At 38.4% G+C, this 52442-nt stretch carries 47 protein-coding genes and 1 pseudogene; 32 read left to right on the top strand and 16 right to left on the bottom strand.

The annotated features are described in order from the left end of the window. Window positions 1-116 precede the first annotated feature (116 nt). The 3 genes from VB713_RS23020 to VB713_RS23010 all read left to right on the top strand — a co-directional run bounded on the left by VB713_RS23020 (window position 117) and on the right by VB713_RS23010 (window position 4706). On the top strand, window positions 117-2351 hold the full coding sequence (locus VB713_RS23020; RefSeq protein WP_323313832.1) for an ATP-binding protein: 2235 nt from the start codon (window positions 117-119) through the stop codon (window positions 2349-2351). Between the two features lie 397 nt (window positions 2352-2748). Beyond that, a complete protein-coding gene (locus VB713_RS23015; RefSeq protein ID WP_323313831.1) occupies window positions 2749-3432 on the top strand; it encodes a hypothetical protein in 684 nt (227 codons plus the stop codon). 32 nt (window positions 3433-3464) lie between these two features. Continuing rightward, window positions 3465-4706, top strand: a complete 1242-nt coding sequence (locus tag VB713_RS23010; protein WP_323313830.1) for a cytochrome P450 — start codon at window positions 3465-3467, stop codon at window positions 4704-4706. A gap of 165 nt (window positions 4707-4871) precedes the next feature. Here VB713_RS23010 and aroB read toward each other — a convergent pair whose 3' ends face one another. After that, window positions 4872-5969 carry a 3-dehydroquinate synthase gene (gene aroB / locus VB713_RS23005; RefSeq protein WP_323313829.1) on the bottom strand — a complete coding sequence of 366 codons (1098 nt, stop codon included), beginning with the start codon at window positions 5967-5969 and terminating at the stop codon, window positions 4872-4874. A 146-nt stretch (window positions 5970-6115) separates the two neighbouring features. On the opposite strand from aroB, the gene petL reads away from it, so the two are divergent. Then, entirely contained in the window at window positions 6116-6208 is a 93-nt protein-coding gene (gene petL, locus VB713_RS23000) for a cytochrome b6-f complex subunit PetL (protein ID WP_013193238.1), read from the top strand. A 58-nt stretch (window positions 6209-6266) separates the two neighbouring features. On the opposite strand, the gene bioB is transcribed toward petL, so the two are convergent. After that, window positions 6267-7271 (bottom strand): biotin synthase BioB, encoded by a 1005-nt coding sequence (bioB, locus tag VB713_RS22995; protein ID WP_323313828.1) that lies wholly within the window; start codon window positions 7269-7271, stop codon window positions 6267-6269. 147 nt (window positions 7272-7418) lie between these two features. On the opposite strand from bioB, the gene VB713_RS22990 reads away from it, so the two are divergent. Together VB713_RS22990 and VB713_RS22985 are read left to right on the top strand one after the other, a co-directional pair. Next, window positions 7419-7985 (top strand): GNAT family N-acetyltransferase, encoded by a 567-nt coding sequence (locus VB713_RS22990; RefSeq protein WP_323313827.1) that lies wholly within the window; start codon window positions 7419-7421, stop codon window positions 7983-7985. Between the two features lie 104 nt (window positions 7986-8089). Continuing rightward, the gene (locus VB713_RS22985; protein WP_323313826.1) at window positions 8090-9541 is read left to right on the top strand and encodes a protein adenylyltransferase SelO; all 1452 of its coding nucleotides are present in this window, start codon (window positions 8090-8092) and stop codon (window positions 9539-9541) included. Window positions 9542-9600: 59 nt separating this feature from the next. On the opposite strand, the gene VB713_RS22980 is transcribed toward VB713_RS22985, so the two are convergent. Further along, window positions 9601-10593 (bottom strand): diguanylate cyclase domain-containing protein, encoded by a 993-nt coding sequence (locus tag VB713_RS22980; protein WP_323313825.1) that lies wholly within the window; start codon window positions 10591-10593, stop codon window positions 9601-9603. Window positions 10594-10869: 276 nt separating this feature from the next. Between VB713_RS22980 and VB713_RS28325 the strand changes: the two are divergent. After that, a pseudogene (locus tag VB713_RS28325) lies at window positions 10870-10962 on the top strand (hypothetical protein); the annotation flags it as partial. A 290-nt stretch (window positions 10963-11252) separates the two neighbouring features. Here VB713_RS28325 and VB713_RS22975 read toward each other — a convergent pair. From VB713_RS22975 to VB713_RS22960, 4 genes are all read right to left on the bottom strand, one after another. After that, the gene (locus tag VB713_RS22975; protein WP_323313824.1) at window positions 11253-12266 is read right to left on the bottom strand and encodes a PleD family two-component system response regulator; all 1014 of its coding nucleotides are present in this window, start codon (window positions 12264-12266) and stop codon (window positions 11253-11255) included. A 9-nt stretch (window positions 12267-12275) separates the two neighbouring features. Then, window positions 12276-15281 carry a response regulator gene (locus VB713_RS22970; RefSeq protein ID WP_323313823.1) on the bottom strand — a complete coding sequence of 1002 codons (3006 nt, stop codon included), beginning with the start codon at window positions 15279-15281 and terminating at the stop codon, window positions 12276-12278. 89 nt (window positions 15282-15370) lie between these two features. Then, window positions 15371-16417 (bottom strand): glycerate kinase, encoded by a 1047-nt coding sequence (locus tag VB713_RS22965; RefSeq protein WP_323313822.1) that lies wholly within the window; start codon window positions 16415-16417, stop codon window positions 15371-15373. A 22-nt stretch (window positions 16418-16439) separates the two neighbouring features. Beyond that, window positions 16440-16772, bottom strand: a complete 333-nt coding sequence (locus tag VB713_RS22960; protein WP_323313821.1) for a DUF565 domain-containing protein — start codon at window positions 16770-16772, stop codon at window positions 16440-16442. 257 nt (window positions 16773-17029) lie between these two features. Here VB713_RS22960 and VB713_RS22955 point away from each other — a divergent pair, with 257 nt between their 5' ends. Both VB713_RS22955 and VB713_RS22950 read left to right on the top strand, forming a co-directional pair. After that, the gene (locus tag VB713_RS22955; protein ID WP_323313820.1) at window positions 17030-17656 is read left to right on the top strand and encodes a hypothetical protein; all 627 of its coding nucleotides are present in this window, start codon (window positions 17030-17032) and stop codon (window positions 17654-17656) included. 278 nt (window positions 17657-17934) lie between these two features. Continuing rightward, on the top strand, window positions 17935-19752 hold the full coding sequence (locus tag VB713_RS22950; RefSeq protein WP_323313819.1) for a glycosyltransferase family 39 protein: 1818 nt from the start codon (window positions 17935-17937) through the stop codon (window positions 19750-19752). A gap of 79 nt (window positions 19753-19831) precedes the next feature. On the opposite strand, the gene VB713_RS22945 is transcribed toward VB713_RS22950, so the two are convergent. After that, complete coding sequence (locus VB713_RS22945; RefSeq protein WP_323313834.1) at window positions 19832-23194, bottom strand: ATP-binding protein; 3363 nt, start codon at window positions 23192-23194, stop codon at window positions 19832-19834. Window positions 23195-23847: 653 nt separating this feature from the next. Here VB713_RS22945 and VB713_RS22940 point away from each other — a divergent pair. From VB713_RS22940 to VB713_RS22910, 7 genes are all read left to right on the top strand, one after another. After that, complete coding sequence (locus VB713_RS22940) at window positions 23848-24432, top strand: KaiA family protein (protein WP_323313818.1); 585 nt, start codon at window positions 23848-23850, stop codon at window positions 24430-24432. 84 nt (window positions 24433-24516) lie between these two features. Next, entirely contained in the window at window positions 24517-24831 is a 315-nt protein-coding gene (gene kaiB / locus VB713_RS22935; protein ID WP_323313817.1) for a circadian clock protein KaiB, read from the top strand. A 70-nt stretch (window positions 24832-24901) separates the two neighbouring features. Continuing rightward, complete coding sequence (gene kaiC, locus VB713_RS22930; RefSeq protein WP_323313816.1) at window positions 24902-26446, top strand: circadian clock protein KaiC; 1545 nt, start codon at window positions 24902-24904, stop codon at window positions 26444-26446. A gap of 120 nt (window positions 26447-26566) precedes the next feature. Further along, the gene (locus VB713_RS22925; RefSeq protein ID WP_323313815.1) at window positions 26567-28471 is read left to right on the top strand and encodes a TolC family protein; all 1905 of its coding nucleotides are present in this window, start codon (window positions 26567-26569) and stop codon (window positions 28469-28471) included. 267 nt (window positions 28472-28738) lie between these two features. Then, window positions 28739-29116 carry a hypothetical protein gene (locus VB713_RS22920; RefSeq protein ID WP_323313814.1) on the top strand — a complete coding sequence of 126 codons (378 nt, stop codon included), beginning with the start codon at window positions 28739-28741 and terminating at the stop codon, window positions 29114-29116. 61 nt (window positions 29117-29177) lie between these two features. Continuing rightward, window positions 29178-29678 carry a hypothetical protein gene (locus VB713_RS22915; protein ID WP_323313813.1) on the top strand — a complete coding sequence of 167 codons (501 nt, stop codon included), beginning with the start codon at window positions 29178-29180 and terminating at the stop codon, window positions 29676-29678. 93 nt (window positions 29679-29771) lie between these two features. Beyond that, window positions 29772-30551 carry a photosystem II S4 domain protein gene (locus VB713_RS22910; RefSeq protein ID WP_323313812.1) on the top strand — a complete coding sequence of 260 codons (780 nt, stop codon included), beginning with the start codon at window positions 29772-29774 and terminating at the stop codon, window positions 30549-30551. 117 nt (window positions 30552-30668) lie between these two features. Here VB713_RS22910 and VB713_RS22905 read toward each other — a convergent pair whose 3' ends face one another. Then, a complete protein-coding gene (locus VB713_RS22905; protein WP_323313811.1) occupies window positions 30669-31451 on the bottom strand; it encodes an SDR family oxidoreductase in 783 nt (260 codons plus the stop codon). Window positions 31452-31602: 151 nt separating this feature from the next. Here VB713_RS22905 and VB713_RS22900 point away from each other — a divergent pair, with 151 nt between their 5' ends. The 3 genes from VB713_RS22900 to VB713_RS22890 all read left to right on the top strand — a co-directional run bounded on the left by VB713_RS22900 (window position 31603) and on the right by VB713_RS22890 (window position 34622). After that, window positions 31603-32865 carry a hypothetical protein gene (locus VB713_RS22900; RefSeq protein WP_323313810.1) on the top strand — a complete coding sequence of 421 codons (1263 nt, stop codon included), beginning with the start codon at window positions 31603-31605 and terminating at the stop codon, window positions 32863-32865. Between the two features lie 152 nt (window positions 32866-33017). Further along, window positions 33018-33686 carry an ATP-dependent Zn protease gene (locus VB713_RS22895; protein WP_323313809.1) on the top strand — a complete coding sequence of 223 codons (669 nt, stop codon included), beginning with the start codon at window positions 33018-33020 and terminating at the stop codon, window positions 33684-33686. Between the two features lie 39 nt (window positions 33687-33725). Continuing rightward, on the top strand, window positions 33726-34622 hold the full coding sequence (locus VB713_RS22890; RefSeq protein ID WP_323313808.1) for a pentapeptide repeat-containing protein: 897 nt from the start codon (window positions 33726-33728) through the stop codon (window positions 34620-34622). A 99-nt stretch (window positions 34623-34721) separates the two neighbouring features. Here the strand turns inward: VB713_RS22890 and VB713_RS22885 are convergent, their stop codons facing one another. From VB713_RS22885 to VB713_RS22875, 3 genes are read right to left on the bottom strand one after another with little or no spacing between them, the layout of a single operon-like run. Continuing rightward, the gene (locus VB713_RS22885) at window positions 34722-34928 is read right to left on the bottom strand and encodes a hypothetical protein (RefSeq protein ID WP_323313807.1); all 207 of its coding nucleotides are present in this window, start codon (window positions 34926-34928) and stop codon (window positions 34722-34724) included. A gap of 7 nt (window positions 34929-34935) precedes the next feature. Beyond that, window positions 34936-35163, bottom strand: a complete 228-nt coding sequence (locus VB713_RS22880; protein WP_323313806.1) for a type II toxin-antitoxin system HicB family antitoxin — start codon at window positions 35161-35163, stop codon at window positions 34936-34938. Between the two features lie 57 nt (window positions 35164-35220). Then, a complete protein-coding gene (locus tag VB713_RS22875) occupies window positions 35221-35385 on the bottom strand; it encodes a type II toxin-antitoxin system HicA family toxin (protein ID WP_323313805.1) in 165 nt (54 codons plus the stop codon). 187 nt (window positions 35386-35572) lie between these two features. Here VB713_RS22875 and alaS point away from each other — a divergent pair, with 187 nt between their 5' ends. The 4 genes from alaS to VB713_RS22855 all read left to right on the top strand — a co-directional run bounded on the left by alaS (window position 35573) and on the right by VB713_RS22855 (window position 40571). Continuing rightward, window positions 35573-38215, top strand: a complete 2643-nt coding sequence (alaS, locus tag VB713_RS22870; RefSeq protein WP_323313804.1) for an alanine--tRNA ligase — start codon at window positions 35573-35575, stop codon at window positions 38213-38215. 98 nt (window positions 38216-38313) lie between these two features. Beyond that, a complete protein-coding gene (locus VB713_RS22865; RefSeq protein WP_323313803.1) occupies window positions 38314-39426 on the top strand; it encodes a hypothetical protein in 1113 nt (370 codons plus the stop codon). Between the two features lie 4 nt (window positions 39427-39430). After that, a complete protein-coding gene (locus VB713_RS22860; protein ID WP_323313802.1) occupies window positions 39431-39814 on the top strand; it encodes a hypothetical protein in 384 nt (127 codons plus the stop codon). Further along, window positions 39807-40571 carry a hypothetical protein gene (locus VB713_RS22855; RefSeq protein WP_323313801.1) on the top strand — a complete coding sequence of 255 codons (765 nt, stop codon included), beginning with the start codon at window positions 39807-39809 and terminating at the stop codon, window positions 40569-40571. Before VB713_RS22860 ends, VB713_RS22855 begins: the two co-directional genes overlap by 8 nt. 31 nt (window positions 40572-40602) lie before the next feature. On the opposite strand, the gene VB713_RS22850 is transcribed toward VB713_RS22855, so the two are convergent. Beyond that, window positions 40603-40800, bottom strand: a complete 198-nt coding sequence (locus tag VB713_RS22850) for a DUF2281 domain-containing protein (RefSeq protein ID WP_323313800.1) — start codon at window positions 40798-40800, stop codon at window positions 40603-40605. Between the two features lie 185 nt (window positions 40801-40985). Between VB713_RS22850 and VB713_RS22845 the strand changes: the two genes are divergently transcribed. The 7 genes from VB713_RS22845 (at window position 40986) to VB713_RS22815 (ending at window position 46417) form a co-directional block, all read left to right on the top strand. Continuing rightward, complete coding sequence (locus VB713_RS22845; protein ID WP_323313799.1) at window positions 40986-41570, top strand: Uma2 family endonuclease; 585 nt, start codon at window positions 40986-40988, stop codon at window positions 41568-41570. Window positions 41571-41654: 84 nt separating this feature from the next. Further along, window positions 41655-41915, top strand: a complete 261-nt coding sequence (locus tag VB713_RS22840; protein WP_323313798.1) for a hypothetical protein — start codon at window positions 41655-41657, stop codon at window positions 41913-41915. A 100-nt stretch (window positions 41916-42015) separates the two neighbouring features. Beyond that, entirely contained in the window at window positions 42016-42393 is a 378-nt protein-coding gene (locus VB713_RS22835; RefSeq protein ID WP_416242475.1) for a VanZ family protein, read from the top strand. After that, window positions 42390-43046 (top strand): class I SAM-dependent methyltransferase, encoded by a 657-nt coding sequence (locus tag VB713_RS22830; protein ID WP_323313796.1) that lies wholly within the window; start codon window positions 42390-42392, stop codon window positions 43044-43046. The genes VB713_RS22835 and VB713_RS22830 overlap by 4 nt, the downstream gene beginning before the upstream one ends. A gap of 272 nt (window positions 43047-43318) precedes the next feature. Further along, window positions 43319-44608: a glucose-1-phosphate adenylyltransferase gene (locus VB713_RS22825; protein ID WP_323313795.1), complete on the top strand. Its 1290-nt coding sequence runs from the start codon at window positions 43319-43321 to the stop codon at window positions 44606-44608. 111 nt (window positions 44609-44719) lie between these two features. Next, complete coding sequence (locus VB713_RS22820) at window positions 44720-45265, top strand: AAA family ATPase (protein WP_323313833.1); 546 nt, start codon at window positions 44720-44722, stop codon at window positions 45263-45265. A gap of 162 nt (window positions 45266-45427) precedes the next feature. Continuing rightward, complete coding sequence (locus VB713_RS22815) at window positions 45428-46417, top strand: J domain-containing protein (RefSeq protein ID WP_323313794.1); 990 nt, start codon at window positions 45428-45430, stop codon at window positions 46415-46417. Between the two features lie 139 nt (window positions 46418-46556). Here VB713_RS22815 and VB713_RS22810 read toward each other — a convergent pair whose 3' ends face one another. From VB713_RS22810 to VB713_RS22800, 3 genes are all read right to left on the bottom strand, one after another. Further along, a complete protein-coding gene (locus VB713_RS22810) occupies window positions 46557-47246 on the bottom strand; it encodes a PEP-CTERM sorting domain-containing protein (RefSeq protein ID WP_323313793.1) in 690 nt (229 codons plus the stop codon). Window positions 47247-48000: 754 nt separating this feature from the next. Beyond that, window positions 48001-48537, bottom strand: coding sequence for a peroxiredoxin family protein (locus VB713_RS22805; RefSeq protein ID WP_323313792.1), 537 nt, complete (start codon window positions 48535-48537; stop codon window positions 48001-48003). Between the two features lie 86 nt (window positions 48538-48623). Beyond that, window positions 48624-49235 carry a peroxiredoxin gene (locus VB713_RS22800; RefSeq protein WP_323313791.1) on the bottom strand — a complete coding sequence of 204 codons (612 nt, stop codon included), beginning with the start codon at window positions 49233-49235 and terminating at the stop codon, window positions 48624-48626. Between the two features lie 139 nt (window positions 49236-49374). Here VB713_RS22800 and VB713_RS22795 point away from each other — a divergent pair, with 139 nt between their 5' ends. Together VB713_RS22795 and VB713_RS22790 are read left to right on the top strand one after the other, a co-directional pair. Continuing rightward, window positions 49375-51438: an amylo-alpha-1,6-glucosidase gene (locus VB713_RS22795; RefSeq protein ID WP_323313790.1), complete on the top strand. Its 2064-nt coding sequence runs from the start codon at window positions 49375-49377 to the stop codon at window positions 51436-51438. A gap of 477 nt (window positions 51439-51915) precedes the next feature. Then, entirely contained in the window at window positions 51916-52356 is a 441-nt protein-coding gene (locus VB713_RS22790; RefSeq protein WP_323313789.1) for a cobalamin biosynthesis protein, read from the top strand. Window positions 52357-52442 lie beyond the last annotated feature (86 nt).

Raw genomic sequence — 52442 nt, 5'->3', positions numbered from 1 at the left:
TTCAGGCTCTATCCCTTATGAAACAAGCTGTTTAACCACCTTGTCACCCGTTAAGGAGAAATATGGGAAGACTAAGCTTGTTGGCTGCTGTACTCCGTATAAAAGATTTCTGTAGTATGATAAAACGTTTTCAATTTACAAATCATGTCAATATTTCATTACGTTTCCTATTAATTGTTCCTTTTCTCATTCAAATTTCGGTGACTGTGGGTTTGGTTGGGTATCTCTCCTACCAAAATGGGCAGAAAACAGTCAATGAGTTAGTAGCTCAAATTATGGACAAAACCAGTAGCGTAGTCAATCAACATTTGAATAGCTACTTGGCAGTTCCCAATCAACTAAATCAGATGAATGCTGATGCTGTTGAAACAGGAATGTTGAATTTACAAAACCTGGAAGTTGGAGGACGATATCTCTGGAAACAGATGCAGCTTTATCAAAATTTGGGCTATAACGGCTATCTTTTAACTACAGGTCAAGGGGCTGGTGCTGGGAACTATGCCGATAAAAAACTGAAGACATTAGAAATATTTCCGAAGGCTGTTAAGGGAGTATCTAAAATTTATTCCTATGCTACGGACAATCAAGGTAATAAAACTACACTACTCAATACTTATAATTATAACGGCTTAGAACAACCTTGGTATATAGAGACTGTCAAAGCTGGTAAACCGATTTGGAGTGGTGTCCATCCTTGGACTGGTGCTTTTAATTCTGGTTCTATTGCTGCATCGGCAAATTATCCTATCTATGACAAAAACGGTAAATTATTTGCTGTCTTTGGGGTTGATTTGCTGCTTTCTAATATCAGTAATTTTCTAGAAAAGATTCACGTCAGTAACAATGGCGTTATTTTTATAATTGAGCGTAATGGACTATTAATTGCCGATTCTAGTTATACAAAGCCTTACAAAATCGTCAATGATCAAACTAAACGAATCACTGCAACTGACAGTTCTAGCCCTCTAATTCGAGCAACTGCACAGTATTTACAGCAAAAGCCGGGTAATTTGCAGCTGATTCAAGACCCACAACAGTTGAGATTTAATTTTCAGGGTAATCACCAATTTGTCCAAATTACTCCTTGGCGCGACCAGTTGGGTTTGGACTGGCTGGTTGTCTTGGCTGTTCCTGAGTCGGATTTCATGGCGGAAATTCAGGACAACACACGTAACACAATCTTTTTGTGTCTGGCGACTTTGGTAGTGGCATCTCTTCTTGGTATTTATACATCTCGTTGGATTATTAAACCCATTTTAGATTTGAGTCAAGCAAGTCGGGTAATTGCTGATGGCGATTTTAACAAATCGGTAGAGCTAAAAGGTATTAATGAATTAGAGATACTTGGCCAGTCTTTTAACCATATGGCTAGACAACTGCAAGAATCTTTTACAGCTTTAGAAACTGCTAACCAAAATTTAGAACAGTCTAATACTGAACTAGAAAAACGGGTAGAGGCACGAACGCTGGAACTGCAAGCAACAATTCAAGAATTACACCACACTCAAACTCAGATGGTGCAGAGTGAAAAAATGTCTGCCCTAGGTCAAATGGTGGCGGGTATAGCTCATGAAATCAATAATCCTGTCAATTTCATTCATGGCAATCTCACCCATATTGAACAGTACACTCAGGATTTGTTGTCTTTAGCACAAATGTATCAAGATTATTTACCTGAAACACCTGTAGAAATTATAGAGAAACTAAATGAAATTGATTTTGAATTTTTGGAAGATGACTTAGCCAAAGTACTCAAGTCAATGGAAATGGGAACGACGCGGATTCAGGAAATTGTGTTGTCATTACGAAATTTTTCGCGTTTAGATGAGGCAGAGGTGAAAGAGGTTGATATTCATGAAGGTATTGATAGTACGCTGGTGATTTTAAATAATCGCCTCAAAGCCAAGCCTGATCGTAAGGGTATTGAGGTGATCAAAGAGTATGGAAAGTTGCCTTTGATTGATTGCTACGCAGGTCAACTCAATCAAGTGTTTATGAATATACTGAACAATGCCATTGATGCTCTAGAAGAAAGGGATAAAATGCGATCGCTAGATGAAATTAACACTCAGCCTAGCAAAATCAAGATTTCTACAGTATATCAAGATGGCTGGATTAGTATTCACATCACAGATAATGGACCCGGTATCAGAGCAGAAGATAGTTCCAATGTCTTTAATCCATTTTTCACTACCAAGCCTGTAGGTAAGGGAACTGGCTTAGGTTTATCCATTAGCTATCAAATTATTACCCAAAAACACTGCGGCAAGTTTTATTTTCACTCAACCTCTGGAGAAGGAACGGAGTTTGTGATTCAGTTACCTATAGGTAGTTTTCAGGGTGCTGAATAAATAAGTTGGTCAAATAAGAGGATCAGGTGCAGGGGTTTTCCCTCTACCTCTTCGGTCAATTTTATATGAACAGAAGATGAATTATTTTTTGGTTCATTCACCAGTAATTATGTAATATTACTTAAATAGTTTGATGGTATTTTCTCTTTAAATGAGCATTTTTTATGTAAAAATACTTAATTGTTTTCATAATTACAGTTGATTAGTTAGGAATTTTTCTTGATTATCAATAAATTTACTACTAGCTCTTAATTTTTAATGACTCACTTAGGTGAAGGTCAATAACTTGATATTTAGAATATACAAGTATTTTTACGCTTTTCTATTCAATATAAATAAAGTTCTATTGAACATAGGCTATGTTAAAAAATGTTCTTTTGTAATAACGAGCTTAAAGATGCTACTGCAAGATATCAGAACCCAACCGAATCAAGTTCAGAATCGTGATTATGTGCAGGAAATCAATGATTATGTGGAACATTTATACGGAGACATTCCCATTTCTCCTTGCCCGTTTACAAAGAAAGAAATAGAAGAATTAGATAGTCACAATGAACTACTTGTCTACTTGCCTGCCAAGATGTCAATGAAGCAACTTTGCCAACAATTTGGGATCAAAGCAAATGTAGACTTCGAGCATGAAACCATGATCAAAAACACAATGGTTTCTGAAGATCAGTGGTTTATTACATCTGCATCAAAAACTCCAGAACTTATGTACAAAACTGGAGTAGCTGCAAAACGGATGTATGAAGATGAAGGTTTGCATGGAATGGACTTCAGGCGTTATCTAGCCTTTGCTGCTACTTTTAAGTATAAGTTTGGCGTATTACCAGACCAAACATATTGGACATTTCTCTTATCGGGAAGTTATGACCGGAGTGGAATATCTATTGTAGGATTCGATTCCCGAAATGTTTTAAATCATCATGGTTGGATGAAGAATTTCAAAGCCAAATTTTTAGGTTCAAGATATATAGTCATTGCTCCGAGAGTAGAGATTGTACCTGAAACCGTAGACCTAACAAGAGCTTATCGAGAAAAAAGAGGTACTGCGGGTAAAGAAGCAGATATGGAATAGAGTCAATTCACTGTAGGAGTAGTTTGTAATCAATGTTGACTGAAATTTTGCAACAAGGGGAAAAGTATGACTTACTTAACCCCTTATTTTTTGCCAATCCTGATGCAACTTTGCATCAAATGCGGACTGAAGATCCGATTTATTGGCATTCTCAATTGGAGTCATGGATTCTTACTCGTTACGTTGATATTTACAATGTCATCCGTGATCAAAGATTTTCTGTAGACAGAGGTGGCAAGATTGGCAAAAGCAAGTCTTTAGTAGTGAAGACAAAGCTAGACTTTTGTAATCAATACTTTACTCAATGGATGGTATTTTCTGATCCTCCTAGACATACACGACTCCGTAATTTAGTGGGTAAGGCATTCACTCCACAGCTAATAGAAAGCTTACATCCTTTGATTCAAAACTTTGCTGATGAATTAATAGATGCTATTCAAGATAGTGGCAAAATGGAAGTAATTCATGATTTTGCTGTTCCTTTACCAGCCCTTGTCACGGCAAAATTATTGGGTGTACCACTAGAGGATATCCCACTGCTTAAACGCTGGAGTAGCAATATGTTTATGCTATTTGGGGCTGGTTGGGCTAGTGAGGAAGTGGTAGAAACTACTTATCAAAGTTTAGTTGATAGTATTAAATATTTTGATGATTTGATTGCAAAGTACCGTCAATCTCCTAGCGATAATTTAATTAATCAGTTAATAGCTGCTGAAGATCACGGTAGTGTACTAAGTGATGAAGAACTGACAGCAACCTGCATTACTTTTATGGCAGGTGCATATGAAACTACAACTTATTTGATTAGTAATGGATTGTTGGCGTTGCTACAAAATCCTGAACAGCTACAAATGTTACAAGAGAATCCTCAGTTGATTGATTCGACAGTGGAAGAAATCTTGCGATATTGCGGGCCAGCGTTTAGTGTAGTTCGTAGAGCTATCGCAGATATTGAGATAAATGGTAAGTTAATTACTAATGGGGAGAAAATATATTGCGTTTTACACGCTGCTAATCATGATCCCGCTAAGTTCCCTAATCCAGATAAATTTGAAATAACTCGCAAGGAAAATCGTCATCTTGGCTTAGGACAAGGTATTCATGTTTGTCTAGGTGCGGCTTTGACACGTCTGGAAACAAAAATTGCTATCAACACTATTCTCCAACGCTTGCAAAATATCCGCCTGGATACTGAACAGTTGACTTGGATACCAAATTTGGCAATGCGGGGTTTGGAAGGATTACCTATTGTCTTTTCTCATACTAGAGAATAGGTAAAAAGCTCTGTGTGGGTGTAATAGTAGAGGCAGAGCCTCTGTGATAGCATTCCCAGTCGGAGACTGGGAACGAGATCAACTCCTGAACTCCTGAACTCCTGAACTCCTGAACTCCTGACTCCTGAACTCCTGACTCCTGACTTCTGACTCCTTCTGTATCTTCTAACCTGCCATTTCCTTTAACACTTGCCTAATAATATCCGCTGGTACTTCATCAGTCACTTTCACTGCACCAATTTGAGTTGGTAACACAAACCGCACTTTACCTGATTTGACTTTTTTATCTAATTGCAAAGCATCAATAATGGCTTCAATATCCAAACCTGCTGGTAATTGTGTCGGTAAACCTGCTTTTTTAATTAAAGCGTTTTGACGTTCTGTGTCTGATTTTTGCCAAAGTGCCAATTTTACAGCAATTTCTCCTGCTGCCACCATGCCTATTCCAACGGCTTCCCCATGTTTAAGTAAACGATACTCTGTCAAGCTTTCTACTGCATGACCGATAGTGTGACCATAGTTAAGAATGGCGCGAAGTCCAGATTCTTTTTCATCTTTGCTAACAACATCTGCTTTCGCTTGACAAGAATGGGTTAATATGTAATTTATCAGGTCGGATTTTACATAGCGGAGTTGGTCAAGGTGTTTACTCGCTTCCAATTGGGTAAACAGTTCAGCGTCCCAAATTACGCCATACTTGATCACTTCCGCCATTCCCGCTCTAAATTCTCGCGCTGGTAAGGTTTTTAATACTTCTGGATCAATTAAGACTAGGCGTGGTTGATGGAATGCGCCAATTAAGTTTTTGCCGTGGGGATGATTTACCCCGGTTTTACCACCAATAGCTGAATCTACCATTGCTAAGAGACTGGTAGGGACTTGAATAACGTTAATCCCCCGTAACCATGTAGCGGCTGCAAACCCGGTCATATCACCCACTACACCTCCCCCCAAGGCGACCATTGTTGAGGAACGTTCTAGACGGTTTTCGAGGGCGATATCATAGATTTTTTGGATGGAGTTAAGGGTTTTGTAGCGTTCACCTGGTGGGAGGTTGTAGCTGACGACTTCAAAGCCGGCATTTTGCAAGGATGCGATCGCTCTTTCGCCATAATGTTTAAATATCATCGGGTTAGAAACTAGCAAAACTTTCTTGCCTAGCTGCAAACTCGCCATCTGTTCACCCAGTTTATCTAAACTCCCAGGTGCGATCGATATATCGTAAGACTTTTCCGGTAGATTTACGCTAATTGCAGAACTCATTCTCTAACCCTATTGAAGCACTCTTCCGCGTATTTTATCGCAATATGGGAACTGGGGACTGGGAAAGAATTCTTGAGAATTACGAATTACGAATTAATAATGATTCAATAGAAAGTAAGTAACTAACCTAATGTGGAGAAACTCAAATGGCTGTAGTTGAATATATTGTATTTTTAGGCGTGTTCATGGGTATAGCTGTCGGTTTACTGTTTGGTCTGCGTTCTGCCAAGATCATTTAAGCCGAAAATCCCGTAGGGGCAGGATTTTCCTGCCCTTTTGGTTGGTTTCCCTATATTGTTATTTCATCATCACAGCAGCAGGTGTTTTTTCCTGTTTTTGGAATGGTGGACGCATTTCTAAACCCAGTAAATTCAGCATTTCCCGGTCTGCATCATAATCTGGACAGGGAGTTGTCACCGTTAGCATTTTGTTATCATCGCTGGAAAAGATGGAATTAGCACCAGCCATAAAGCATAAAGCTTGTTCAACTTGGGAGAGTTTTGATCTACCTGCACTTAAACGCACATCAGAAGTGGGCATGACAATTCTCGCGGTAGCAATCATCCGTACCACTTCCCAAATTGGTACTTCCGGTTGATTTGCCAAAGGTGTACCGGGAACCTGTGAGAGAATATTAATAGGTACAGATTCTGGATGTGGTTGTAAATTAGATAGCGTGTATAACATTCCTACCCGATCTTCCACACTTTCACCCAAGCCGAGAATACCACCAGAGCAGACAGTCACATTAGTTTGGCGGACATTTTCAATTGTATGCAAGCGATCGCTATAAGTCCGACTAGTAATCACCGCACTATAATATTCTTCAGAAGTATCCAAATTATGGTTATAAGCATACAATCCCGCATCTTCTAACCGCTTGGCCTGATTCTCTGTCAACATTCCTAAAGTGCAGCACACCTCCAAACCCATAGCCGTGACATCCTGCACCATATCCAGAACATCATCAAATTGAGAATTATCCCGCACCTCTCGCCAAGCAGCACCCATACAAACGCGACTCACACCGCTTTCTTTAGCCTTTTTAGCAATATTAATCACCGTTTCTTTTTCTAACAACGCTTCCGGCTTCACCTCTGTTTTATAGCGAGAAGATTGGGCGCAGTAACTACAATCTTCTGGACAACCACCTGTTTTAATAGAGATAAGCTTACAAACTTGTATTTGTTTTGGGTCATGAAATTGGCGATGTACACTAGCAGCTTGATAAATAAGCTCTAGAAATGGTGTATTATATATTGCCAAAATCTCCGCTTGCTGCCAATCGTAGCGTATTCCCACCTTCACTATCCTTTTATAGATTAGATTTATCAACAACTGTATTTGTGATTATTAACATAACATTACAGTCAAGTACAGCCAGCACACAATAAATTTACAACTTCTTCAGCATATTTTAAAATATACAGATTTACTGATTTATAGTATATGAATTTAGAACCGCCATTAATTACAAGCGATCGTCTATTATTACAAATAGCAATTCCAGAAGATATTCCCCAAATTCTTAAATACTTCACTGCAAACAAAGCTTATCTTACACCATTTTCACCTACTTGGATTAATGGTTTTTTCACAGGAGAATATTGGCAAGATCAGATAGAACAATATCATCGAGAATTCATTAATGACTACTCCTTAAAATTATTTATTTATCCCCAAATCCAACCAAAGGAAATTATTGGACTTGTCAATTTCAGCAGTTTTGTACGCGGAGCAGCTAGTTTTTGTAATGTTGGATATAATCTAGCAGAAAATGCACAAGATAAAGGTTACATGACAGAAGCTCTAAAATCCGCGACTGAATATGTATTTCAAGAGTTAAATTTTCACCGCATCATGGCTAATTATATGCCACACAATCGCCGCAGCGGTAACGTACTAAAAAAACTTGGTTTTGTCATAGAAGGATATGCTAGAGACTATTTATTGATTAATGGTAAATGGGAAGATCATATTCTCACTAGCTTGATTAATCAAAACTGGAAATCATAGCCAGGAAGTCAAAAGGCAGAATGCAGAAATAATTAATTACGAATTACGAATTATTTCAGATGTAATATTAAAATAAGATCAATTTAAATTTACTCTTACTCATAATGACACCGGCTGAAACTCCAAATCACACAAATTCCATTAATCCTTTTCTCACCCTTAACTACGAAAGCGCCTTAGAATCCCTAGGTGATGACTACTTTGACGAAGTTGCAGCAGCAGAATTTCCCCAACATATCCTGCGTTGGCGCAATAATGCACTACTACCCCGTTTAGGAATTGATCCCCAAGCAGTCACAGACGAAAACTTTATTAGCGCTTTTGGCAAATTTGAAGGGCGTAAACCCTTATTAGCTCTGCGTTATCACGGTTATCAATTTGGTGAATATAACTCACGCTTGGGTGACGGTAGAGGCTTTCTTTATGGACAAATACGCGGCACTGATGGCGAATTATACGACTTTGGCACAAAAGGCTCTGGGACAACACCCTACTCTCGTGGTGGTGACGGAATGCTCACCCTCAAAGGTGGAGTCAGGGAAGTTTTAGCAGCAGAATTGCTACAACGCTTGGGTGTGAGAACCTCACGCTGTCTGAGTATGATTGAAACAGGTTTAGGTCTTTGGCGTGGAGATGAACCTTCCCCCACTCGCTCATCAGTAATGATCCGGATGAGTAAATCTCATATCCGATTTGGAACTTTTGAACGATTACACTATTTAAAGCGTCCTGACTTAACTAAAAAGCTATTAGATCATGTAATAGAAACTTATTACCAACATCTAAATGCTGAAAATGATAAATATGCCCTATTTTATCATGAACTAGTGCAGCGAGTAGCAGAACTAGTAGCACAGTGGATGGCTGCTGGCTTTTGTCATGGAGTTTTGAATACCGACAATATGTCGATTACAGGAGAAAGTTTTGACTATGGGCCTTATGCCTTTATTCCTACTTATGATCTCCACTTTACCGCTGCATATTTCGATTATTATAGACGCTATTGTTACGGACAGCAACCTAGTATTTGTCACTTGAATTTAGAAATGCTGCAAGAACCTTTAAAAGCAGTAATTGATATGGGTGACTTGCAAAGTAGTTTAGCTAACTTTGCCGAATATTATCAGGCAGAATATCGAACTGTAATGTTGAAAAAATTGGGTTTTGAAAATTGTACATTTGCCCAAGCTGATCAACTCTTAGAATTAACAATTACCTTTTTGCAAGAAAGTCAAATTAGTTATCATCAGTTTTTCTCAGATATGGCTTTTACTTTTTCGAGCAAATGGCGAGATGAACCTGCATTCGTGATGAACACTTCAGAAATTGTCCCTGTGTTAGGAGCATCCTCAATTTTTGATAATTGGTGCATACTTTATCATCAAATTCTCAATCAATTTGATCCCTATCAAATGGAAACTATTGCCAAAACTCTAGCTAAATATAATCCACCATCCACCTTGCTAAGACCTGTAATTGAATCAATTTGGGAACCAATTGTACAAGAAGATAATTGGCAACCTTTTTATGATTTAATTGAGCAATTTCAAGTGTAAAATTAGTTATTAGTCCATATTTAAAATTGCCTGGAGACTAGAAATAATTTCTGTCTCCATCATATTATTTTTCGAGCTACAATCAGGTTTCTACCATGAATTTTAGCTTCAGCAAGTGCTTTGTCAACCATTTCAATTAATGTATTTGGAAGTATCTTTGTCTGAGGAAATATAGTTGCTAATCCTATACTCAATGTAATAAAATTATCAACTTTAGATTCAGAATGAGGAATTTTGAGATTATACACTTCCTTGCGGATTAGCTCTGCTAAATAAACAGCACCTTCAAATTCTGTATTTGGAAGAATTATGGCAAACTTTTCTTCTTGATAACGAGCTAATAAATCAGTTGAACGCTTAACCGATAATTTAATTGTTTTAGCTATTTGTTGTAAACAACTATCTCCTGATAAATAACCATAAGTGTCATTATAGCTTTTGAAACAGTCTACATCACATAATAGTAGAGACAAGGATAAATTTTCACGAGAAAGTCGTTGCCATTCAAGATTAAAATATTCATCAAATTTTCTCCGATTAGCAATTCCTGTTAATTCATCTACTAGAGTTGTTACTTGGATAGTTTGTTTAGCTTTTTGAGATTCCCAAATTTCTTGCCATAATCCTTGATTTTGGTTCATTATTCCCTCATGCTGTTGCCAAAATAATGATTTATTTTTTCTGGGTGCTAAAACTTCTGATTCTTGAAAATTTTTTTCTGTGTAATCCACTCGTCCAATATTAAATGACATGATTTTTGCTAGAGTTTGTTCTGGAGTACTAATAAATAGTATGGGAATATTGGCAGTTTCTATCTGAGTTTTTAATTGCTGATAAACTTCATATCCATTGATTTCAGGTATATTTATATCAAGTAAAATCAAGTCAGGAAGTTCTTGTTTAGCAACTTCTATGGACGTTGTACCACTTACAGTCTTTTTGACTGTTATTCCTTGCGATTGTAAAATTTTAGATAAAGAGCATTGATTATTTGGATCATTATCAATAATCAAAATAGATTTATAACTCTGACAAGATTGATGAAAAAACATAGATATACCTACTTTTATCAAGGAGAAGTAAAGCAAACAATTTTCTCTACATGAAATTTGTCAACACTCTCATTTTTATGCAGGTATGCTCACTCGCACAGGTAGGATACAGCCGATAATCACGGCAGAAATGTTGCACCATTTAAGTGCAAAAAATCCTTCTGTTTGAGTAGTATTACCCACACTGAATTGCTGACAACGATAGATATGCCCTGTTTAAAAAATTAGTCAAAAGAGTCAAAGAATTAATAGCGGAGTAGAAAGTCATCTGGCTTTTATCATCCAGCCCTGAATACTGATAATATGTCACTCACGGATAAGAATTGTGACTATAATCAGAAAAACCCCTATATCTTCATCTCTGCTTAATAAGCTTTACACGTCTATATACTCTATCTAGTATAGACTCTATTTTTACAATCAGCAACCTAGTACTTATACTAAAAACGGGTTAAAAGTGTCATTCTGAACGAAGTGTTCGCGTAGCGTGCCGTAGGCTCTAGAATCTCCGAGATACTTCGCTGCACTACGTTACGCTCAGTATGACATAAGTCCAAATTTCACCCGTTTGCAGTATAATCAATTTACATCAGATATCATAATCGGATAATTAGCAATTACCAGCCCCAACAGATATGATCAGTATAAAAAACATGATCTTACTCGATACTTTTAGCTATAATTCTGTTTCTTCCCTGTGCTTTTGCAGTGTAAAGTGCTTTATCAACAATCTCTATTAAAGTATTTGGTATAGTTTCTATTTTAGGAAAAATAGTGGTAACTCCAATACTTACAGTCACAAACTTATCAACTCTAGATTGAGTGTGGGGAATCTTGAGATTATATACTTCTTGTCGGATTTCTTCAGCTACATATACAGCCCCTTGAGAATCTGTATTAGGAAGAATTACTGCAAATTCTTCTCCCCCATAACGAGCTACTAAATCAGTCGGACGCTTCACCGTTAATTTCAGTGTTTTAGCTATTGTTTGCAAACAATAATCTCCTGTTAAATGACCATAAGTATCGTTATAATTTTTGAAAAAATCTACATCACATAATAATAAAGATAGAGGCAAATTTTCACGAGCAAGTCGTTGCCATTCTAGATTTAAATATTCATCGAATTTTCTCCGGTTGGCTACTCCTGTTAATCCATCTAAAAGAGCAAAAACTTGTAGCTGCTGATTTGCCACAAGTAAAGCTTCTTCGACTCGTTGACGTTCCTTGATTTCTATCTGTAACTGTTGATTTTTTTCAAAAAGTTGCTGATGCTGTTGGTAAATAATTAGTTGACTTTTAACCCGTGCTAAAACTTCTAACTCTTGAAAAGGTTTTGTAATGTAGTCTACTCCACCAATTTCAAAAGCCATAATTTTATCTATAGTTTGATCTAATGCGCTAATAAAAATTATGGGAATATTTGCAGTTTCTGTTTGGGCTTTTAATTGCCGGCAAACTTCATAACCATTAATATCAGGCATATTGATATCTAGTAAAATCAAATCGGGAGGTTCTAGTTTTGCAGCTTGAATTGCAACTTTACCACTAACTGTTTTTTTTACTTTAAATCCTTTTGATTCTAACATTTTAGATAACAAGCGGAGATTGTCTGGGTTATCATCAACAATTAGAATTAGACTACAATCGTTATGGTATCTAGTTAAATGCATTATTATATTTTACTCATGAGAAGTAAGATTAATAATCGTTTCGATGTGGAAATTATCAACCAAATTTTTCAATATATCAGCTATTTGTTGATACTTAGTAGGAATTTGTTTAAATAACGTATAGAGTTGAGTTTCGTCAATAATCAAGGCTGCTGCATGAACTTGTGAAATCCAAGTATGAGGCATAAATTGTAAATCTGATGCGTTCAATAGTTTAAATTTCTGATCATCTATATGTGGTTTTATTGGATGAGTACTATCTGCATAAAGATAGCGTAAATTTAAATATTGTGCCATTTTTTCAAAAAGAATATTTTCTTCAAAAGGTTTAGCAACAATATCATCACAACCTACTTGTAAAATAGCTTTTTTATCTTCTTCAAACGCGCTAGCAGTCAGAGCAATAATCATCAATTTTTTACCCTGAGTCATGGATCGAATTTTCTTAGTTGCTTCATATCCATTCATCACAGGCATTTGAATATCCATCCAAATAAGATCGGGTTCCCATTCTTTGTAAATTTCAATTGCTTCTAAGCCATTTTCTACTGCACGGACATCAAACCCAACATATTTGAGTAGTTTGACAATTAGCTGTCGATTTTCTAGAATATCCTCAACAATTAAGATTTTATATTGAGGCTGTCCAGGTTCTAGAGCAATTACTCGCTTGATATTTTGGATGGGAGTAACAACATCAATGTTATCAGTTAGACTAAGTTGGACACGACAAGTAAAAGTTGCACCTTGTCCGAAAATACTATCAACTTTCACATCACCTTTCATAAGTCTGGCAAATTGACGACTAATTGCTAGACCCAATCCAGTACCCTGCATAAACTGTCTTCCACCTTTAGCTTGTAAAAAAGCTTCAAAAATTAATTCCTGGTCTTCAACAGCAATACCTGTGCCTGTATCTTCAACTTTAAATTCAACAGTTACTTTCCCTGTTTCTACTGCTAAAGATACAGAATCTTGAGGATAGGATACCTTGATGGCGACATGACCAAAAATGGTAAATTTGATAGCATTACCTATGAGATTAATTAGTATTTGTCTGAGCTTACCTTCATCACCAAACACATATTGACTCACTTCTGGACTAAATTCAGTAATTAAATTCAATCCTTTATCAGCAGATTTGAGGGTAAACATTTCTTGAATAGAGTAAATTAGACGATGTAAGTCAAAGTAGCTTTCGTTAAGGGTAAGTTGACCAGCTTCAATTTTAGACATTTCCAAAACATCATTAATTAAAGCTAGTAAATGTTCACCACTCCGACTAATAATGTCTAAATTTTCTTGGTCTTCTTCAGATAATGAACTATTGCGGGTTAATATTTGAGTAAAACCCAAGATAGCATTGAGAGGAGTTCGTAATTCATGACTCATCTTGGCTAAGAATTGACTTTTAGCGCGGTTGGCAATTTCTGCTTGTTCAGCAGCTTGTTGTAATGCTAATTGGGAAAACTCTAGTGCGACAAGCATGAGACTATTTCTCATTTCTTGTGCTACTTCAATTTCAAATGCTTGCCAAGGTAGTGATTTGTCTTTAACTGTCTGTTTCCATAATTCAAAGGATTTGCGTGGTGTGAGGCACTGTTTATCTTCTGAGTTAACAGATACGGCTTTGTGCGGATTACCTGCCCAATTCACAGTTTGGACTTGCTCTGTTCTGAACCAAATCATGTGATAAGACCTGTGATGGATAACTATTGAGATTGCTAAAATACCACTAGCTATATCTTTAAAATTAGTAGCTTTTAGATATAGTTGCGAGAGAGAATCTGTGTAAAAAATCTCTTGTTGATTTTTTTGATTTAGTATCCATTCTACTAGCTCTTGAGTATCTTCTACGGAGGGAGTATTACCGATTAAGATTAATTGTCCTTGCAATAAGACAGCAGCACCAGTAGCTCTAAGTAAATTTAATAAACTTGATTCATTGCGTTTGAAAACATTGCCAATGTAATCTAATTCATTGGTTAAGTTATGGTTTAGTTGTTCCTGAATTAATTTGACTTGTTGACGGTAGAAATTGAATGAACGGTCTTGTTGATTAATTAATTCAATAGAGGCAAAGTGTCCAATAAATTCACAAGTTTTGCGAACTTCATAATCTATATATTTGGGAGAATAATGGTGACAAGAAATCAAACCCCAAAGTTTGTTTTCGTTAATTATAGAAATAGACATAGAAGCAGTGACACCCATGTTTTGCAAGTACTCAATGTGCAGCGGTGATATGCTTCTTAATATGGTTCTACTTAAGTCGAGGGGTGTATCTGTGAGGGGATTATTTATGGGAATAATTTTGACAGGTTGATATTTAGTATCTGGGATAACTCTCAGTAAATTTTCATAGTAAAGTTTTCTAGCTTGAGTAGGGATATCAGAGGCTGGATAATGTAGCCCTAAGTAACTTTCTAGATGAATTTGCTTATCTTCAGCAATAACGACACCACTATAATCTGGTTCAAATTTGTAAACCATCACTCGATCAAACTGGGTTATATTTCTAATTTCTTGGGCGATAGTTTGCGATAGTTGAGGTAAATTTTGTGTATTTCTGATGTTAGATACTGCTCTTTCTAGCAGATTAATATATACAAGTGAATGTGCAATTGATTGAGTGGGATGAGATTCCAGTTCTAGAATTATAAAATTATCAGAGCAGCGATGAATAATTCCTAAAAAAACAGGGTAGATTGCTTGAGTAGGTGATTGAATTTCTAATAAATGAATAGATAAATAGTTTTCATCAGTTAAGAATTTATTCATTAACTGGAATTGTTCTTCAGATAATAAATAGCTTAAATTTTGACCAAGTAAAGATTCTGGGGGAATACCGAAAAATTGAGTTGTGTTTTCACTAGCTTGTACAATTTTCAGATTAGGTATTTGCAATGTAAGTAAAACACCATGTGGCTGAATATGTCCTGAGATATGAATTGGTTCTTGATCACAATTGGTAATGTCAAAATTTGATTGGGTATGAATATTTGAAACTTCCATGTATTTATTATTATTTATTATTTAGTTTTGAGGTTTACAATTCTACCATTAAATAAAAATGGCATTCCATAAAATAGAGGATTTTAAAATTAAATATGAGTCTTATATATTGCTTCAATTGAGTGGTTAGGAGAAATTTCAATAACTAAATCAACGAAATGAGATTTAAGCAATGGTTTGATGAATAATTCTGGGTGCAATGAGAGCCAAAAATAATTAACAAATTCTTCTATTTGTGAATTATTCATCCCGGATTTACCAGCGGCAATCATTTGTTTTTCTGCTTGCTGACGCCACCCTAAAGAAAGGCGGTAATCGTTGGTATATAGGACTATTAAATTATCTAAATGTTGCCAAAGTGGGAGATAATTTTTGAGTTGATGATTCATTTCACGAGCAAAAGCCCGGTCATCATCTGTAATAATGGGCGGTGGTGCGTTGGTAAAAGCTTCCTCTTTAATTGGTTGTACACCTACGAACCAACCTTCAAATAAGACAATATCCACATCGGTGACAATTTCTGGGGTGGTGCGATCGCCTGCACCAGAGTAAGCTGATTTATCAAAACGGGGAACGCTCACAGGATTCTTGCCTTGACGAACCTGATCGAGTAAACTTAAACCTAAGTCGATATCGTGGGTTCCTGGTGGACCACGCCAAATCAGACGGGGGTACTCCTGCGTTAAAGCCAGGCGATCGCTATAAGTTTTGTACAAGTCATCCAAAGATAAGCTCAAAGTACGATATCCCAACTGCTGGAGAATCAAGCTGAGAATCTGCGACATTGTGGTTTTACCAGTTCCTTGTCCACCTAAAATCCCCTGAATGAAAGGTCTACCCAACTCTTGACGACTTGATGCTATTTTGATCCCCAACGGTAGCCACAAATCCCACAATACCTGTAACATTTGCTGCGGCGGAATTTGTAGGTTATTTTGGCAAAATTGCCGAAAAGAAGGTAACACTAGTGATAGTAGGTGCGATCGCTCTTGAATGACTTGAGATACATTGGCCGGAGTGATATCAAAAACCTTTGCCCTCTCAGTATCCGCCAGTGCCGCCCTTTGTGCTAAAACTTGCCAAGATGCATTTGTAGCACCTGGGATCAAAATTTCATTCAGCCACTTACTGACCATAACTAGCACCCGCTCTAAAAAATCAAGAACCTAGCTTAAAGGCTTCCACAAATAGACTATAGATGAAACCAACTTTAAGAAAGTTAAGTGCTTCTACCCAGAGCGCCTGTCTAGCCAAAAAGCTGCGACTGTAAAATATTCTACTAGTAACCTCCGTTAATAGGACTAAAACAGCAGCTATCACCATGTCCAATACACCTCTTTGTCCAGTGGTAGTAGACACTGCCGATCCCAAAAAGAAACCAAATAAAAAATTAATTACCAGAAGCGATAGTCGCCGCCAAGGATTAACAAACCATTGCCCCAAGAGCCTAGCAATAGTATCTAACAGGTTGTTAAGACGAGTATTTTGCATTGATGGGACTGTGGGAAAAAATCAAAAAATGTTTAAATATTCCCATACTGAAGGTATAAATTCCAGATTAGGTTTAATCAAACTGATTTAATAGCATTATAAATCAATACAGTTACATTCAGAAAAGTTATCTATTCAAGCAAGTAGAAAAAATAGGCGATTCTGAACTACATTCACTTAAACCCAAAGGATGGAACTCTCAACTGAGAATTGACAAGGATTAAGCCTAAAAAATATTATCTCTGAAAAGTATCATTATGAAAACTTCCATATATCGTAACTTTACTGTTATATCTTTAGCATTTGGGCTACTAGGAATCCTAGCTGGATGCTTGGGAATGAGTGTATCCTTTGAGCCTACTAACCCAAACCTATCCCCAGAAGAAACATCTACATTACAGCAAACAATACCCGCACCTCTAGGTTCCGAAAAAGTTATATCTGCTGGTGCAAACAATATTACAACTACTCCCAACCAGCAATCAGAAAAACCCAGTGTAGAAAATTCACCTGATGTATCGGCCTATCAGATAAGCTCTGCTAATAAAAGCAAAGTCTTAGGCAGTTTGCGAATGAGTAATCAAACAAATCAACCTGTACGTCTAGCTCTATTAGCACACAAGTCAACAAACAAACAATCTTCCAACAACAAAACTAAATATAATGTTCCCGCTCATTGGGATTTTGCTCCCCAAGAAGGTAGTCAAAAAGGTTTAATTTTATCCCTACCAGAGGGTAATTTAAAACTAGAAACAGGAGATATTTTAGTAGCTTTTGCCCAAGATGGTTCCCGAAGCTATTGGGGTCCTTATGTTGTTGGCGAAACTCCCTCACCACAATGGAATTCCCAAACTAAAGAATGGCAATTGGAACTAACTCCATAATGGGGAATCAATGAGCAACAAAAATGTACAAGTTGCAAAAATAGCTTAATAATAGATTAAACCTAATATGGGTAGACCACAAAATTTTCAATTTGAGGGGTCTTAAATCCGTTTATTTATGCGCCAGTCGGACAAAATTCATTCTGAATTCTGACTCCTGACTCCTGAATTCTGTTCGATAAAATGCCACTCTAGAGAACAAAATTGAACTTAAGAACGACTTTTGAATTATTGTGGATGAGAAAGACGCGACTCACCGTGTCTATAAGTATGGATTTATGAGGCTAAAATTGAGCGTTACCAGCCCTATTGAGCAATGGTTTAAAAAGATAGAAAAGCGTCCAGCCCTTGCTGTGACTATTTCAATTGTGTGGTTGCTGTTGATTAACTGGATAGCTTTTGGTTGGAATTTAGGCAATATTGGCTTGATTGATGAAACTGAGCCGCTTTTTGCGGAAGCTTCCCGACAAATGCTAGTTACAGGTGATTGGATTACCCCATTTTTTAATGGTGAAACTCGTTTTGACAAACCGGCGTTAATTTATTGGTGTCAAGCGATCGCATATTCTATCATGGGGGTGAATGAATGGGCAGCCCGTATCCCTTCTGCACTGGCAGCAACGGCTGTAACGGCTTTGGCATTTTACGTTGTCCAGTGGTATTTTGCTAAAAAAGATCAATTAGAGCAAGTTGCCAATCCTACTCGTCGTTATTTAACAGCCGCTGTTGCATCGGCTTTAATGGCATTTAATCCCGAAATGATTGTTTGGGCTAGAGTCGGTGTTTCTGATATGTTACTCACCGGTTGCATAGCCTCAGCTTTGTTATGTTTCTTTCTGGGATATGCTCAAAATTCTTTACCCTCTCGCTTCCCCAATAAATGGTATTTGGCTTGTTATGTGCTGATTGCTGGGGCAATTTTGACTAAAGGGCCAGTCGGAATTGTTTTACCAGGACTAATCATGATTGCCTTTGCCCTATATTTGGGTAAATTTTGGGAACTCTGGCGAGAAATGCGGCCGATTTTGGGCATAGGCATAGTCTTCGCTTTATCTGCTCCCTGGTATGTCTTCGTGACTTGGCGCAATGGCTGGAATTTTATTAATGCCTTTTTTGTTTATCACAACATAGATCGGTTTACAGAGGTTGTGAATGGTCACTCAGCCCCTTGGTATTTTTACTTTTTAGTGGTGTTGTTGGGCTTTGCACCATACTCAGTTTTTCTACCTGCATCCATAGCTAGGTTAAAATTTTTGCAGAGAAGGCACTGGCTAGATCAAGAACGTTCTCAACAATTGGGTTTATTTGCTGGTTTCTGGTTTCTGGGTGTCTTTGGTTTTTTCACCATTGCTGTCACTAAACTCCCCAGCTATCTATTACCTCTAATGCCGGCAGCATCTATTTTAGTAGCATTGTTTTGGAGTGACCTTTTCCCAAATCCCCAAATTCCCAAACCTCTAAAATCTTTCAATATTAGTAGTTGGGTAAATGTGGCCTTTTTATCGACATTATCAATAGGACTATTTAACCTACTCCAATTAGTAGGTACTGATCCGGCTGCACCAGATTTATACCAAAAGATTGAAAATCTGGGGTTAACAAATTTGGGAGGGATAATTTGGCTTGTTAGTGCGATTATTATTGCTGCTTTGATATTGAATTATCATCTACGTCCCATTATTGCGATTAATTTAATAGGCTTCGTGGCATTTTTATCAATGGTGTTAATGCCCACTTTGTTTGTAATGGATCAACAGCGTCAGTTACCTTTAAGAGAATTATCTGCGATCGCTGTCCAAGAAAAACAACCCAATGAAGAATTAGTCATGGTAGGTTTCAAAAAGCCTACAGTGACTTTCTACTCTCACACTACTGTCAATTACTTGAAGTTTTCCCAAGAGGCTCTAGGCTATATTCAAAATCAAACCTCCGCAAAAGTCAAACCACCATCACTACTACTTCTAACGGAGCATAAAAAGTTGATTGAAATGAACTTTCAACCAGACGATTACAAGAATATAGCCACCAAAGGTGCTTATAATCTCATTCGTATTCCCTTGCAGAAAATTGAGAAAAACAAACAGGATATTTCTTAATTTGAGTCAGGAGTTAGGAGTCAGGAGTTAGGAGGTAGAAGAATTTTGGATTTACCAATGACCAATGACCAATGACCAATTACCCATTTTTACTTTTAACTAAAGCCTGATTAATTTGACTTAATAAATCTTCCATTGAGATAGAACGAGGTAAAACCTGGGTAGCAATACCGTCGGCAAGCTGTTCTAATCCACCAGCTTCATGAATTTCTGGGGAGTGATATCCTTTGTTTTTATTTTGCCCTATTTCTGGATATGTTACTTGATTTAATGTTTTATCCAGTACTAAAATTGGCGGCAAATTAAACGGTAAATCAGACAAAGTTGTTAATGCTTTTTGTACTTCTTTATGAATAGCAGACTCACCCAAACAAATTAGTAGTAAATCAACACTTTGATGACGGAGTTGTTGCAGCACTTCTGCCCAGCAGTTGCCCATAGCTGCCTTAAAACCAGCGGTTTGTAAGTACTGAATTAAAGCTTGGAACCATTCAGATCCTCGCTCTGTATTCTGAGAGCAATCATTACTACTATAGTCACTTTTGAGCGATAGCGTAGCGCTGCTGCTTTCAGCAGATCGCTGATTGTTTCTCAAAGCAGAACTTTTTTCCCCTCGATAACCCTTAACCGGCTTACCTCTTACCTGTGGCAAATCGCGCAACATAGTCACATCAACTACCAAGATATTGGGAGGACAGCCAATAGCAGAAGCAATTTGTAGTACTGACAATAAAGCATCAGGTTTGGTTTTGGGACTGGCACTTTCCTTACCTAATGGAGTTAAGTAAGGAAACACTGATAATCCAGGGATTTGGGAAGCTGTCAAAGTAGTAGCAACATCGCAAGTTACCAGCGGAATAGCTGCTAATCGGGGGTGGTTAGTCAACTGTTGGAGATAATTTTGGGCTGTAGAACTTTCCACATCCAGTAAAATTACATCAAACTGCCACACCCGTGCTAAAAGTTCAGCCTGATCTAAATCATCTACTTCAATAACTCGATGTTCTCGCAGGGAGGGTTGGGGATTGACGGATTCTAATTCTGGATTTACCAACCTGAGAATCCGCAACGGAGTTTTTGTAGTTGCGATTTCGGTATTTTCTAAACTTATCTGCTCAACTTCTGGTGCAGCACATAATTTTTCTAAAATGGGTACTAACGCTTGATGCTCTACTGGTAAGCTCAAGAAATTATCAGCTCGGTGAGCAAATGCCTGTTCCTTTTCTGCTCCTGTGGCTGTGACAACCACCGGAATATGACGAGTTGCAGTATCAGATTTTAGTAAAGTCAGCACATCCCAACCTGATAGCAGGGGTAACAAAGGATTCAAGAATATAGTTATTGGTTGTAAGCGACGAGCTTTTTCTAATGCTTCAGTCCCCGATCGAGCAATTACCACCCGATAACCTAAACCTTTGAGATGTTGGGTGAGGTCTTCAATATATCGAGCTACTGCCTCTACTACCAATACTAAGCGTTGGGAGGAAGCTGGTTGATGTGATTCGGAATTTCCCCCTTCTGATTCGGCAAAGCTGGTTTTGGGAGGAGAAGGCGGTAAGAGTAATGTAAACTGGCTACCGTTGCCTTCACGAGATAAAAAGCTGACATCTCCACCATGTAGACGAGCCAAAGCCCTTGTTAATACTAGTCCTAAACCAGTACCTTCAAACTGACGTGTGAGGGGATTTTCCAGTTGTTGGAATTTTTGAAAAATTAAATGTTGTTGATGTTCAGGAATGCCAATGCCTGTATCCCAGACTGTGAATGCAATCCATCCTTCCCAACGATTCACCCGCAGTCCTATTTCTCCAGAGGTTTCGGTGAATTTAAAGGCATTGGAAAGTAAGTGTACTAGCATTTGCCGCAATCGTAATTCATCGGCGACGATCTGTTCTAAGCCTGGTTCAATGGTGAGGCTGAATTGGTGATCTGGTGAATGCTGACTTGCGGATGAAGAGGATGGGGTAATTTTGCTTGGTTGATTGTGGTGTGTTTTTATTTCTGATAAAGCGCGATCGCACACTTCCCTAATTTGCACTGGAGACGGATTCAGTTCCATCTGTCCAGTTTCCATCCGCGTCAAATCTAAAATATCATTAACCACACTCATCAAATGTCGGCCACTTTGATGAATTAAGCTGGCATAACGCGCTTGTCGCTCGTTCAATTCTCCTAATTGTTGATCAACTAGTAACCGTGACAAACCCAAAACTGCTGTCAGCGGTGTTTTCAATTCATGACTAATACAAGCTAAGAACTCATCCTTTAACCGATTTAGTTGAATCAAATCGGCATTCTTAGCTGCCAGTTCTTTAAAAAGTTGTTGTTGCTCGGTGACATCAGTTGCTAAAACTAACCACAACTCATCATTACCCAGTTCTGAATTTTCACTTCTGAGTGTAATTTCAGAATCAGCACTCCAAATCTTCAACTCAGGACTATCTAAAAGGATTTTAGTAAACTGCCAAATTCGCTCCTGACCATTCTGAACTTCGACAACGCAAGTACAAGTACCCAGTTGAGTATCCAAAAAGCAGTGACTAGATGTACTATTTACAGGTACTTGTGGCTCCTGCATGATAGGCAAAACTGAAGATGAACCTGTGGATTTAATTCCTTCACTTCTAAGATGCCGTTTCATCAATGTGGTTGGCTCTTCGTTTTCATCTCCTCTACCATTGAAGGAAACTTTCACAGCTTTTGGATTGACTGGATTGACGTATTCTTGATTTTTTTCTTGGTTTTTAACATGAACAGGAGCAAGGATAGTTTCTACTTCTTGCCTAATTCCTTCTGGATCTTTGAAAACTCCCAATTGTTGCCACCAAGCTGGATTTTGTGTTACCACTTCGCCACTACTGGTTTGTAACATCAAAGGCCAAGGTAGTCTTTCCAGCAACTGTACTAAAGGATTTTGTCTACGTGACTGATGTTGATTTTGCTTGTAGCGACGAGTTTTTGCCACAGCATGATTCTTTGTCTCAGTTGACGGCATACCAGAAACAATTGCTGTTTTCTCTTTAGCCAAAAAACGTAGTAGCTTGGGGTTATCTAGCAGCCCCAACAATTTCCCCTCTGAGTCGATCAACACCCAATCTAAATTTCTATTTTTTTGGCTTTGTTGGCATGGCAAAAACAAACTAAATTTTTCTAGCCGCTCAGAAGCTGGTATTGTCTGTATTGGCGAAATCAGACTAGAACTCAACGTAGAGATTGGCTGTTGTAGATTTAAAAACGTGTCACCATTGGCTGCTGCCAATAATTTCGGAATTAAACGGGCAGAGTACAACAATCCGATTGGGCATTGTTGTTGATTCACCACTACCAGGCGATCGCACTGCTCCTTCTCCAAAATCTCCAGCACCACTGCCAGAGTACTCGTTTCTGGGCAGCTGGGTACGGTTGCTAGAAAGTCATAAAGCGGGTACTGTAGCATTAACATAAGGCTTAGGGGGTCATTCTTCCTGTCGTCGCCTCTGGCTTCAACATCTGCCAAAGTGCTGATGGTTTTCATACCTGAAGCAATATCCTTCAAGAAGACTCATATAAGCGTCTTTGGTTACAATTCAAATTTAAATGAAGCAACTAAATTGGCTCTGACAGGCAATCGCTTGCCTCCCACAGTTTCCAGAGCCTCCATACTTCTCTCTGTCACTCTGTTTCCAGAGCGGTCATCTTCACCAGTCAGATACTGGTATTTAAACTCCTCTTCTATAGTTACAGCTAAAACAATTATCGCTCCAAAGATTCGTTTTAGAACCTTGAGGAATTATAATGATTTAGAATGCGACAATACTTTAAGTTCGTTTATGTATCTTATCAAGGAGTGAAATGAAAAAATCTATATTCAGATAGATATACATAACTCAGATCAGGAAATTAGCTACTGCATCCTTTCTGCTCAACCCTTCATCAACTACTTAGTCAAGTTATAACATTCACCTGATTTAGATAGGTTATAAAGTAGCAATTCTTCAATATTTGTTGACATAGGGCGCTCTTTAACCAGGTTTTACTTAAAAGTTTTTACCCGAATAAATTAGCCCAGACACCATAGTCTGAGCGATCATCTCCAAGAAAATATATAAACAATAAATGATATTACCTATATTATTGATTTGGCGAACTGATGTTAAAAAATATTTAGATAATCATGCTGTTCTATATAGTCATCAAAGTTTAATTGAGCAGTTATGGAATTTCATAGAGAGTATTATTACTCAATTTTTTGAATTGCCACTTCCTGTTACTGCTCCTGTGAAAATTCACTCTTTACAAAAAATTAGACAGTTAAACACAAACGAACAATTGGTTCACAGTCAGAAATATAGTTATGTATTAGCGTGTAATCAGCAATGGTTTCAGGAAATGAGTCCAGCCGAAAAGCAGGAAATATTAGATCAACTTAAATCAGATTACCGCCTCATTTTGATAAATTACTTTACTACAGACAAAAACCTAAAGATTATCATTGATAAATTTATCAACGCTTTATTTTATGCTAATATTCCTGTGCCACGGATTATAGAAATGCACATGGAACTCATTGACGAATTTTCTAAACAACTAAGGTTAGAAGGCAGAAGTGATGAAACATTACTAGATTACCGACTAACATTGATAGATGTTTTGGCAAATCTGTGCGAAGCATATAGATGTTCGGGTTCTAAAATCAACTGAACGATGACTAGTATCTGCGGTCAATTCAGGCAAACTCTTCAGCATATTTTGTATTCCTAGTTCTCATACCTAGTCTATAAATTTATGAATAAAGTCGGAAAAACTTATGTTCTCAAGCTTTATGTAGCGGGGAACACACCCAACTCCGTGCGGGCTTTAAATACACTTAAAAATATATTAGAACAGGAATTTCAAGGTGTTTATGCTTTAAAAGTCATAGATGTCCTCAAAAACCCACAACTAGCCGAAGAAGACAAAATCCTAGCCACACCAACATTATCTAAAATATTACCTCCCCCTGTCCGCAAAATTATCGGTGATCTTTCAGATAGAGAAAGAGTATTGATAGGATTAGACTTACTCTATGAAGAATTGAGTGAAGAAGACTGGGAAGAGTAAGATATTACTGAACATAGTCAAAGCTTTAGTAATTTTAAAAAACAGTTTAAATAACCTGATGTGATCAGCAATGAGTGACAAAGAGCAAAAAGAAAAACCAAATCCACCAATTGAGGGTGTAGAAAAAATTCGCACAATGATCGAGGGCTTTGACGACATTAGTCATGGCGGTTTACCAGTTGGTAGAACAACCTTAGTCAGTGGTACTTCTGGTACAGGAAAAACTTTATTATCTCTCCAATTTCTCTATAATGGTATCACTTACTTTGATGAACCAGGAGTATTTGTAACCTTTGAGGAATCACCAAGCGATATCATAAAAAACGCCCATATTTTTGGATGGAATTTACCAAAACTAATTTCAGAAGGAAAACTATTTATTCTCGACGCATCACCTGATCCTGAAGGTCAAGATATCGTCGGCAATTTTGACCTTTCGGCTTTAATTGAGCGATTACAATATGCGATTCGCAAATACAAAGCCAACCGTGTTTCCATAGACTCCATCACAGCAGTATTCCAGCAATATGAAGCTGTGGGAGTAGTGCGACGGGAAATATTTCGTTTAGTAGCACGTCTTAAACAACTAAGTGTCACCACCATAATTACAACTGAGCGTAGTGAAGAATATGGACCTGTAGCGTCTTTTGGTGTAGAAGAATTTGTCTCTGATAATGTGGTAATTGTTCGCAACGTATTAGAAGGAGAACGCCGCCGACGCACACTGGAAATTCTCAAATTGCGCGGTACGACTCACATGAAGGGTGAATATCCATTTACAATCACCAACGCAGGAGTCAACATTTTCCCCTTAGGCGCAATGCGTTTGACACAACGATCTTCAAATGTCCGCGTATCTTCAGGAGTCAAAACCCTCGATGAGATGTGTGGTGGTGGTTTCTTTAAAGATTCAATTATTTTAGCCACAGGAGCCACTGGTACTGGTAAAACCCTATTAGTCAGCAAATTTATTCAAGATGGTTGTGTGAGCGGTGAGCGAGCAATATTATTTGCTTACGAAGAATCCCGCGCTCAACTGTCTCGCAATGCTTATTCTTGGGGAATTGATTTTGAGGAATTAGAAGACCAAGGGTTACTAAAAATAATTTGTACCTATCCCGAATCAACGGGATTAGAAGATCACTTACAAATTATTAAATCAGAGATTGCTGACTTTAAACCAGCCCGTATCGCCATTGATTCCCTTTCTGCAATGGCTAGAGGCGTTAGCAACAATGCTTTTCGGCAGTTTGTAATCGGGGTGACAGGGTATGCTAAACAAGAAGAAATTACTGGCTTCTTTACCAATACAAGTGACCAGTTTATGGGGTCACATTCAATTACTGATTCTCATATTTCCACGATTACTGATACAATTATCATGTTGCAGTACGTAGAAATTCATGGAGAAATGTCGCGGGCGATTAACGTTTTCAAAATGCGGGGTTCGTGGCACGACAAGGGGATTCGCGAGTACAATATTACTGCTGATGGGCCTAATATTAAAGACTCTTTCCGTAATTATGAACGAATTGTCAGCGGAGCGCCTACCCGCGTTAGCATAGACGAAAAGGCGGAACTTTCTCGCATTGTCAAACGTTTTGAAGACAAATAGAGTTCTGCTCTTAACTTCGGTATAGTACTATATTCTTTGCTTCATTTAGTATCGTGCTATATTTCTGTGTGGAGACAAGTTTTCTGCCGCTAGTTATAGATTTTCGTGTGAGGAGATGCGGTGAAAGGACAGCAATTATTTTATAGTTTCTTACCTGGTGTAACAGCAGCGGTATTAACAACTCAGTCGGCTTGGGCTGGTACTTTAAAAGTAGGTGAAGTAAAGCTGGTGTCTTCTCCTACTGTGTTGACTGCAAATGATGTGAAAACTGCGATCGCAGACAACATCAATAAGCAACTGCCCAATACTGCGGGTGATAGTTCTCCAGTTTTAGTACCTGCCCTTGATTTCAGGAACCTGGGTGGGAAACCCTTGGTTAACCATAGTGTTCCCGAAATGGCTGTTGTTAACAATGCTAAAGTACCAGTAGAAAAAATATCAAAAACAGTTTTACCGGTTACGGCTACTAGTGGCAAAGTAGCACAACTACCAGCAAAAAATAAATGTTTACAGGCAGAGCAGAAAAGCCAAGCAGCTTTGCTCCTAGCCTTAAGTGCCTGTTCACAAAAAAAGGCCACTATTGAGCGGGTAGCTCAGGTGACTGTGCCTACTGAATCAGGAACGCCTAATACTTCAGAGCCACCAGATCAAAATACAGAAACTGTCACACCTGTACCGACAGGCTCTGTAGAGACTCCTGAAGAACTCAATCCTAGTCATAATCCTCTGTTGTTTCCTACTGAACCAGAGGAGGTAAGGCTCCAGACAAATCAGCCAATTAGTTTGTCACAGGCTCTAGAACTGGCAAAGCGCAATAATAATGAGTTGCAGGTATCAATATTGCAGCTGGAACGTAGTCAAAGCTCTGTTAGGGAACAACAAGCAGCTTTGTTGCCAACCGTGGGATTGAGTGGCAGTGTCGCTAATAGTCGTAGTGCTTCTAGTACACTGGCAGCTACTCAACAACAGAAGTTGAATCCAAATGCCCCAGATGCCAGCGCTGATACTAGTTTCAGTGGTCAAGCACAACTGAGATATGACCTTTATACCTCTGGCAGACGGAATGCGGCGATTAGAGAAGCTGAGGAACAGGTACGCATTCAGGAATTGGATGTAGAAAGGCAAGTTGAGGACATTCGCTTGAATGTGGCTAGAGAATACTATGATTTGCAACAAGCCGATGAACAAGTACGTATTTCTCAATCAGCTGTCCAGAATGCTGAGGCTAGTTTGCGAGATGCGAATGCTCTAGAGCGGGCTGGTGTGGGGACTCGGTTCGATGTGTTGCGATCGCAGGTAAATTTAGCTAATGCTCAACAAGACCTGACAAATGCTGTTTCCCAGCAACAAATTGCCCGTCGTCGATTAGCAACTCGCTTAAATATTCCCCAGTCAGTAAATATCAGCGCGGCTGATCCTGTGCAATTGGCTGGTTTGTGGAACGAAACCCTGGAAAAGAGTATTGTTCTGGCTTATCAAAACCGTCCTGAACTACAACAGCAATTAGCACAGCGTCAAATTAGCGAGCAACAAAGAAAACAAGCTTTGGCTACTTTGGGACCACAGATTAGTTTAGTTGCCAGCTATGACCTGTTAGATGTTTTTAATGATAGTACCAGCGTTAGCGATGGTTATTCAGTGGGCGTGCAAGCAACCCTAAATTTATACGATGGGGGAGCAGCAAAAGCTAGAGCATCTCAGGCAAAATCTAACATAGCGATCGCAGAAACTCAATTTTCTGAACAACGCAATCAAATTCGCTTTCAAGTAGAACAAGCCTATTCTACCCAGCGATCTAATCTAGAGAATGTGCAGACTGCTAATGTGGCTCTAGAACAAGCTAAAGAGGCTCTCAGGTTAGCCCGTTTGCGATTCCAAGCAGGTGTAGGTACTCAAACTGATGTCATTAACTCAGAAAATGACCTCACCAGATCCGAAGGTAATCGGATTCGAGCAATTTTGGATTACAACCGCGCTCTGACTGAGCTACAACGCTATGTTACCTCCAGAGCTTTTAATCAGTAATCCAATTTATTCGTCATCTAATTCAGGCTGGTAACAGGTAATTGGTTAAATTCCTGTTAAAAGCAACAAAAAGCCTCATTGACAGTAAATAAACTGCAAAATGAGGCTTTTTAGTTAAAAAGGTTATATTTGTCACCCGTTAAGTGGAAAAATGGAAAAATGCGGAGATAAGGGAGATAGAAAATAGGGAAAAGTTCCCCCCTGCTCCCTGCCCCCTGCCCCCTGCCCCCTGCCCTCTGCCCCCTGACTCCTGAACTCCTTCTTCCTATGACTAAAGTAACATCAAAAGAAATCGCCCAGTTTCGCTCTCAATTAGTAGATGATCCCCAGGCTATGGAAGCGTTAGACTTAATTGAGGACTGTGAAGGGGACTTAGAAGATGCAGCCATGACCCTAGCAATTCGGGCTGGACAAGAACCAGAACAAACAAATACCGAGTGGTTAGAGGCTTTAGCAAAAAAATGGCGTGCAGTCATTTGTGAACAAGAATATCGAAATGACTTATTGAATGGCTCAATTTTAGAAATGATGGCACATTTAAAAACAATCCCTTCATTTCCGAAAATTTTGGCAACCCCAGTTTTGCTATATATTATTCAGCAAGGCGTAAATAATTTTTGTGCGCCACTAGATTCGTTAAAATAACATTGGTGCTGATACGCTGGTAATTAAGGCAAACTTCTGCAAAATAACCGTTTTAAAATCAATGAATTACCTTGTTGCCGTATTAGCAGACCGCATCCAAGCTGAATCTGCTTACTTAGGCTTAGAAAGAGAAGGCATAAATAGTACTATCCTAGGTAGAGGATACAAAACCGCTGACGAGTTTGGCTTAATTGACCCCAAAGAGCAAGCGCAAAAACAAGCAAAACTAATGTCATTCTGGTTAGTACCATTTGGCTTTTTTGCTGGCTTTACCTTCAGTTTAATCACTGGGTTAGATACCTTTGCTTGGGCTGGAGAAATTGGGAATCATGTCGTTGGTGGTTTATTGGGTGCTGGTGCTGGTGGGATGGGTAGCGTATTTGTTGGTGGTGGAGTTGGTTTAGTTGCCGGTGGTGGAGATGCTTTACCCTACCGCAACCGCTTAAACGCTGGCAAATACATAATCGTAGTTCAAGGTTCAGAAACTTTGACTCGCCAAGCTACTCGCATATTACGCCAGTTTGAGCCAGAAAATCTCCAAGGTTATGCAGAAACAAACTAACGTTTGGTAATTGGTAATTGGTAATTGGTAATTGGAAAAAAAGCAATTCAAAAACTCCTGAACTCCTGAACTCCTGAACTCCTATTTTTCATAATGTTACCTAGAGAAGAACTTTTAAAAAGTGTCGAAAACCGGGATAGTATAGCTCGTGTGATTGACCAGGCAGAGCAAGCTATTAAGACCTGGGAAGTAGTTTATACTGATTTTTTGTCTCCGCCAGAGTTGGCAGAAATTCAACGGGTATTTAGCCGATTAACAGAGGTACATTTAGTGGCGTGGGGTGGATATCCCCAAGCGGAACGTCAAAGAATTGCGATCGCACGTTCTGAGTTACCCTTAGATCAATCTCAAGTTGCGATCGCTGTTTTAGAAATTGCGGGTAATTTCCTATTTGATACTGCCAATCACCGAGACTTTCTAGGTGCGATGTTGGGGACGGGAATTGTCCGCGAAAAGACAGGAGATATCATCGTTTTGGGAGAAAGAGGGGCGCAAGTAATAGTCGTCCCTGAATTGACAGAATTTTTGGAAATGAGTCTCCAGCAGGTGCGTTCAGTCCCTGTGAAAACCCAGCGAATTGATATCAACGAGTTAAAAATCCGGGAACCGAAGAAAAAAGAATTAACCACTGTGGAGGCTTCTTTGCGTTTGGATGCGATCGCATCCGCCGGTTTTGGAATGTCCCGCAGCAAAATGGTGGATTTAATTGACTCTAATGATGTTCGTGTCAATTGGAAAGAAGTCACCCAAGCCAGTTTTCAACTTAAATCAGGCGATTTAATTGCCATTCGCGGTAAAGGACGTTTAGAAGTTGGCGAAATCGCCGTTACTAAAAAAGACCGTTACCGAATGCAATTGACTAGGTATATGTAGGAACAGGGAACAGGGAACAGAGAACAGAAGAAGATGAAGAAACAAGGGAAGTAATATATTTATTTCTGCATCCAATCACCAATCACCAATCACCAATCACCAATCACCAATCACCAATTACCCATTATTTTTAAACTGTTTTGCCACTATATTTACCAATGATTCGCGTGGCAAAAATCTGTGCATATTGACGATTAATTGATTTGCTAAACCACCGCTAACCACTGTAGAATCGCCTTTTTCTAAAGCTTGCAAAGCATCACGCACAACTTCTTCAGGAGTCGCTATTTTATTGTTTGAACCTGTTAAAGATTGAGGAAACTTAGCTTCTGTGAAAAAGTCTGTTTCTGTTGGACCTGGGCAAACTACCAAGACGTGGACACCATAATCACGATTTTCTGCCCACAATGCTTCACTAAAACTGAGAACAAAAGCCTTAGTTGCCGCATAAACAGAAAGATAAGGCATTGGTTGAAATCCGGCAATTGAGGAAACATTAATTATGCTACCAGAACGTCTTTGTCGCATTAAAGGTAGAAATTTGTGGGTTAAATCTACTAATGCCATAATATTCAATTGAATCATATTTAATTGCCGTTCTCCTTCCCGTTCGGCAAAATCGCCATAATCGCCAAAACCAGCATTATTGATTAACAAATCAATTGTTAATCCCTTGTTTTTTATAGCATCAAATACATCATTAGTAGCATTAGGTTCGGTCAAGTCTTTAGCGACAACTTCTACTTGTATTTGGTATTTCTGTTCTAATTGTGTAGCTATTTGGTTCAGTTTTTCTATGGAACGAGCAACAAGAACAAGATTAGTTTTGCGTGCGGCTAATTCTTCTGCAAAAGCTTTGCCAATTCCGCCAGATGCACCTGTAATTAAAGCTATTGACATTTTAGATATTATCTGATTTATTACATCACCTTATTTATAGTAGCAAAACTTTCTCTTACCTGTTGTCACCAAAAAGGGTTGATTTGAGAATATATGTATAATTTTCAGCTACAGATGGGAATACTATATTTAGTAGATATTGGTTATAAATATGTTTGGCAAAATCAAATTTGCGGCTATTCTCATAGCAGGTAGTGCTGGGGTATTATGGCTTGTAAATTTACCATACCCCATGATTCGCAAACCTGTGGCACAGGTAGCACCCCTATTGTTATTACCTAGCTTTATGAGTATGGATCATCATTATCGAGGTGCTATTGATTCCTTAGAACAAGCAGATCAGTTAATTAGTCGAGCCACTAGTAGTGCAGATATTGAACTAGGTGGGGAAAAAGTCAAAGCAGCAAAAAAACACTTGGAATATCTACCCGTTTGGTTTTTGGGTTACTATCCTCAACGTTATTGTAGTCTGTTCAGTTGTAGTTGGCAGTTTACTTTAGATGAATTTGAGCAAGCACGACAACGGGTAGCGCGATTAGATGCTGTAGTTTTCCAAGACAAAAATGCTTTAATTCCCTTGAATGATGCCAGAAAAGCTTTATCAGATGCCAAGCAGCAATATGAACAAGCTACAAATACAAAAGATCGAGAGAAAGCAATAGCTTCTTGGCAAACAGCTATGGATCAACTAGAGGAAATTTCTCGACAAACTCTAGCAGGTAAGACTGCACAAACTCAACTCATAGCCTATAAACGTGATTTTCAAAATGCGCGGGTTGGTAATTTTATTGCAGCTGCTCAAGAATTTGATTTAGAAGCACAAAAAATACAATCAACAAAATCTCAAACTGCATCAGAATTATGGCTACAAGCAATTAACCGACTCGAACAAGTTCCCAATGATAATCCTCGTTATTTAGACGCGCAGAAATTAATTGCTGCATATCAAGTTAAGCAAAAAGTTGTGAGTGATACGAGTAGTGGTACATATATTGAAGGTGCAAAGCAGTTTGCTTTAGCGGCTGCGAAAGCTGCCCAAAATCCTCCCCATTCTGCGCTTGAGTGGCAACAAATTGGTAATTTATGGGAAAAAGCAATTAACCAATTAGAAAATATTCGAGTGCAAGAACCAAGCTATGTGGAAGCACAAAGATTATTAGCACAGTATCAAACTAACTTGGGAATTATCGAAAATCGTCGCCAAATTGAAAATAATTCCCAGGAAATTCTCAACCAGACTAACAGCGAAATTCAAAAGTTGATTGCTTCTCCACCAACTGATAAAAATGAAATGAAATCTGAAATTCAGGGAATAATAACTCGTCTCAATACTATTAAACCAGGAACGACTACCTACACAGAAGCACAGCGACTATTAACATTGGCAAATAAAAAAATTCAGCAAATAAAGTAATTTATGGTGTTGATCTGATAATTGCTTTTTGTAAATGAGGGTTATTATGAAGTGTGCATGGGCTTTATAATAGAAAAAGTATTATTGGCATTTGCTGTCAAAAAAACGATTCATAATCAATAAAGTATTAAACTTTACTTTAAATACACTCTATGCGCCAAACTGCGATAAATCTAATTGCGATATCTGTCTTTCTCATTACTCTCTCAACCCTGTTAGGACCTTTGGTACACCTGTCACCGACAATACCAGCTTTAGTTACTGTGGCGTTTTTGGGTATTGCAACTTTGGACAATTTCAGCTTTCAGGGGAAGGGAGGGACAGTATTATTAGATTGGTTAGCGCGATTTTCACCAGAATATAAAGAACGAATTATACATCACGAAGCAGGTCATTTTCTCGTAGCTCACCTGTTGGGGATTCCTGTAACTGGCTACACTCTCAGCGCGTGGGAAGCTTGGAAACTAGGACAACCGGGACAAGGTGGGGTAATTTTGGAGGATAGCGAAATCTCGAAACAATTGGAAAAGGGTAAGATTACAGTCTCAATGTGCGATCGCTATTGTAATATTTGGATGGCAGGAATTGCCGCAGAAAATTTGGTTTTTAACTCTGCTGAGGGTGGTGATGATGATAAAGCCAAGTTAAACCAATTTTTACAAGCTTTGGGTTTTGCGGATACGGTATTTGAACAAAAGCAGCGTTTTCATTTACTGCAAGCTAAAAATTTGATTCAAGAAAATTGGGAAGGTTATCAAGCTTTAGTAGCAGCGATGAGAAACAGGGTTTCAGTTGAGGATTGTCAAAAAGCTATTGGTTAGTGAGTATGTTCTAATTATTTAGACTGGTATGAAAAATTCATGAAACAGCAAGATAAGGATAATAATATAGGTACTCTAGGAAATTGGTTATTAGCTATTGCGGTAATATTTCTTTTATTTGTGGGTGGTATATTTTTAGGAGTTTTAAATATTGAAACCTGGACTTTAAAAGAAAAGTATGACTATGGAACTAAAGCTTTAACATCTATTGGTACAGTTTTTGGAGGAATTGCAGTATTTATTAATGCTTTCTTTGCCGCTAAACGTGCAGCCGCTATGGAAGAAAGTGCTAAAGCTGCAAATAAAAATGTTGAAATTGCACGTGAAAACTTAAAGATATCAGAAGATAAGCAAATTACAGAACGCTTTGCAAAAGCAATAGAACAACTTGCCAGTGATAAAATTGAAGTCAGACTAGGAGCGATTTATACCTTAGAACGAATTGCTAAAGATTCAAAAAAAGACCAATGGACAATTATGGAAGTTCTTACAGCTTTTGTGCGTGAGAATGCACTTATTAAGGAAGAAGTGGAAGAATTACCAAAACTTCGGCTTGATATTCAAGAATGTCTCACTGTAATTGGACGACGTGAACACCCAGATCCACCAGATAAGAGACTTAATTTAAGTAATGTTAATATCAGCAAAGCTAACCTGACAGGAGCTAACTTAAAAAGAGCCATCCTTGGAGGTGTCAACTTCAAAAAAGCTATCCTCGTAGGAGCAAACCTTGAAGAAGCTATTCTCACAAGAGCCAACCTCACAGAAGCATTCCTCACAGGAGCTAATCTTAAAAAAGTCATACTCTTAGAAGCTAAACTCATAGGAACTATACTTGCAGGCGTAGACCTCACAAAAGCTCACTTAGAAGAAGCCATTCTTAAAGAAGCCGTACTTGAAAGAGCTATAATGCCTGATGGATCAATTCATGATTAGGAAGAGTTGATTTCTTACATTCTCAATAAATAGAGAAAAAACTGTAAGATTAATTGTTCCACTAGGATCGCTTGGTGTTAAACCTGATTGAGATTAGATTTATTGTCCACGTCCTGGTTTGCAATCTGCAAAACCTAATGCTTCTGTATCCAGGAAACTAGCAATTGCCATTTCAATAACGGCCTCAACCGGATACTCGATTTCAGTTGCACGGGCAATTAAGGCAGTTTGAATTTTTTCAGGTAAGCATTCTAAGATGGTTGCAGCATCAGAAGAGGAAAGTTTATCTAAAAGTTTTGCTTGCATAAATCAATTAAGCGACATTAATCAATTGTTCTAAAGATTTAGCTAAAGGTAAAGGTTTGCCATCTTCTTGATATTCAGCAATTAGCATTGCTATCACTTCCTGAGCATTTTTAACAGCTTCTTCATAAGTATCACCATGAGTATGGTATTTTTGAGTAGGAAATTCAGGTAAATGAACTAAATAACATTTATCTTCACTACTCCACTGAATAATGATAGTATAAGGTAAATTCATTCTTCTGACTCCTCCCCTTGAATTGATTTTAATTTAGCTAATTTTTCTTTAACTTCTTTATTCTATATATAGTTTAGCATCATCTCCATATTTACCAGATATGGTAATAGGATCTCCTGGTAATAAAGGATGACACCAACGGGTATGACTTCCTTTTGCTGAACGGTAAATAAACCCGGATTTTTTAAGTAAATTTTTTAATTCTCTGATTTTTTTAGGCATTTTTTCAACAGAAATATTATCAAGGTATATCAATTGATGTTAATTTGATACCAATCAGCAATGAGAAACTTTGACGAAAGATACTGAAACCTTACTATATTTCTTATTTCCTGTCATAAGTTATAAATAGTAATGATGCTTTTTGCAGACTTTCCCAAAATAATTAAATTTGATTTCTTAAAAACTCATGTCTTCAACTCCCCAGTATCTTAGCGGTAACGATATTCGTCAATTATTCCTCGACTTCTACACCCAACGGGGACACCAACCGCTTCCCAGTGCTTCCCTTGTACCAGAAGATCCGACGGTGCTGCTGACTATTGCAGGTATGTTACCATTTAAACCGATTTTCCTGGGACAGCGGACACCGGAATTTAAACGCGCTACGACATCGCAAAAGTGTATTCGTACCAATGATATCGAGAATGTGGGACGAACTCAGCGCCACCATACATTTTTTGAGATGTTGGGGAATTTTAGCTTTGGTGATTATTTTAAACCACAGGCGATCGCATGGGGTTGGGAATTATCAACTCAGGTTTTTGGTTTCTCTCCTCAAAATCTGGTTGTTAGTGTCTTTGAAGACGACGACGAAGCTTTTACAATCTGGCGCGATACAATTGGTGTTACAGAAAAACGTATCAAGCGCATGGGTGCAGATGATAATTTCTGGGTATCCGGTATAACTGGGCCTTGTGGGCCTTGTTCGGAAATTTATTATGATTTTCACCCAGAACGAGGGGAAGATAACATTGATTTAGAAGATGATACCCGATTTATCGAGTTTTATAACTTGGTATTTATGCAATATAATCGGGATGCGTCAGGAAATTTAACCCCGTTGCAAAACAAGAATATTGACACGGGAATGGGTTTGGAAAGAATGGCACAAATCCTGCAAAAGAAGCCGAATAATTATGAAACAGATTTGATTTTTCCCATTATTGAAACTGCGGCGAAAATTGCTAAAATTGATTATCATCAAAGCGATGAAAATACCAAAATTTCTTTAAAGGTAATTGGTGATCATGTTCGTGCTGTTGTTCACATGATTGCTGATGAAATTCGCGCTTCTAATGTGGGAAGAGGTTACGTTTTACGCCGTTTAATTCGTCGCGTTGTTAGACATGGCAGATTAATAGGAATTTCTGGGGAATTTATTAATCAAGTTGCGGAAACAGCAATTTCTCTTTCGGAATCAATTTACCCAAATTTGCGACAAAGGGAAACTGCTATTAAAGCCGAGTTACAAAGAGAAGAAGTTAATTTCCTCAAAACTCTAGATAGAGGAGAAAAGCTGTTAGCTGAAATTATCCAAGAGGTAAAACACAAAGGATTAACTTCGATTAGTGGTGAAAGTGCTTTTACTCTCTATGATACCTACGGTTTCCCATTAGAATTAACCCAAGAAATTGCAGAGGAAAATAACATCACTGTTGATGTTGATGGTTTCAATGCAGAAATGCAAAAACAGGTAGAACGTGCAAAAGCTGCACACGAAACCATAGATTTAACTGTACAAGGTTCTTTAGATAAACTTGCAGAACATATTCACTCTACAGAATTTATTGGTTATACAGCAGCAGCAACAACTGCAAAAATCGAAGTTTTATTAGTTGCTGGTGTTTCCGAAGAAGCAGCAGAAGCAGGAACAGAAGTGCAAATTGTTCTTGATAAAACTCCATTTTATGCTGAATCTGGGGGACAAATTGGAGATAAAGGATATATTTCTGGTGATGGTGTTTTAGTCAGAATTGAAGATGTGAAAAAAGAATCTGATTTCTTTATTCATTTCGGACATATTGAAAGAGGCACAATTAGAGTTGGTGACAATATTACCGCCCAGATTGACACCGCTTGTCGCCGTCGTTCTCAAGCTAATCATACAGCAACTCATTTATTACAAGCTGCTTTAAAGAAAGTTGTTGATGAAGGAATTTCTCAAGCTGGTTCTTTAGTTTCTTTTGACAGATTGCGGTTTGATTTCAACTGTCCCCGCGCTTTAACTGCTGAAGAAGTTCAACAAATTGAAGAATTAGTAAATACTTGGATTTTAGAAGCCCATTCTGCTAAAGTGGAAGTAATGCCTATAGCAGAAGCAAAAGCTAAAGGTGCAGTTGCAATGTTTGGGGAAAAGTACGGTGATGAAGTGCGCGTGATTGATTTCCCTGGTGTATCAATGGAATTGTGCGGGGGAACTCACGTTAGCAATACTGCGGAAATTGGCGTTTTCAAAATCATTTCTGAAGCGGGAGTTGCTTCTGGGGTGAGAAGAATAGAAGCGGTTTCTGGTGCGGCGATATTGGATTATTTGAATATTCGTGATACAGTAACGAAAGATTTGTGCGATCGCTTTAAAGTCAAACCCGAAGAGATACCAGACAGAATCACAACGCTGCAAACCGAACTCCGCAACAGCGAAAAACAAATCGAAAGCCTGAAAGCACAGATAGCTATAGTCAAGTCTGACAGCTTATTACAGACTGCGGAAACAGTAGGTGAACATAAAATAATTATCGCCCAAATGGAAGACGTGGACGCAGAATCATTAAAAGCCGCTGCGGAGAGATTATTGCAAAAAATCGGTAACGGTGCGGTGGTTTTAGGTTCAGTTCCCGAAGCGGGGAAAGTGAGTATAGTTGCAGCTTTCAGTTCCGAAGTGAATAAGAAAGGTGTACAAGCTGGGAAATTCGTCGGTGCGATCGCTAAAATATGTGGAGGTGGTGGTGGAGGAAAACCCAATCTCGCGCAAGCTGGGGGAAGAGACGCGAGTAAATTGCCGGAAGCATTAGAAACTGCGAAAACAGAATTGCATACTTCTCTAGCTTAACATCTTGCGGGGCGGGCATCTTGCCTGCCTTGTATTTTGCTATACTGTTTTTTGACGCATTTTTAAGTGCATCAACGTAACATCCTGACTAATATTTTATGAGTATTGACGCTTTTGTGGATAATGGGTATGCCCCAGGTATAGAGTTTTGTGAGCAATTTCTATCTAGTAACGAATTTACTGTTGAAACCCTTGAAAGTATTTCATCAGGTTCAAGTCGGCTTAGAAAAAATGAAGTCGCCGCAAATATAGCTAATGATCTAGCAAAAGGTAAGCTTACTCCAAACGAAGTATTGGTTGGATATGTGAAACAGCCAAGAAGATGGCTAAGTTTAAAATCGGGTTCATGTACTGTTACTCCAAATATAAATTCTGCTGCGATTCTGTTAACTGAATTTGGCAAAGATGGTTGGTACGGACCAATTGAGGACGCAACTCAACCCAAGAAGAAGTGGTATATCCGAATTTATAGAATTGTTGATTCTGTTCGGAGAGGAACTGGAACTGCGAGTAAACTAGATGAATGCTATATTCGCTGGTCTGTCATTGCTGAAGTAGGTAAAAAGTATGCAGCTTTATCCTGGTATGGGTTTACGTATAGTTCCACTACAGATGAACATATAGAAATAGAAAATCGTACTCAATTCCCTTTCTGGAATTATATTCCTGGATTTATTAATGAATTAGCTAATCATTGTCAAGCTAACTGGGAAGATCCTAATCTTCAAAAACTTGTTCTGCATGATATGTGGGATAAGTATCTCAATTGTGTTCCCTACAAATGGCAACACTTACGCATTAGAGCAGAAGCATCAGGACTGGTTATTAATGCTCATAGTGCGGGAGTTCAGGAGGTTAATGTTAAAGGATTAAAAGCTTTGTCAGAAAGATTAGCTAATTCGGTTTTACAGAAACTGGGTTTGGTAGGTAATCCTGACAAAATGAACGATGCTGAAGATGCAATTTTGTTAACCTTGATTAAAGAGTGGGGTACTAAATCTTATGAGTTTCAGCTAGATAAGGAATTAACTGCAACTGAAATAGAGACAGAAAAGTTAAAAAAAGTTACAGTAAAACGTCTCATCAAAACACACTGCTATTTTGGACTCAAACCGGGAGCATCCCAAGATTCTCTTCAACACTTAAAGTGCTATGGTGGTAGTACCTCTGTTCTTGAGTTTCTGCTAAAAGAACTTGAACTTCAAGGCTAAAGTTATGACTAGCTTCATCCACAAGGGTCATTTGGACTTCTTATCTGAAAATCAGAAGGCTGAACTAAGTAAGCATTTTATGACGGCATCAACCAATGATATGATGCCACATCAACTTGCTGTACAGTTGGGTATAAAACGCTCTGATGCTCTTGCCGTCTTAACAATTCTTGAAGATGAGGGACTCTGTGAAATGAAACTGCTTATATATCATAATTGTGAACCAGATGTACCCGCTGGTGCTATTCCATTTGGTCAAGGCTTTCCTAACTTGCCGTGGTTTTGCCCACTTTGTGAAAAGAGTGTACATGATTATAATGAGTTATCTTATGATTTAATGGCACATTTTATGCAACAACATGATTTTGTTGAATCAAGTCATGCCTAGTTCAGATGATGAAATTATTGAAGATGCTATTAAGGCATGGGAACGCGTAAAAAATAGCCCTAGCGGTATTAAATCAAATAAATTGGCTTCTTATTTGTATAAAGCAGATGATAAACTTTCTGAATATTTAGATAAATTTAAGATATTTACAGAATTAAAAAAACCCACACTCAAAGAAAAACAACAAGCTGGAAAACTGTTGGAGCAAGTTGTATTTTTAGTTTTTAAAGGACTGCAAGGAGTTCAACCAATTAAAAGTTTTCAATCAGCAGGACCTCAATATGATTTATTAATCAGTGGTAATGATCATGCTTGGAAAATGGTGTGTGAAACTTTATATCTAGATTGGAATAAGAGAGATATAGTAATTGAAGCTAAAGCTACAAAAGCTCCTTTACCACATAAACAATTTGCCCGATTATGTAGCATAATGGAGGATAATTTGAGATGTGCAGGTCTGGGGATTTTTGTTACATTAAACGGAGCAACAGGTTTTCCTAAACGAAATAGTAAAGAAAGGCAAAGAAAAGTAAGTGATTGTAGACTTCAGCAAATAATTTTTCATGCTAGAACAAATAAAATAATCATTGTTTTAGACAAGGAAGATTTATTTGAATTATCAAAAAATGGAACTTTAATTGAACTATTAATTAGAAAAATAAAAGATTTATCTGAGTTAAGTGGTCTTCCTACTGCTTCCGTCGAAAATTGGCAAGAAGATGTAGATTTACCTAATCATTTAACAATTCTTTTATGAATCTAATAGTTAAAAATTATAATATCACCTTTTATAAATCATTCCATGCTGCATCTTCCTCTGGCTTTAACCAATCTTTTTGCAGGGATAATTCACTCATGATCGTGATTTCTAGCATCTTATTTTGTTGGTGCTTGTTTTGCAAAAATCGTACAAAATCTAAGATTTCCTGTAACACAGGTTCAGGTAATTTTTCTAATTCTTGCGCTATTTGTTCTTTAACTGTCATTTGAATGTTACCCTTTCGTAATTTTCAACAGAAACCTTCATAATTGATTAAGCTATGTTCTTTGTCCTAACCGCACATATTTTTTTTCAATACAAACAAACTGCTAGAATATAATTATAACTTAGTTAGGAAATTTGTATAAGCGCCAATATAGCAAACCCATAAAATCAACAGATTAAAACATCATGACTCTTGCACAAGAAACACGTTACTATTCACCTGAAGAATATCTAGAATTAGAAGTAAACTCAGAAATACGTCATGAATATATTGATGGATTAATTATACCAATGACAGGCGGAACACCAAATCATAACCAACTTGCCCTTAATTTCAGCGGTACACTAAATTATCTTCTCAAACGTCAACCTTATCAAGTCTTTGTCACAGATCAACGTCTTTGGATTCCTGATAAAAAAATTCATACTTACCCTGATATTCTAGTCGTTAAAAATCCCTTAATTTATGAAGAAGGAAGAAAAGATACTTTAGTAAATCCTGTAATGGTAGCAGAAGTTTTATCCAAGTCTACCAGAAGCAAAGATAGAGATGAAAAATTCGCCGCTTATCGCACAATTAGCACGTTGCAAGAATATATTTTAATTGATCAATATACAATGCACGTCGAGCAATATTTTAGAACAGATAATAACAAATGGATATTTTCAGAATTTGTAGACGCAGATGAAACTTTAAACTTAGATTCCATTCCCTACCAAATCACCTTCGCAGATATTTATGATAAAGTTGAATTTAATACAGAAGAATAAAAACCTCAACTCAATCTTCCTCTCCGCGTCTGGAGCGCCTCTGCGTGAGACAATAATAATTCCAGCTACTAAAGGAGTCAAAAAATGAGTCGCTTAAATCCCTACACATTACAGTTACAAATTACCCGAATGTTTGAACAAGGGCAATCATTCTTTGCTATTACCAAAGTACAAGAATGGTTGCAAGAACGTCAACACAACCCAGCAGACTATGACATTATTTTTCATAAAAAACCCGCACCTCCAGGTTCTAAAGAAGTGATGGTAATAGAAATAGAATTAAAACGCAAAGATGGACAACCTGTAGATCCTTGGTTACAAGAACAAGCTAACCTACACGCTTAGTGAATAGCTAGATTAAAATTCCCAATATATAGCTGTGCAATTTGCGGAATGTGTAATGATATCTCTGTATTCAGCAAAAACACCTTTCAAAATTATACAAATGACAACTCATCAGCGTTGGGTTTTTGCGTTTTGGGTTTACTTGGGAATTTTACTTTCTATCTCTATTTCCGCTTACCTGCGAATAATCCCCACCGAAATAGCACAATTTCCCCATTACGATACAATTTTACATTTTCTGTTGCTGGGAATTGCTGCTTATCTCAGTCATCAAGCCTTAAATAAACGTAAGTTTAAAATATTTAATATTCCTTTACCTCTTGCACCATTCATAGTCTTATTATTTTCTATAATTGATGAGATAGTACAATCTTTTGTACCTTATCGCAGTGCTGATATTGCAGATTTAGCTGCTGATATTTTGGGTATTATTGTATTTACTTGGTTGGCAGAAAAATTTCCAAAATTACTAACATGAATAATATCAATCTTTGGACATCATCAGAACACGCTTTACGCTATTTGGAAAAAGCAGACAAAATACCCCACCGCACTGAAGGGGAAGCTGTTTTGTTAGCACAAGTTCCTCAAACTGTTAAACGCATACTTGATTTAGGAACTGGAGATGGGCGCTTATTAGCATTACTCAAAATTGACCGTCCCCACATGAATAGCATAGCAATTGACTTTTCTCCTACCATGCTAGAAGCAGTCAAACAGAGGTTTTTTGAAGATGAAACAGTGCAAGTTATCAGCCATAATTTAGATGAACCTTTACCAGATTTAGGTTTATTTGATGCAATTGTTTCTAGCTTTGCTATTCATCATCTCATCCACGAACGCAAACTTTCTTTGTATGCAGAAATTTTCCAACGTCTGGAACCAGGTGGTATTTTCTGTAACTTAGAACACGTATCTTCGTCAACACCTACGGTACATGAGAAGTTTTTACAAGCACTCGGTATCGACATAGAAAATGACGACCCCTCAAATAAACTTTTAGATGTGGAAACACAATTGGTTTGGTTACGAAAGATTGGTTTTACAGATGTTGACTGTTACTGGAAGTGGCTAGAATTAGCTCTATTGATAGGGGTAAAAGCAAAAGACACCACACACCCTATCAAATGAATCAAACGACTGATGTAGATTCTGAGCTTTAGCAGTATTTTCGTTGATACTAAGCAAAATACTGCTATTGAAATCCAGGAACAGAGATTTTGATGGAGTTTCCTGATGTATTAATACAAATGTTCTAGTATTCTCCCTGATTTAGCAACGTTATTCATTACCAACAGCATTCTCAAAAATTCCTTTGCAAGATTCTTTGATCCCCCCTTATCAGCTGCCACATACAGTCCTAAACTGTAGATGAGAGTTGAAAGGCAGTTCGGAGAAATTTTGTGAAAAAAGTCTTAGCAATCATTCTTGGTGGGGGTGCGGGTACTCGGCTTTATCCGCTAACCAAACTCCGTGCTAAACCAGCAGTACCAGTTGCTGGTAAGTACCGCTTAATAGATATCCCTGTTAGCAACTGCATCAATTCAGAAATTTTTAAAATCTATGTGTTGACACAATTCAACTCAGCTTCTCTGAATCGTCACATTGCCCGCGCTTACAATTTTAGTGGTTTCAGCGAGGGTTTTGTAGAAGTGCTGGCTGCACAGCAAACACCAGAAAATCCTAACTGGTTCCAAGGTACGGCTGATGCGGTGCGCCAGTATATCTGGTTATTGGAAGAATGGGATGCAGATGAATATCTGATTCTTTCTGGTGATCATTTGTATAGGATGGATTATCGCCAATTTATCCAGCGCCATAGAGAGACGAATGCTGATATTACTCTTTCTGTCATCCCTATTGACGATCGCCGTGCTTCGGATTTTGGGTTGATGAAAATCAATGATTCCGGTAGGGTAATTGACTTTAGCGAAAAGCCCAAAGGTGACGCTTTAGCACAAATGCGTGTTGATACTAGCATACTGGGATTGACAAAGGAACAAGCCGAAATCCAGCCATATATCGCCTCAATGGGGATTTATGTCTTTAAAAGAGATGTCTTGATCAAGTTGCTGAAAGAATCTGTAGACAAAACTGATTTTGGTAAAGAAATTATTCCTGATGCGGCCAAAGATCATAACGTCCAGGCATACCTCTTCGATGACTACTGGGAAGATATTGGAACAATTGAAGCATTTTATAATGCCAATTTAGCTTTAACTCAGCAACCCATGCCGCCCTTTAGCTTCTATGATGAGGAAGCTCCAATTTACACCCGTGCGCGGTACTTACCTCCTTCAAAGCTGCTAAATTGCCAAATCACCGAATCAATGATTGGTGAAGGTTGTATTTTGAAAAATTGCCGGATTCAGCATTCAGTGTTAGGAGTGCGATCGCGGATTGAGGCAGGATGTGTAATTGAAGAATCCTTACTTATGGGTGCAGACTTTTACCAACCATCTGTAGAACGCCAATGTAGCCTAGAACAAGGTGACATCCCTGTAGGTATTGGAACAGACACCATTATTCGCAGAGCCATCATTGATAAAAATGCTCGCATCGGTCACGATGTAAAAATTATCAATAAAGATAACATCCAAGAAGCAGAACGTGAAAAACAAGGCTTCTACATCCGTAGTGGGATTGTAGTTGTTCTCAAAAATGCTGTGATTCCTGACGGGACAATTATATAGGAGTACCGAGTACCGAGTACCGAGTGCTGAGTACCGAGTACCGAGTACTGAGTACCGAGTGCTGAGTACCGAGTGCTGAGTATTGAGTTATGAGTTATGAGGAATTGAATGATGGATCAAACTTCTAGTTATTCTTCACTCTTAACTTCTCACTCCACACTCCTAAATTTGCACTCGGTACTTAGTACTCATAACTTGGTACTCTTCTTGCTGATTGGTCTTCCTGGTAGTGGTAAATCAACATTGGCAAAACAATTACTGACGCAATGCCCCCAGATGCAGCTAATTTCTACAGATGCCATCCGGGGGCAACTTTTTGGTTCCCAAGCAACTCAGGGGACATGGTTGTTGATTTGGCAGGAAATAGAACGGCAATTTCAGCAAGCCACAACTGTAGGTATCCCCACTATTTTCGATGCCACCAACGCCCAAAGAAGAAATCGCCGTGAAATCATAGAATTAGCCCGTGATTTGGGCTTTACATACATTACAGGGATATGGGTGAGAACTCCAGTCTGGATGTGTTTAGTACGTAATCAAAAACGCGATCGCCAGGTTCCAGAAGAAATCATTTTGCGAATGCACCGTCAACTCCGGGATGCTCCCCCCAGCTTAGAAGAAGGATTAGATCGGCTGATTTGCTTTCCAGAATGGTGAGAGTACGGGAATTGCGCTGAGACTGAGAGCGAGAACCACACTTGATTTTCAATATTATTTGTTAATTTAATATCAGAATCTTTTGCCCATAATATCTGGCAAACAGTCAATCTCAATATCTTAGAAAAAAACATAACCTAAATTTTTACAGGAGGCTGGTAGATGGCTGCAACCGACTTCAAAGACTATTACTCAATTTTAGGAATCAGTAAAACTGCCACTCCAGAAGAAATTAAACAAGCTTTTCGTAAACTAGCCCGCAAGTTTCACCCGGATGTGAACCCAGGCAACAAGCAAGCAGAGGCAAAATTTAAAGAAGTTAACGAAGCTTACGAAGTTTTATCCGACCCAGATAAGCGCAAAAAGTACGACCAATATGGTCAATACTGGAAACAGGCTGGTGAAGGCTTTCCCGGAGGTGGTGCTGGTGTTGATATGAGTGGCTTTGACTTCAGTCAATACGGCAGCTTTAATGATTTTATTAATGAGTTATTTGGTGGTGCTGGCCAACGCACAGGAAAACAAAGTTACTCTTATCGCACTTCTACAAGTAGAGCAGGTGGTGGTTTTGGGGGTGTTAATGATTTTGGTTTTCAAGATGCAGGTGCTAGTGCTACCCAAGATACTGAAGCTTTAATCAGTTTAACTTTTGCTGAAGCTTTTGCAGGTGTCCAAAAACGCTTCAGCTTAGGTAACGAAACAATTGATGTTCGCATCCCTTCCGGGGCTAAATCTGGGACTCGTCTGCGGGTGCGGGGTAAGGGTCCAATCAACCCCATGACTCAACAACGGGGAGATTTGTATTTAAAGTTGGAATTGCAACCCCATTCTTTTTTCCAACTGGAAGGTGATAATTTAGTTTGCGAAGTGCTAATTACACCAGATGAAGCTACTTTGGGTGCTGCTATTGATGTACCTACACCCGATGGTAATGTAAATGTGAAGTTGCCAGCAGGTGTACGCTCTGGTCAATCCCTGCGCTTACGTGGTAAAGGTTGGCCTCTGGCTAAAGGTGGACGTGGTGATCAGTTTGTGAAGGTTGCGATCGCACCTCCAAAAGACCTCAGTCCGCAAGAGAGGGAATATTATGAAAAAATCCGGGCTATCCGTACCTATAATCCCCGCAGTCATTTAGAGCAAGTTAAATTATAATCCGCGCCTAACTGAAACAATTTCGCTAAACTAAAAGACTGCTATGTGTGTTACCTGACATAGCAGTCGTAAATTAGGGAACTGAGATTTGAGACTCTCAGCACTCTTCATATTTAATATTTACGCTTACTGAATAAATCTATCCTTTCGCTGTCACTTTATTTTGTGAGCGTTTGTATAGTGAAGTCATGCCAAAAGCACCTACTGCTAACACACCTAACATCATGTTAGATTCTGGAACACTTCTATTAGCTAATCTATAGGTGTGGTTATCTGTTTCAAAGGCAATACCTGTTGAACTCATCACGACTCGGTCAAATTTTTCGCCTGCGTCACCGACAAGATTGATAAACATATTAGCTTTAGTGCTAGTCCAGCTACCATCAGCTACAGCAGTTGGCACATCCTTGCCACTAAAAGAATTTAACAACTGATCACCGTTGTAAATTTTAATATTGTTGTAATCATCCAATGAGCCTGCATAAAAACCGAAGTAATCAACAGCTTCTTTGAAGTTAATATTGACAAACCCACTGTTACCTGCGACCTTGCTACCTGATGGAGCAATTGTTAGAAATTTTGTATCATCCCCAAGAGGTGAAGCATATTGACCAGACTTACTGCCTTGAACAATGTTAGTAGTAATATTGGAGTAGGTAACAAAACCATTTGGGTCATTTGCTGTGCCATCATCAAAGGTGACGACCTTAGTATCAGAGTAGCTAGAGAACATACCACCGCTTTTGGTCATGGTAACGGCACTAGCTGGATTTGCGCTCAGGACTACAGCAGTTATTCCGAGTAAAGCCAAGGATAATTTTTGCAGCATTCTAACAAGTAACCTCTAAATAAATATCAACTGGATGGAAACGGATTTTTTCTCTTAAAACCTAGCTATGAATAAGCTGGATTTATAAATTCAAAGACTCACAAACAAGGATTAATCTCTCTTGAAGCCCTGTGATATTATTTTGATCGTTATTGATATAAAAATATACTGTACTTATACGGATTTATTCTTAAAGATTAAGTGAAGACTATTGGCTACAATTGTGAAAGTATTTTTTAGTAGAAGATAGGATAAATTTTGTACCAGAAAGTCAGTTTATATTTATAGCTATATTTACGTAGGGTTTGCCATAAAAGTCTTTTGGTTAGGACTAGGAGTCAGGAGTCAGGAGTCAGGAGTTCAGGAGTTCAGGAGTCAGGAGTCAGGAGTCAGGAGTTCAGGAGTCAGGAGTTCAGGAGTTCAGGAGTCAGGAGGAAGAAGAAGAAAGAAGAAGGTAAGAATAGTCTCGAATGTGGTCAAGTGATCGGTTTTTGATGGTTTTCAGACTTATTCCTTGCACATTTTTCACCTTCTACTCCCCCTGAATCTCTTAATTTATAGATGTTTCAGCTTTATATGCCTAACGGCACGCTCCGCGAACAGTAAGCCCTATATAAATTTTTTTGCTCTTTCCACTTAGACAAAAATTTAGCCCTGAATTTTTGTAATTAATTCTGTAAAATTACTTAATGCACGTAGTTTGCCATGATGGATGTGCATTCAAGCGATCGCAATGCCGATTCTGCACCCTACCTTAATTAAACTGTTCCAACAATCTCTCTAAAGTTGCATTGTGATCTAAAAATGAAAATAAATGCCTATAAAGCAATTTCCCATCCTTATCTAACACAAATTGTGCTGGCAAAGGCGCTCCTAAAGCTTGTCCTACTTGATAAGTCCGAAATGTATGACAACTAGGATCGCTTAATAAGGGCATTTTTAAGCCTAAGTCTTGGACAACTATTTGACTTTGCTTTTTATCAGTACTAGTAATCATCAAAACTTCTACACCCCGATTCTTAAACTCTTCATAATTTTCATTTAAGGCTTTTATATGGGGATAGCAAAAAGGGCAATATTGTTTTTCTGTAAAAATCCGGGTAAAGGCCAGCAATACGGGCTGTTTACCTCGATAATCAGATAATTTTAAGGTGCGATTATTTGTAATGTCAGATAATTTAAAATCTGGTGTTCCTACTCCCAACCTAAATTCATCTAATGCTGGTTTTGGTAACAGGTTGCGAAAGAATCGCTCATTGAATAAGCCAGTAAAATCTGTTGAGGTCAGCATAAATAATTAAATATTAAGAATTCAGGAGTTAGGCATTAGGAGTTAGGAGTCAGGAGTTAATTCATCCTCCCTATCTCCCTATCTCCCTAAACTGCTGCGAAGTAAACTTTGGACTTGACTGGGTCGGGAACCATTGTTTTTTCTCCAGGTTGCCAACCAGCAGGACAAACTTCATCCGGGTTAGACTGAACGTGCTGAATAGCTTGTAATGTACGTAAAGTTTCTTCAACACTGCGACCAAAAGCTAGGTTGTTAACGGTGGAGTGTTGAATGATACCATCTTTATCAATGATGAATAAACCGCGCAAAGCAATACCTGCTGAGGGGTCGAGAACATTGTAAGCGGCGCTAATTTCTTTCTTGATATCGGAAACTAGGGCATAATTTAAGTCACCAACACCACCGGCTTTACGATCTGTTTGAATCCAAGCTAAGTGGGAAAATTCGCTATCAACGGAAACACCGAGAACTTCTGTGTTAAGTTTCTTAAATTCTTCGTAGCGATCGCTAAATGCTGTAATTTCGGTGGGGCAAACAAAGGTAAAGTCTAAGGGGTAGAAAAATAAAACAACATATTTACCCCGATATTCGGAAAGTTTAATCGTTTTAAATTCCTGGTCTAGCACAGCTGTTGCTGTAAAATCGGGAGCCTGCTGACCAACTCGGCGGCAGTCTACTGTTTCGTAAGTGAGCGTCATTAACCTGGTTCTCCTTTAACTTATATCCATTTCTTAGCTTGGGACTTTAGATAAGTTACAACTTACCCATCTAAGCTTGTCACAGTTTAATTACGATCTGTTACAACTATATCATACTCATAACGATTTTGAGTAGCCAATGACTGATTTAGATACTAGAGAATGGTTACTAACCAATGGCTTCGGTGGTTTTGCTAGTGGTACATTTTCGGATGTGCATACACGTACTTATCATGGTTGGCTATTTGCTGCAACAAATCCACCTTCTGGGCGCAAATTACTGTTTTCCCATTTAGAAGCCAGCTTAGAAATCCCAGGTAAAGTGATAGCACTAGGGACAAATTTTTGGGGCAGTGATCAAAAAATTGAGCCAACAGGCTATAAAATGCTACGCTATTTCGATAATAACCCAGTTCCTAAATGGGTTTGGGGTGAGGAAAACTGGCAGTTAACTAGACAGTTGGTGATGCCTTATGGGTTGCTGGGGGGAGATAGGGAGAATATATTACCAAATATCAATGCTCAAAGAATTTTGATTCAGTATTGCTATGAGGGTAAAGAAGCAGCGATTTTAAGGTTAAGACTGTTGATAGGCGATCGCGATTTTCATCAGCAGCAAAGTGAAAGCGAGAAATTACAGTTTTCCCAATTGGTTAATCCACAGCTAGTTTGTCTACAAGCGAATAATTTTGGGCAATTTGGCACACCTTGGTATTTACGCTGGACACAAGGAGAGTATCAAGCCCATGGAGTTTGGTACTGGAATTATGTTTTACCAGAAGAAACGAAACGGGGTTTATGCGATCGCGAAGACCTCTATAGTCCCGGTTATTTAACAGTTAATCTCCAACCAGGAGATATTCTCACCCTAGAAGCAAAAGTAGGTTTACCCAACCCCCAGCAACCGATTCTCTCTCCTGATAGCTTTGTAGAAGCCGTAGACGCAGAACAAGAGAGACTTTCGCAAATTTTCGGTTGGAGACTAGAAGAGGTAGGGAGCAAGGAAAGCAGGGGAGCAGGGAGCAGGGAGCAGGGGGAGAAAAACCAATCACCTATTTATCAAAAACTACTCGAAGCTAGTGACCAATTTATTGTCTATCGTGCTTCCATCGCCGGACCCACAGTAATTGCTGGATATCACTGGTTTAATGATTGGGGACGAGATACTTTAATTGCTTTACCAGGATTGACTTTAGTTACACAGCGCTTTGATTTAGCCAAAGGACTATTAAAAACTTTTGGACGTTACTGTCGTCATGGACTGATTCCTAATGCCTTTCCTGATGTTGATAGCGAACCGTTTTATAACAGTATTGATGCCGCATTGTGGTGGATTGAAACTTTAGGACTTTATTTAGAAGCTACTCAAGATTGGCAGTTTTTAGTAGAGCAATTTCCAGTTGTACAGCAAATTCACAAAGCCTTTGTTGGTGGAACTCGCTACAATATTCAACTTGATGCCACTGACGGGTTAATTTGTTGGGATGCTAATGGTGTAGCTTTGACTTGGATGGATGCGGTAGTGGGGGGATTACCTGTGACACCCCGTCGCGGTAAAGCTGTAGAAATCAATGCTCTATGGTATTCGGCTTTATGTTGGTTGAGTCAATGGGCCGAACGTTTGAGCCAAATAGATACAGGTAATTCTGTGCGTTTAACTCACCAAGTGCAACGCTATAGACAGCAAGCAGAACAGGTAAAAGTTTCGTTACAAAAGTTCTGGAATCCGCAGATAGGCTATTTTTATGATTTTATTGATCCAGATGATGGACGGAATTCGCAAATTCGCCCTAATGCTGTTTTAGCTTTATCTTTGCACCATTGTGGTTTTTCTCAACAGCAAAGTCGTCAAGTTTTGGATTTAGCAACTTCTCGATTGTTGACTCCTTATGGTTTGCGAAGTCTTGATCCTGGTGATTCAGAATATGTTGGCATCTATGAGGGAGATTCAGAAAAGCGCGATCGCTCTTATCATCAAGGTACTGTGTGGTGTTGGTTAATTGGTGCATATATCCGGGCTTGGGAACGTTTTTACCCGGAGGAAGTTTTACCTTTTGATTGGGAACCGCTAATTAATCACTTTCTCTCTGATGCTTGTCTGGGTTCAATCTCGGAAATCTTTGATGGTGATGCACCGCATATATCTAGAGGTGCGATCGCTCAAGCTTGGTCTGTGGCTGAGGTGATTCGGCATTTCAAATGATTTTATCACGCAGAGACGCAGAGAAAACCACAGGAGTATGGGCTGTGAAATTGCCTATTTTTTCTTTAAGAGTTTATGATCTAATTATGACAAGATTTACGTTAATCTACTTATAAATCGTTAAAATAAGCAAAACTCCGTCGTAACTGTTGTGAGTTTGCTACGACGGAGAAAGAAGAAATTGAAACATCAAGATGAAATGCTGACGCTACAAGGGCAGAAAAAAGTAAAAATGAAGACTTAATTTATCTTTTACCTTTGCTTTCTCCCTCGATGTTTCCTACTGTGCTAGATGTACTAAATATATCGGTTTTTGGTTTTGGCGAAAGTATTAAAATTATCAATTTTGATGTATTAAAATGCACAATTGTTGAAAATTAATCATTCCTTAGTGTGATTTTGTGCTGATTTACAAGGTTTTTACGAGATTCTATATAAAATATTAAATTTATTTGAATACCATTAAATAACTAAATTATGCAAGTAGATTTATTGTTTCTACGAGTTTTATGGGTGGGTATCGGTTGTCAAAAAGGCATTTCCTACCACTTAATTAATACTGCTATTCAGGAAGTTTTTCGAGAATATCAACTTGCTGATACTGATATAGCAGGTCTTGCGACTATTGAATCTAAAGCGTCGGAAGTTGGTTTAAGGGAATTTTGTCATATACATAATTTCCCTTTAAAAACCTTCACAGCAGAATTTTTATCTAGTGTCTGTGTTCCTAACCCTGGCAAAATTATTAAAGCGGTAGTCGGAACACCAAGTGTTGCAGAGGCATCTGCTATTCTGGCAGCTAAGGAAATTGCTGTTGACGGTGTGAGGTTATTAGTCCCCAAGCAAATTTTTCGCTTACCAGGAGAATCAGGTAGTATCACGATAGCTGTTGCCCAAGGGATTAGGGGTTTTGTTTAGAATTTATACCAATTTTTTATAAAGTTGTGCCAAATATACTAAAAACGGGTTAAAAGTGTCATTCTGTAGCTTGCTTCCCGCAGGGT

Origin of the sequence: Anabaena cylindrica UHCC 0172, assembly GCF_034931625.1 — a bacterium.
GTDB classification, from domain to species: Bacteria; Cyanobacteriota; Cyanobacteriia; order Cyanobacteriales; family Nostocaceae; genus Anabaena; species Anabaena cylindrica_A.
Note: the sequence above shows the minus strand (reverse complement) of the source record. Positions and strands in the feature narration are given on the sequence as shown.

What these genes read in the sequence shown, in the direction of transcription:
- VB713_RS22810 (WP_323313793.1), bottom strand. Translation starts at nt 47,246, where the DNA reads ATGCTGCAAAAATTATCCTTGGCTTTACTCGGAATAACTGCTGTAGTC.
- VB713_RS22835 (WP_416242475.1), top strand. Translation starts at nt 42,016, where the DNA reads ATGACAACTCATCAGCGTTGGGTTTTTGCGTTTTGGGTTTACTTGGGA.
- VB713_RS22820 (WP_323313833.1), top strand. Translation starts at nt 44,720, where the DNA reads ATGGATCAAACTTCTAGTTATTCTTCACTCTTAACTTCTCACTCCACA.
- VB713_RS22845 (WP_323313799.1), top strand. Translation starts at nt 40,986, where the DNA reads ATGACTCTTGCACAAGAAACACGTTACTATTCACCTGAAGAATATCTA.
- VB713_RS23010 (WP_323313830.1), top strand. Translation starts at nt 3,465, where the DNA reads ATGTTGACTGAAATTTTGCAACAAGGGGAAAAGTATGACTTACTTAAC.
- VB713_RS22885 (WP_323313807.1), bottom strand. Translation starts at nt 34,928, where the DNA reads ATGCAAGCAAAACTTTTAGATAAACTTTCCTCTTCTGATGCTGCAACC.
- VB713_RS22965 (WP_323313822.1), bottom strand. Translation starts at nt 16,417, where the DNA reads ATGGTCAGTAAGTGGCTGAATGAAATTTTGATCCCAGGTGCTACAAAT.
- VB713_RS22970 (WP_323313823.1), bottom strand. Translation starts at nt 15,281, where the DNA reads ATGGAAGTTTCAAATATTCATACCCAATCAAATTTTGACATTACCAAT.
- VB713_RS22830 (WP_323313796.1), top strand. Translation starts at nt 42,390, where the DNA reads ATGAATAATATCAATCTTTGGACATCATCAGAACACGCTTTACGCTAT.
- kaiB (WP_323313817.1), top strand. Translation starts at nt 24,517, where the DNA reads ATGAATAAAGTCGGAAAAACTTATGTTCTCAAGCTTTATGTAGCGGGG.
- VB713_RS22955 (WP_323313820.1), top strand. Translation starts at nt 17,030, where the DNA reads ATGAAAACTTCCATATATCGTAACTTTACTGTTATATCTTTAGCATTT.
- VB713_RS22975 (WP_323313824.1), bottom strand. Translation starts at nt 12,266, where the DNA reads ATGCATTTAACTAGATACCATAACGATTGTAGTCTAATTCTAATTGTT.
- aroB (WP_323313829.1), bottom strand. Translation starts at nt 5,969, where the DNA reads ATGAGTTCTGCAATTAGCGTAAATCTACCGGAAAAGTCTTACGATATA.
- VB713_RS22945 (WP_323313834.1), bottom strand. Translation starts at nt 23,194, where the DNA reads ATGTTAATGCTACAGTACCCGCTTTATGACTTTCTAGCAACCGTACCC.
- VB713_RS22790 (WP_323313789.1), top strand. Translation starts at nt 51,916, where the DNA reads ATGCAAGTAGATTTATTGTTTCTACGAGTTTTATGGGTGGGTATCGGT.
- VB713_RS22940 (WP_323313818.1), top strand. Translation starts at nt 23,848, where the DNA reads ATGATATTACCTATATTATTGATTTGGCGAACTGATGTTAAAAAATAT.
- kaiC (WP_323313816.1), top strand. Translation starts at nt 24,902, where the DNA reads ATGAGTGACAAAGAGCAAAAAGAAAAACCAAATCCACCAATTGAGGGT.
- VB713_RS22805 (WP_323313792.1), bottom strand. Translation starts at nt 48,537, where the DNA reads ATGCTGACCTCAACAGATTTTACTGGCTTATTCAATGAGCGATTCTTT.
- VB713_RS22855 (WP_323313801.1), top strand. Translation starts at nt 39,807, where the DNA reads ATGCCTAGTTCAGATGATGAAATTATTGAAGATGCTATTAAGGCATGG.
- VB713_RS22850 (WP_323313800.1), bottom strand. Translation starts at nt 40,800, where the DNA reads ATGACAGTTAAAGAACAAATAGCGCAAGAATTAGAAAAATTACCTGAA.
- VB713_RS22905 (WP_323313811.1), bottom strand. Translation starts at nt 31,451, where the DNA reads ATGTCAATAGCTTTAATTACAGGTGCATCTGGCGGAATTGGCAAAGCT.
- VB713_RS22875 (WP_323313805.1), bottom strand. Translation starts at nt 35,385, where the DNA reads ATGCCTAAAAAAATCAGAGAATTAAAAAATTTACTTAAAAAATCCGGG.
- VB713_RS22840 (WP_323313798.1), top strand. Translation starts at nt 41,655, where the DNA reads ATGAGTCGCTTAAATCCCTACACATTACAGTTACAAATTACCCGAATG.
- VB713_RS22900 (WP_323313810.1), top strand. Translation starts at nt 31,603, where the DNA reads ATGTTTGGCAAAATCAAATTTGCGGCTATTCTCATAGCAGGTAGTGCT.
- VB713_RS22860 (WP_323313802.1), top strand. Translation starts at nt 39,431, where the DNA reads ATGACTAGCTTCATCCACAAGGGTCATTTGGACTTCTTATCTGAAAAT.
- VB713_RS22865 (WP_323313803.1), top strand. Translation starts at nt 38,314, where the DNA reads ATGAGTATTGACGCTTTTGTGGATAATGGGTATGCCCCAGGTATAGAG.
- VB713_RS23015 (WP_323313831.1), top strand. Translation starts at nt 2,749, where the DNA reads ATGCTACTGCAAGATATCAGAACCCAACCGAATCAAGTTCAGAATCGT.
- VB713_RS22880 (WP_323313806.1), bottom strand. Translation starts at nt 35,163, where the DNA reads ATGAATTTACCTTATACTATCATTATTCAGTGGAGTAGTGAAGATAAA.
- VB713_RS22815 (WP_323313794.1), top strand. Translation starts at nt 45,428, where the DNA reads ATGGCTGCAACCGACTTCAAAGACTATTACTCAATTTTAGGAATCAGT.
- VB713_RS22990 (WP_323313827.1), top strand. Translation starts at nt 7,419, where the DNA reads ATGAATTTAGAACCGCCATTAATTACAAGCGATCGTCTATTATTACAA.
- VB713_RS22950 (WP_323313819.1), top strand. Translation starts at nt 17,935, where the DNA reads ATGAGGCTAAAATTGAGCGTTACCAGCCCTATTGAGCAATGGTTTAAA.
- alaS (WP_323313804.1), top strand. Translation starts at nt 35,573, where the DNA reads ATGTCTTCAACTCCCCAGTATCTTAGCGGTAACGATATTCGTCAATTA.
- petL (WP_013193238.1), top strand. Translation starts at nt 6,116, where the DNA reads ATGGCTGTAGTTGAATATATTGTATTTTTAGGCGTGTTCATGGGTATA.
- VB713_RS22910 (WP_323313812.1), top strand. Translation starts at nt 29,772, where the DNA reads ATGTTACCTAGAGAAGAACTTTTAAAAAGTGTCGAAAACCGGGATAGT.
- VB713_RS23020 (WP_323313832.1), top strand. Translation starts at nt 117, where the DNA reads ATGATAAAACGTTTTCAATTTACAAATCATGTCAATATTTCATTACGT.
- VB713_RS22985 (WP_323313826.1), top strand. Translation starts at nt 8,090, where the DNA reads ATGACACCGGCTGAAACTCCAAATCACACAAATTCCATTAATCCTTTT.
- VB713_RS22890 (WP_323313808.1), top strand. Translation starts at nt 33,726, where the DNA reads ATGAAACAGCAAGATAAGGATAATAATATAGGTACTCTAGGAAATTGG.
- VB713_RS22895 (WP_323313809.1), top strand. Translation starts at nt 33,018, where the DNA reads ATGCGCCAAACTGCGATAAATCTAATTGCGATATCTGTCTTTCTCATT.
- VB713_RS22980 (WP_323313825.1), bottom strand. Translation starts at nt 10,593, where the DNA reads ATGTTTTTTCATCAATCTTGTCAGAGTTATAAATCTATTTTGATTATT.
- VB713_RS22795 (WP_323313790.1), top strand. Translation starts at nt 49,375, where the DNA reads ATGACTGATTTAGATACTAGAGAATGGTTACTAACCAATGGCTTCGGT.
- VB713_RS22800 (WP_323313791.1), bottom strand. Translation starts at nt 49,235, where the DNA reads ATGACGCTCACTTACGAAACAGTAGACTGCCGCCGAGTTGGTCAGCAG.
- VB713_RS22920 (WP_323313814.1), top strand. Translation starts at nt 28,739, where the DNA reads ATGACTAAAGTAACATCAAAAGAAATCGCCCAGTTTCGCTCTCAATTA.
- VB713_RS22915 (WP_323313813.1), top strand. Translation starts at nt 29,178, where the DNA reads ATGAATTACCTTGTTGCCGTATTAGCAGACCGCATCCAAGCTGAATCT.
- VB713_RS22960 (WP_323313821.1), bottom strand. Translation starts at nt 16,772, where the DNA reads ATGCAAAATACTCGTCTTAACAACCTGTTAGATACTATTGCTAGGCTC.